Annotated in this window: 55 protein-coding genes and 1 other annotated feature (2 of these 56 only partly in view); of the genes, 36 read left to right on the top strand and 19 right to left on the bottom strand. The window is 42.7% G+C overall.

The annotated features are described in order from the left end of the window. Positions 1-695, top strand: partial view of an energy transducer TonB gene (locus tag PR699_RS09500; RefSeq protein ID WP_004926672.1) — the 3' portion only. Its footprint begins 88 nt before the window's first position; 695 of the gene's 783 nt are visible here — the last part of the coding sequence; the start codon falls outside the window, past its left edge; it ends in the stop codon at positions 693-695. A gap of 43 nt (positions 696-738) precedes the next feature. Here PR699_RS09500 and PR699_RS09495 read toward each other — a convergent pair whose 3' ends face one another. Beyond that, positions 739-1518 carry an AhpA/YtjB family protein gene (locus PR699_RS09495; RefSeq protein ID WP_004926675.1) on the bottom strand — a complete coding sequence of 260 codons (780 nt, stop codon included), beginning with the start codon at positions 1516-1518 and terminating at the stop codon, positions 739-741. Positions 1519-1614: 96 nt separating this feature from the next. Here PR699_RS09495 and serB point away from each other — a divergent pair, with 96 nt between their 5' ends. The 3 genes from serB to nadR all read left to right on the top strand — a co-directional run bounded on the left by serB (position 1615) and on the right by nadR (position 5427). Then, entirely contained in the window at positions 1615-2592 is a 978-nt protein-coding gene (serB, locus tag PR699_RS09490; RefSeq protein ID WP_004926677.1) for a phosphoserine phosphatase, read from the top strand. A 134-nt stretch (positions 2593-2726) separates the two neighbouring features. Further along, the gene (gene radA / locus PR699_RS09485; RefSeq protein ID WP_004926679.1) at positions 2727-4115 is read left to right on the top strand and encodes a DNA repair protein RadA; all 1389 of its coding nucleotides are present in this window, start codon (positions 2727-2729) and stop codon (positions 4113-4115) included. A gap of 79 nt (positions 4116-4194) precedes the next feature. Continuing rightward, positions 4195-5427, top strand: a complete 1233-nt coding sequence (nadR, locus tag PR699_RS09480; RefSeq protein WP_004926682.1) for a multifunctional transcriptional regulator/nicotinamide-nucleotide adenylyltransferase/ribosylnicotinamide kinase NadR — start codon at positions 4195-4197, stop codon at positions 5425-5427. Positions 5428-5508: 81 nt separating this feature from the next. Here nadR and ettA read toward each other — a convergent pair whose 3' ends face one another. Both ettA and PR699_RS09470 read right to left on the bottom strand, forming a co-directional pair. Beyond that, a complete protein-coding gene (gene ettA / locus PR699_RS09475; RefSeq protein ID WP_014656823.1) occupies positions 5509-7176 on the bottom strand; it encodes an energy-dependent translational throttle protein EttA in 1668 nt (555 codons plus the stop codon). 921 nt (positions 7177-8097) lie between these two features. Continuing rightward, entirely contained in the window at positions 8098-8625 is a 528-nt protein-coding gene (locus PR699_RS09470) for a polymer-forming cytoskeletal protein (RefSeq protein WP_014656822.1), read from the bottom strand. Positions 8626-9413: 788 nt separating this feature from the next. On the opposite strand from PR699_RS09470, the gene sltY reads away from it, so the two are divergent. Both sltY and trpR read left to right on the top strand, forming a co-directional pair. Further along, positions 9414-11330 carry a murein transglycosylase gene (gene sltY / locus PR699_RS09465; protein ID WP_036941904.1) on the top strand — a complete coding sequence of 639 codons (1917 nt, stop codon included), beginning with the start codon at positions 9414-9416 and terminating at the stop codon, positions 11328-11330. Positions 11331-11400: 70 nt separating this feature from the next. Next, positions 11401-11721, top strand: a complete 321-nt coding sequence (gene trpR, locus PR699_RS09460) for a trp operon repressor (RefSeq protein ID WP_004926695.1) — start codon at positions 11401-11403, stop codon at positions 11719-11721. 182 nt (positions 11722-11903) lie between these two features. On the opposite strand, the gene yjjX is transcribed toward trpR, so the two are convergent. Continuing rightward, entirely contained in the window at positions 11904-12440 is a 537-nt protein-coding gene (gene yjjX, locus PR699_RS09455) for an inosine/xanthosine triphosphatase (protein WP_004926699.1), read from the bottom strand. A 52-nt stretch (positions 12441-12492) separates the two neighbouring features. On the opposite strand from yjjX, the gene gpmB reads away from it, so the two are divergent. Beyond that, positions 12493-13140, top strand: coding sequence for a 2,3-diphosphoglycerate-dependent phosphoglycerate mutase GpmB (gene gpmB, locus PR699_RS09450; RefSeq protein ID WP_004926704.1), 648 nt, complete (start codon positions 12493-12495; stop codon positions 13138-13140). A gap of 173 nt (positions 13141-13313) precedes the next feature. Here the strand turns inward: gpmB and robA are convergent, their stop codons facing one another. Next, positions 13314-14210, bottom strand: coding sequence for an MDR efflux pump AcrAB transcriptional activator RobA (gene robA / locus PR699_RS09445; RefSeq protein ID WP_004926707.1), 897 nt, complete (start codon positions 14208-14210; stop codon positions 13314-13316). Between the two features lie 254 nt (positions 14211-14464). Between robA and creA the strand changes: the two genes are divergently transcribed. Continuing rightward, positions 14465-14941: a protein CreA gene (gene creA, locus PR699_RS09440; protein ID WP_014656819.1), complete on the top strand. Its 477-nt coding sequence runs from the start codon at positions 14465-14467 to the stop codon at positions 14939-14941. Positions 14942-15045: 104 nt separating this feature from the next. Here the strand turns inward: creA and arcA are convergent, their stop codons facing one another. Further along, positions 15046-15762, bottom strand: coding sequence for a two-component system response regulator ArcA (gene arcA / locus PR699_RS09435; RefSeq protein ID WP_004926714.1), 717 nt, complete (start codon positions 15760-15762; stop codon positions 15046-15048). A gap of 654 nt (positions 15763-16416) precedes the next feature. On the opposite strand from arcA, the gene thrL reads away from it, so the two are divergent. The 4 genes from thrL to thrC all read left to right on the top strand — a co-directional run bounded on the left by thrL (position 16417) and on the right by thrC (position 21258). Then, positions 16417-16485 carry a thr operon leader peptide gene (gene thrL / locus PR699_RS19695; protein WP_071599685.1) on the top strand — a complete coding sequence of 23 codons (69 nt, stop codon included), beginning with the start codon at positions 16417-16419 and terminating at the stop codon, positions 16483-16485. Then, positions 16424-16545 (top strand) — a sequence feature (Thr leader region). Its footprint overlaps the gene before it by 62 nt. Positions 16546-16569: 24 nt before the next feature. Continuing rightward, on the top strand, positions 16570-19029 hold the full coding sequence (thrA, locus tag PR699_RS09430; protein ID WP_014656818.1) for a bifunctional aspartate kinase/homoserine dehydrogenase I: 2460 nt from the start codon (positions 16570-16572) through the stop codon (positions 19027-19029). A gap of 3 nt (positions 19030-19032) precedes the next feature. Beyond that, on the top strand, positions 19033-19962 hold the full coding sequence (gene thrB, locus PR699_RS09425; RefSeq protein WP_004926720.1) for a homoserine kinase: 930 nt from the start codon (positions 19033-19035) through the stop codon (positions 19960-19962). 3 nt (positions 19963-19965) lie between these two features. Continuing rightward, positions 19966-21258 carry a threonine synthase gene (thrC, locus tag PR699_RS09420; protein ID WP_004926722.1) on the top strand — a complete coding sequence of 431 codons (1293 nt, stop codon included), beginning with the start codon at positions 19966-19968 and terminating at the stop codon, positions 21256-21258. 122 nt (positions 21259-21380) lie between these two features. On the opposite strand, the gene PR699_RS09415 is transcribed toward thrC, so the two are convergent. The 4 genes from PR699_RS09415 to yaaA form a co-directional block, all read right to left on the bottom strand. Further along, positions 21381-21938, bottom strand: a complete 558-nt coding sequence (locus tag PR699_RS09415; RefSeq protein WP_004926724.1) for a hypothetical protein — start codon at positions 21936-21938, stop codon at positions 21381-21383. A 61-nt stretch (positions 21939-21999) separates the two neighbouring features. Beyond that, positions 22000-22218: a hypothetical protein gene (locus tag PR699_RS09410; RefSeq protein ID WP_004926727.1), complete on the bottom strand. Its 219-nt coding sequence runs from the start codon at positions 22216-22218 to the stop codon at positions 22000-22002. A gap of 310 nt (positions 22219-22528) precedes the next feature. Continuing rightward, the gene (locus PR699_RS09405) at positions 22529-23524 is read right to left on the bottom strand and encodes an aldo/keto reductase (RefSeq protein WP_004926737.1); all 996 of its coding nucleotides are present in this window, start codon (positions 23522-23524) and stop codon (positions 22529-22531) included. A 192-nt stretch (positions 23525-23716) separates the two neighbouring features. Next, entirely contained in the window at positions 23717-24493 is a 777-nt protein-coding gene (yaaA, locus tag PR699_RS09400) for a peroxide stress protein YaaA (protein ID WP_004926740.1), read from the bottom strand. A 284-nt stretch (positions 24494-24777) separates the two neighbouring features. On the opposite strand from yaaA, the gene tal reads away from it, so the two are divergent. Together tal and mog are read left to right on the top strand one after the other, a co-directional pair. Continuing rightward, complete coding sequence (gene tal / locus PR699_RS09395; RefSeq protein WP_014656817.1) at positions 24778-25731, top strand: transaldolase; 954 nt, start codon at positions 24778-24780, stop codon at positions 25729-25731. Positions 25732-26040: 309 nt separating this feature from the next. Continuing rightward, complete coding sequence (mog, locus tag PR699_RS09390) at positions 26041-26619, top strand: molybdopterin adenylyltransferase (RefSeq protein WP_004926746.1); 579 nt, start codon at positions 26041-26043, stop codon at positions 26617-26619. A gap of 55 nt (positions 26620-26674) precedes the next feature. Here mog and satP read toward each other — a convergent pair whose 3' ends face one another. Further along, positions 26675-27241, bottom strand: a complete 567-nt coding sequence (satP, locus tag PR699_RS09385; RefSeq protein ID WP_014656816.1) for an acetate uptake transporter — start codon at positions 27239-27241, stop codon at positions 26675-26677. 335 nt (positions 27242-27576) lie between these two features. Between satP and dnaK the strand changes: the two genes are divergently transcribed. Further along, a complete protein-coding gene (gene dnaK, locus PR699_RS09380; protein WP_004926752.1) occupies positions 27577-29496 on the top strand; it encodes a molecular chaperone DnaK in 1920 nt (639 codons plus the stop codon). Between the two features lie 110 nt (positions 29497-29606). Beyond that, positions 29607-30743 carry a molecular chaperone DnaJ gene (gene dnaJ, locus PR699_RS09375; protein WP_004926754.1) on the top strand — a complete coding sequence of 379 codons (1137 nt, stop codon included), beginning with the start codon at positions 29607-29609 and terminating at the stop codon, positions 30741-30743. 63 nt (positions 30744-30806) lie between these two features. Here dnaJ and PR699_RS09370 read toward each other — a convergent pair whose 3' ends face one another. Then, positions 30807-31655 carry an EamA family transporter gene (locus PR699_RS09370; RefSeq protein WP_004926757.1) on the bottom strand — a complete coding sequence of 283 codons (849 nt, stop codon included), beginning with the start codon at positions 31653-31655 and terminating at the stop codon, positions 30807-30809. A gap of 392 nt (positions 31656-32047) precedes the next feature. Between PR699_RS09370 and nhaA the strand changes: the two genes are divergently transcribed. Then, positions 32048-33220: a Na+/H+ antiporter NhaA gene (gene nhaA / locus PR699_RS09365; RefSeq protein WP_004926760.1), complete on the top strand. Its 1173-nt coding sequence runs from the start codon at positions 32048-32050 to the stop codon at positions 33218-33220. 183 nt (positions 33221-33403) lie between these two features. After that, positions 33404-34327 carry a transcriptional activator NhaR gene (gene nhaR / locus PR699_RS09360; RefSeq protein ID WP_014656815.1) on the top strand — a complete coding sequence of 308 codons (924 nt, stop codon included), beginning with the start codon at positions 33404-33406 and terminating at the stop codon, positions 34325-34327. Between the two features lie 52 nt (positions 34328-34379). Here the strand turns inward: nhaR and rpsT are convergent, their stop codons facing one another. Beyond that, a complete protein-coding gene (gene rpsT / locus PR699_RS09355) occupies positions 34380-34640 on the bottom strand; it encodes a 30S ribosomal protein S20 (protein WP_014656814.1) in 261 nt (86 codons plus the stop codon). A gap of 601 nt (positions 34641-35241) precedes the next feature. Here rpsT and ribF point away from each other — a divergent pair. From ribF to PR699_RS09325, 6 genes are all read left to right on the top strand, one after another. After that, positions 35242-36180 (top strand): bifunctional riboflavin kinase/FAD synthetase, encoded by a 939-nt coding sequence (gene ribF, locus PR699_RS09350; protein WP_004926774.1) that lies wholly within the window; start codon positions 35242-35244, stop codon positions 36178-36180. Positions 36181-36207: 27 nt separating this feature from the next. Next, on the top strand, positions 36208-39018 hold the full coding sequence (gene ileS / locus PR699_RS09345; RefSeq protein WP_272572887.1) for an isoleucine--tRNA ligase: 2811 nt from the start codon (positions 36208-36210) through the stop codon (positions 39016-39018). Continuing rightward, on the top strand, positions 39018-39518 hold the full coding sequence (lspA, locus tag PR699_RS09340; protein ID WP_014656811.1) for a signal peptidase II: 501 nt from the start codon (positions 39018-39020) through the stop codon (positions 39516-39518). The genes ileS and lspA overlap by 1 nt, the downstream gene beginning before the upstream one ends. Positions 39519-39583: 65 nt before the next feature. Further along, positions 39584-40054, top strand: a complete 471-nt coding sequence (gene fkpB, locus PR699_RS09335; RefSeq protein ID WP_004926787.1) for an FKBP-type peptidyl-prolyl cis-trans isomerase — start codon at positions 39584-39586, stop codon at positions 40052-40054. Then, on the top strand, positions 40035-40988 hold the full coding sequence (gene ispH, locus PR699_RS09330) for a 4-hydroxy-3-methylbut-2-enyl diphosphate reductase (RefSeq protein WP_004926791.1): 954 nt from the start codon (positions 40035-40037) through the stop codon (positions 40986-40988). The genes fkpB and ispH overlap by 20 nt, the downstream gene beginning before the upstream one ends. Positions 40989-41081: 93 nt before the next feature. Then, positions 41082-41741: an HAD family hydrolase gene (locus tag PR699_RS09325; RefSeq protein WP_004926796.1), complete on the top strand. Its 660-nt coding sequence runs from the start codon at positions 41082-41084 to the stop codon at positions 41739-41741. Between the two features lie 110 nt (positions 41742-41851). Here PR699_RS09325 and PR699_RS09320 read toward each other — a convergent pair whose 3' ends face one another. The 6 genes from PR699_RS09320 to PR699_RS09295 all read right to left on the bottom strand — a co-directional run bounded on the left by PR699_RS09320 (position 41852) and on the right by PR699_RS09295 (position 46457). Further along, positions 41852-42427, bottom strand: coding sequence for a TerD family protein (locus PR699_RS09320; protein ID WP_004926799.1), 576 nt, complete (start codon positions 42425-42427; stop codon positions 41852-41854). A gap of 72 nt (positions 42428-42499) precedes the next feature. Further along, positions 42500-43078 carry a tellurium resistance membrane protein TerD gene (gene terD, locus PR699_RS09315; protein ID WP_004926803.1) on the bottom strand — a complete coding sequence of 193 codons (579 nt, stop codon included), beginning with the start codon at positions 43076-43078 and terminating at the stop codon, positions 42500-42502. Positions 43079-43126: 48 nt separating this feature from the next. Then, positions 43127-44170 carry a TerC/Alx family metal homeostasis membrane protein gene (locus PR699_RS09310; protein WP_004926804.1) on the bottom strand — a complete coding sequence of 348 codons (1044 nt, stop codon included), beginning with the start codon at positions 44168-44170 and terminating at the stop codon, positions 43127-43129. 31 nt (positions 44171-44201) lie between these two features. Continuing rightward, complete coding sequence (locus PR699_RS09305) at positions 44202-44657, bottom strand: tellurite resistance TerB family protein (RefSeq protein ID WP_004926805.1); 456 nt, start codon at positions 44655-44657, stop codon at positions 44202-44204. Positions 44658-44682: 25 nt separating this feature from the next. Continuing rightward, entirely contained in the window at positions 44683-45867 is a 1185-nt protein-coding gene (locus tag PR699_RS09300) for a TerD family protein (protein ID WP_004926807.1), read from the bottom strand. Further along, the gene (locus PR699_RS09295; RefSeq protein ID WP_004926810.1) at positions 45864-46457 is read right to left on the bottom strand and encodes a TerD family protein; all 594 of its coding nucleotides are present in this window, start codon (positions 46455-46457) and stop codon (positions 45864-45866) included. Before PR699_RS09295 ends, PR699_RS09300 begins: the two co-directional genes overlap by 4 nt. A 320-nt stretch (positions 46458-46777) precedes the next feature. On the opposite strand from PR699_RS09295, the gene PR699_RS09290 reads away from it, so the two are divergent. From PR699_RS09290 to PR699_RS09235, 12 genes are all read left to right on the top strand, one after another. Then, positions 46778-47845: an ATP-grasp domain-containing protein gene (locus tag PR699_RS09290; RefSeq protein WP_014656809.1), complete on the top strand. Its 1068-nt coding sequence runs from the start codon at positions 46778-46780 to the stop codon at positions 47843-47845. A 2-nt stretch (positions 47846-47847) separates the two neighbouring features. Continuing rightward, positions 47848-48993, top strand: coding sequence for a phosphoribosyltransferase domain-containing protein (locus PR699_RS09285; protein WP_004926817.1), 1146 nt, complete (start codon positions 47848-47850; stop codon positions 48991-48993). Continuing rightward, positions 48986-49768, top strand: a complete 783-nt coding sequence (locus tag PR699_RS09280; protein WP_014656808.1) for a hypothetical protein — start codon at positions 48986-48988, stop codon at positions 49766-49768. Before PR699_RS09285 ends, PR699_RS09280 begins: the two co-directional genes overlap by 8 nt. Beyond that, positions 49761-50840, top strand: coding sequence for a cysteine protease StiP family protein (locus tag PR699_RS09275; protein ID WP_014656807.1), 1080 nt, complete (start codon positions 49761-49763; stop codon positions 50838-50840). The genes PR699_RS09280 and PR699_RS09275 overlap by 8 nt, the downstream gene beginning before the upstream one ends. Continuing rightward, the gene (locus PR699_RS09270; RefSeq protein ID WP_004926828.1) at positions 50840-51790 is read left to right on the top strand and encodes an HpcH/HpaI aldolase/citrate lyase family protein; all 951 of its coding nucleotides are present in this window, start codon (positions 50840-50842) and stop codon (positions 51788-51790) included. The genes PR699_RS09275 and PR699_RS09270 overlap by 1 nt, the downstream gene beginning before the upstream one ends. A gap of 257 nt (positions 51791-52047) precedes the next feature. After that, on the top strand, positions 52048-52521 hold the full coding sequence (locus tag PR699_RS09265) for a hypothetical protein (protein WP_004926830.1): 474 nt from the start codon (positions 52048-52050) through the stop codon (positions 52519-52521). A gap of 306 nt (positions 52522-52827) precedes the next feature. Continuing rightward, on the top strand, positions 52828-53466 hold the full coding sequence (locus tag PR699_RS09260) for a VWA domain-containing protein (protein ID WP_014656804.1): 639 nt from the start codon (positions 52828-52830) through the stop codon (positions 53464-53466). A gap of 13 nt (positions 53467-53479) precedes the next feature. Further along, a complete protein-coding gene (locus tag PR699_RS09255; protein WP_004926835.1) occupies positions 53480-54118 on the top strand; it encodes a TerD family protein in 639 nt (212 codons plus the stop codon). Further along, the gene (locus PR699_RS09250) at positions 54119-54757 is read left to right on the top strand and encodes a VWA domain-containing protein (protein ID WP_004926837.1); all 639 of its coding nucleotides are present in this window, start codon (positions 54119-54121) and stop codon (positions 54755-54757) included. Positions 54758-54863: 106 nt separating this feature from the next. After that, positions 54864-55904, top strand: a complete 1041-nt coding sequence (locus PR699_RS09245) for a TerY-C metal binding domain-containing protein (protein ID WP_014656801.1) — start codon at positions 54864-54866, stop codon at positions 55902-55904. Further along, on the top strand, positions 55904-57442 hold the full coding sequence (locus PR699_RS09240) for a PP2C family serine/threonine-protein phosphatase (RefSeq protein WP_004926841.1): 1539 nt from the start codon (positions 55904-55906) through the stop codon (positions 57440-57442). The genes PR699_RS09245 and PR699_RS09240 overlap by 1 nt, the downstream gene beginning before the upstream one ends. A 30-nt stretch (positions 57443-57472) precedes the next feature. Then, positions 57473-57671: the start of a helix-hairpin-helix domain-containing protein gene (locus tag PR699_RS09235; RefSeq protein WP_014656800.1), read on the top strand. The gene runs 1304 nt beyond the window's last position; only the first 199 of its 1503 coding nucleotides appear in the window; its start codon is at positions 57473-57475; its stop codon lies beyond the right edge, outside the window.

Here is a 57671-nt window from a genome sequence, read left to right as displayed (position 1 = left end):
CAGTGATATTTATTGGCTGGTTTACGGCGTCAATACCGACAACAGGGGTATTGCCACCCGCAATATCATTACAACTAGGCGTTTATCAGCTTGAGCAGCATTCAGAGCCTGAAGTGAATCATGCTGCGAAACAGCAGATGGCGACACATGAGGAAGTTTTACCTGAATTAGTTGAAAAAACAGAAAAACTACCCGAAACACCGTTAGTTAATAATGGAACCTTAACCAAGGTCAGCGAAAAGAAACACCCACCTAAAAAGAAACCTACACAAGTCAAAAAAGTCGTTGAAGAGGCGCCTCTCAGTACGCAAGAGTCAGCAGTGACTTCGGCACCAGCAGCGGGGAGTGAAGCAAGTAGCAGTGCGAACTTCTCCAGTAATGCCTCGGTGGCGGTGAGTGGTCATCAAGGTTGGCACAGTGAGGTTCATCAGCGTTTAGCAAAAGCGAAACGTTATCCAAGGGCGGCGCTACGTTTTCGTTCAACCGGTGTCTCTCAGGTCAAAGTGATGGTGGACAGTCACGGTGAGGTGATTAGTGCCAGTTTGATTAATTCATCTGGAACCAAACTGTTAGATAAAGAGGCGATTGCGACCATAAACCGCGCAGCGCCATTCCCAGCCCCTCCTGAAACGCTATTAGTGGATGGCAAAGTCGAATTCGTTGCACCGATTGTTTTTGATACTTATTCCATGTAATTGAACTGCTGAGGGGAGATCCTCAGCAGTGTGAGTTCGTGGCTTAATTTTCAGGGGGTTTGGGCTTATTCGGCTTGCTTTTAGCACGACGTCTTTTAGGGCGATAAGGCCGATGTTCGCTTCTTTTTCGGTCGAAATGAGGTTTTTTGGCAATGTTTGGTGCCATATTTTCATCATCTTCATTGCCGCTGTCTTCATCAACAACGAGCTGAGGCGGTACATTTTTGCCTTTCTTTTTCTTGGTGCGGAATAAGGTATTTGCCAGCACAATCCCAATACAGAGCGCTAATAAAATAAAGAAACGTAATACATTGGTACTGTTATCAGCTTGCTGAATTTCTGTGGTTAGTAGCTCAGTATCAATGGTAAGCCGTAAATAACCTTTTGGCTCTTCTTTTCCGGGAATAGGTACAACCAGTTGATATTGAAAAGGTTGTGTTGATTGTTTGCTATCAATGGCAAGGCGTTCACGTACCGGAACTGACTCTCCCGCACTCGCAATTAAGGTTCCTCCCGCCGAATAAATACTGGCATCCAAAATGTATTTGTCTTTGGTGACATTGTTTAAATTGGCGATAATGCGTTCTCGATTAAAATCTTTGCTGCCGGAAACGATATAATCGGATAAGCTGAAAGCCACTTGTTCGGCCAAAACTCGAGTTAGCTGTTTAAATTGTTCGACTCTGTTTTGGTTTTGGCTGTTACCTAAATAGGTTATGCCATGCATTAATAGGGCGATTAATGCGACACAGATAATAATTATCACTGTTTTGTGAAGCTTAAAGGTCAGTTTCATAGAAATCACTAAGTGCTCTTTATCCATTCTCTGGCATCATGTTGCCAGAGCTTGTACAGATAAGGTAGTTTTGGGGCATATTTTTATTATAAAACGTTGAGTCGATTACAGGAGCTAATTTTCATGTCAACGAGTTTGACCTATTGCTATTTACCCGATGAAATTCAAAAGTGGCCTGGGTTACCGCTGTCATTGAGCGGTGAAGAGGTCATGCCTTTAGATTATCGCGCTGGCGACAGTGGTTGGTTATTATATGGACGAGGGTTAGATAAGGCACGGATCAGCGATTTTCAGCAGCGTTTGGGGATAGCGATAGTGATCGTTTCATCATGGCGAATCGATGACTATCAAGTGGTCAGAATTGCGGGAAGCATTACTCCTCGCATCAAAAAATTAGCCGATGAAAGTTTATTAGATGTTGTTCCATTAGGGCAAATTCCCCGTTTACGTTCACCGGGCCTGCTGTTAATGGATATGGACTCTACGGCAATTCAAATTGAATGTATCGATGAAATTGCACGTTTGTATGGCGTGGGCGAGCAAGTATCGGAAGTAACTGAACGAGCCATGCAAGGTGAGTTAGATTTCACGGAAAGCTTAAGAGCGCGTGTGGCGTTACTTAAAGGGGCCGATGTGATGATTTTGCAGCAAGTCATGGATACGCTGCCATTGATGCCTGGCTTAACCAGCCTTGTTCGTAAATTACAAGCGATGGATTGGCATGTGGCGATTGCATCAGGAGGATTTACATTCTTTGCCGATAACTTACGTCAACAATTAAAATTGGTCGCCGCTGTTGCGAATCAGCTAGAAATCAAAGACGGTAAGCTCACCGGTAAAGTCAAAGGGCCAATTGTCGATGCCAAATTTAAAGCACAAACGCTGGTTAAGTTAGCAGAGCGTTTAGAAATACCGATTGAACAAACCGTGGCAATCGGCGATGGCGCAAATGACTTGAAAATGTTGCGTAAGGCGGGGTTAGGAATAGCTTATCACGCGAAGCCAAAAGTCTACGCACGTGCCAAAGTGGCTATCCGTCATGCTGATTTAATGGGGGTTATGTGCGTGTTGAGCGGGGGGCTTAAGCACGAAGAGCGGTAATATTCATCATACAGAGCAGCCGTAAAGTGACGGGGTATTTTAAGTATTACGGGCACCAACTATGCGGATTATTGAATAGCATATACTTTGAATTAAAGGCAGTTAGTTAAAAAAGGGTTAATAGGAGCAATATTGTGGCGAAAGGTGCAAAAAGAGCGTTTGTCTGTAATGAGTGCGGTGCGGATTATCCGCGCTGGCAAGGGCAATGCAGTGCCTGTCATGCATGGAATACCATTACAGAAGTGCGCCTCGCCTCAAGTCAATCATCGCCACGTCATGATCGCTTAACGGGGTATGCCGGAAATGCTGCTGGCGTAAGCCGTGTGCAAAAGCTATCAGAAATTAGCCTTGAAGAGCTGCCGCGTTTTACCACAGGATTTAAGGAGTTTGACCGCGTACTTGGTGGTGGCGTCGTACCGGGGAGCGCGATTTTGATTGGCGGGAACCCAGGGGCTGGGAAAAGTACATTGCTACTACAGACCATGTGCTTACTTTCACGCGAAATGAAAACACTGTATGTCACAGGGGAAGAGTCGCTGCAACAGGTTGCTATGCGTGCACATCGCCTTGGTTTGCCGACGGATTCGCTAAATATGCTATCTGAAACCAGCATTGAGCAAATTTGTTTAACGGCAGAGCAAGAGCAACCTAAATTAATGGTGATCGACTCAATCCAAGTCATGCATATGGCTGATATCCAATCTTCCCCCGGCAGTGTGGCTCAGGTGCGTGAAACCGCCGCTTACTTGACGCGTTTCGCCAAGACGCGCGGTGTCGCTATCATTATGGTCGGTCATGTGACGAAAGATGGCTCTTTAGCTGGTCCTAAGGTGTTAGAGCACTGTATCGACTGTTCAATTATGTTGGATGGGGATGCCGATAACCGTTTTCGTACTTTGCGTAGCCATAAAAACCGTTTTGGTGCGGTTAATGAGCTAGGTGTTTTTGCGATGACGGAACAGGGTTTGAAAGAGGTAAATAATCCTTCGGCTATTTTCTTAAGTCGTGGTGATGAAATCACATCGGGTAGTTCCGTCATGGTGGTATGGGAAGGCACACGCCCACTGCTGGTGGAGATACAAGCATTGGTCGACCATTCAATGATGTCAAATCCTCGTCGAGTTGCGGTAGGGCTTGAGCAAAACCGTCTTGCGATTTTATTGGCTGTTTTGCATCGCCATGGTGGCTTACAAATGTCAGACCAAGACGTTTTTGTGAATGTGGTTGGCGGCGTTAAGGTCACTGAAACGAGTGCGGACTTGGCGTTATTGCTTTCTTTAGTCTCCAGTTTTCGGGATCGTCCTTTACCACGAGACCTTGTGGTATTTGGTGAAGTTGGCTTAGCCGGTGAAATTCGCCCTGTGCCGAGTGGGCAAGAGCGTATTTCAGAAGCGGCAAAACATGGCTTTAAACGGGCGATTGTTCCCCATGCGAACATGCCCAAAAAATCACCTCCCGATATGAAAGTGTATGGTGTGAAAAAGTTGTCAGATGCTTTAAGCGTAATGGATGAATTTGATTAATCGTCTCGTCATATTTCGCACTTTCGTGGCGTTCGATAGCGCTACATTTCGAATTATTGAGAGCAAATAAGGGAACTAAATGGCTGAATTTGACTATCTTAAGAATGCAATTAAGCAAGCTGGCTATACATTACAGCAAGTTGCTGATGCCTCTGATATGACCAAAGGGTATCTCAGCCAGCTTATCAACAACAAAATTAAAAGCCCGAGCGCACAAAAGATCGCGGCACTTCATCGCTTTTTAGGGCTGGAATACCCAAATAAACAAAAAAGCATTGGGGTCGTTTTCGGGAAATTCTATCCCTTACATACAGGTCATATCTACTTGATCCAGCGTGCTTGTAGTCAAGTTGATGAGTTACATGTCATTCTTTGCCATGATGAGCCGCGTGATAAAGACCTATTCGTGAATAGCTCCATGTCACAACAGCCGACAGTCAGTGACCGTCTACGTTGGTTATTACAAACATTCAAATATCAAAAAAATATTCATATTCATTCATTCGATGAGCAAGGTATCGAACCTTATCCACACGGTTGGGAAGTGTGGAGTGAGGGAATGAAGGGCTTTTTGAAAAAGCACAATATTCACCCAAGTTTTATCTATTCGGGTGAAGCCAATGATGCACCGCGCTATAAAAAGTACTTAGGGATAGAAACTATCTTAATCGATCCTGAACGGACCTTCATGAATATCAGTGGTAATCAAATTCGTCAGGCCCCTTTCCGATATTGGGATTATATTCCGACAGAAGTGAAGCCCTTCTTTGTACGTAAAGTGGCAATACTCGGTGGTGAATCGAGTGGAAAATCGACACTCGTCAACAAACTGGCCAATATTTTTAATACCACCAGTGCGTGGGAGTTTGGGCGTGATTATGTGTTTTCTCATCTTGGTGGTGATGAAATGGCATTGCAATATTCTGACTACGATAAAATTGCATTAGGCCATGCTCAATATATTGATTTCGCGGTTAAATATGCCAATAAGGTCGCTTTTATTGATACCGATTTTATTACCACTCAGGCTTTTTGTAAGCGCTATGAGGGCAAAGAGCATCCTTTCGTACAGGCCTTGATTGATGAGTATCGTTTTGATCTGGTGATCTTATTAGAAAATAATACCCCATGGGTAGCCGATGGTTTACGTAGCTTGGGGAGTGAAAAAGACCGGCAAGAGTTTCAATCTTTGTTAATTGAAATGCTAAAGAAAAACAACGTGGAATTTGTTCATGTTGATTCTCCTGACTATGATACCCGTTTTCTCACCTGTATTTCGTTAGTACAGCAATTGCTGATGTTAGACGAATAATATAATGGGTTATTGAAAGTGAGAGATTGGAATAACACAAATACCTCATCATGAGGTATTTGTGTTTGTAGGAGGCTTGGCTTATTTGCTCATGCGCTTATATTTCATGCGATGAGGTTGTAGAGCTTCGGCACCCATAGTCCGTTTTTTGTAATCTTCATACTCAGAGAAGTTACCTTCAAAGAAGGTGATATTACCTTCATCTTGATAATCAATAATATGAGTTGCAATACGGTCAAGGAACCAGCGGTCATGCGAGATAACCATTGCACAGCCCGGGAACTCTAACAAGGCGTTTTCTAAGGCACGCAATGTTTCAACGTCGAGGTCGTTCGTGGGTTCGTCGAGTAACAGTACGTTACCGCCAACTTGTAGCAGCTTAGCTAAATGCAGACGTCCACGCTCACCACCGGACAACTCGCCAACACGTTTACCTTGGTCAACGCCTTTAAAGTTAAAGCGACCCACATAAGCGCGGCTTGGGATCTCAAAGTTACCAATACGCATGATATCTTGTCCGTTCGAGATCTCTTCCCAAACCGTTTTGCTGTCGTCCATGGAGTCACGGAACTGATCTACAGAGGCAATCTTGACCGTATCACCTAAGGTGATGGTGCCTGAATCTGGCTGCTCTTGGCCTGAGATCATACGGAATAGGGTTGATTTACCCGCACCGTTAGGGCCGATGATACCGACAATGGCTCCTTTTGGAATGGAGAAACTTAGGTTGTCGATAAGAACACGGTCACCGTAAGATTTGCTGAGGTTTTCAACTTCAATAACCTTATCACCCAAACGTGGACCTGGTGGAATAAATAATTCACTGGTCTCATTACGTTTTTGGTATTCAACGCTGTTAAGTTCTTCAAAGCGAGCCAGACGTGCTTTACCTTTCGCCTGACGGCCTTTTGGATTTTGGCGGATCCACTCTAACTCTTTCTCAATCGATTTACGTCTTGCCGCTTCCGTTGAAGCCTCTTGCGCTAAACGCTCATCTTTTTGTTCTAGCCAAGAAGAGTAGTTACCTTCCCATGGAATACCTTCACCACGGTCAAGTTCGAGGATCCAACCTGCAACGTTATCAAGGAAGTAACGGTCGTGGGTGATCGCCACAACAGTGCCTTCATAGTCATGTAAGAAACGTTCTAACCAAGCAACGGATTCCGCATCCAAGTGGTTAGTTGGCTCATCAAGGAGCAGCATGTCCGGTTTTTCTAACAGAAGACGGCAGATAGCAACACGGCGACGCTCACCACCGGATAGGTTTTCGATTTTAGCATCCCAAGGTGGCAAACGCAGTGCATCGGCAGCACGCTCTAGCTGGTTATCCAAGTTATGACCATCTTGCGCAGCAATAATGGCTTCTAACTCGCCTTGCTCTTTAGCTAACTTATCGAAATCCGCATCAGGATCGGCATAAGCGGCATAAACTTCATCTAAACGCGTTAATGCGTTTTTAACTTCAAAGACTGCCTCTTCAACCGCTTCACGAACAGTGTGTTCAGGGTTGAGCTTAGGCTCCTGTGGTAGATAGCCAATTTTGATACCGGGTTGAGGGCGTGCTTCCCCCTCAATTTCCGTATCGATACCCGCCATGATGCGCAATAAGGTTGATTTACCCGCACCGTTAAGACCTAAAACACCAATCTTCGCCCCAGGAAAGAAGCTCAGAGAGATATTTTTCAAAATATGACGCTTCGGTGGAACAATTTTTCCGACTCGGAGCATAGAATAAACATATTGAGCCAATTTTTTTACCTATTGTTTTATAAACGAAAGTTCAATATTTGATAGTGTTTTTAGCAGACATATGACCGTCTTATCACGCGATTATACCTTAGGCGACTTTTGCTGCTGTAAACGTTACTTTCTATCTTAAAATTTTTCTGAGCTTCACTCTAATTGTTCCTCACTCTAAGTCAATAGTTGCGTGTGTTTCCGATACTTTCTTGTGAATTAACCCCCACTTAAGACGGGATCAAAATTAAGTAAAAACGCGCATGTTTCATCATGGGGTAAATGACCTTTTACATTGTAAACAAAAAATAATCATTAACAGGGGGGAACGGGGGGTGTTGGCTATTTTTTAATACGGGAGCTGTTTTGTTTTATAGATAAACATATCGATTAGTCTTGTTAGGGTGAATTTAGTTTAAGGCTTAATGGAAATTTCTTTTTGTTTAGCTTTGATGAAGGTATTTATTGGATCATGGTAGAGTGACATGCCATTTAATATTTCATTAATAAATCTGATATAAAAAAGATTATTTAGGGTTAATACTTTTACCTCTATTACTTTTTCTTCCGAGTTACCTAAATTTTGTGAAGATGATTTTGACGATAAGCTAAAGATGTCTATCAAAGCCCAAGAACCAACGTGTAAAGCAGACGCTTAACCATTTGCAAGATGCAGCAAACGGCGACTGTTCAATAAAATAGGTTTTCCTGTTTTTATGTTTTGAAGATTACTGAGAGCTTATTATTTGATATTAATATTTAAATAGCGATTAATATTAAAAATCACATAGCGATTAAAATAGATTATTAGTAAATTATTAGCATAATAAATCGACATCTAAATATGTTGTAGATGATATTAATTCTATAGCAGAGCGATGACCACTATAGAATTAATTTTTAATATCATTAAAACCTGAAAATAAATAGATTTTATTGATTAGAAATAGGCGCTGATTCTAACTTAACGATATCAGGTTTTTTCTGTTTAAGCTCTCTTTGTACATCACTGGCCTGTATTTTTTTATCTGTTCTTTCAGAGGTTCCGGTGAATACCCCACCTTTCTTAATGGTTAGGTTTTTAGTTTGGCAGATCCCATCGAGCTGACCATTTTCTAGAATATCCAAGTTTTCAGAGACACATAAGCCTCTCATAATGCCGTTGATTGAAATGGTTTGAGCATAAATCTCGCCTTCAACAACCCCTTCTTTTTGGATTGTGACAATACCGTCATTGCTACGAACACTCCCTTTTATATGACCGAATATTTGGATGTCTTCATCTAAAACAAGGTCACCGGAAATGTTGCAACTACTTGAAATAGAAGTGCTCTTACGTGCTGAAGGTGTTGAAAGCACTTTTTCTTCTTTAATTTCAACCGTTTCTTTTTCGGGCGTTAACTCATGCGTTTTTGCCGCTTCGATAACGTTATCTTTATCTTTACTTTTTTTCGCAAACATCCTTTTATTCCTTGTAGAGAGTATATAAAAAACAATGAAGAATATGATTAGGAAAGGCAGAGATACAAGAGAAGAGTGAATATCTGTTAATGTGTATATTAAAAGATATGCCCATCCGCACCCAAGAATAGAAAAAAATAAATTTTTGAAATCCATATCATATCTCATTTTAAAGGGAGTTTAGATTATTCCAAATGAGCTTCATCATATTGACAAAATTAAATAGTTTTTACATCCACTGATATTATTTAACAGTAAAGATCAAGATTTGTCTATTTTTACTGAAAATAATACATCAATATTGAGTAATTTAAGCATTCATACCTATTAATAAACATGGCTCACTGATTTTTATCTATTTAACAACCATTTTTATAGATAACTCATCATGTTATTCAACGATGTGCCATAAAGCCGACGATTATCAAATCCATCATTTTACGTGATTCAGCGTAGTCTATTCGGTGGATTAACCACTATTTTACTAGGTGTTTTGACGTATAGAAAGAGGCTGCTCTCTATCAAGGCGTTAATTTCAAGAACACTCCTGTTGCTTTCAACCTAAAGATTTTATATTGATAAAAATCGTTTAACAAAGTTGTATCCACCTGATACGCGTTATATTTCAGGCCATATCAATACAAGTTGTGTTTAGTGACTCAAACCGATGAGTTGATGGGGTCTTTTGGGAAAACTTCACTGAACACCTACATGCAACTCGAATAATTTCGAGTATAGTTATAGAAGCGAAAAATTTAGAGCAGCGCGGGAATAGGGAAATAGTCAGTATGAAAAAATTCTTGATGGCAGTGCCGATTGCCATGATGTTGGTATCGACGACGGTATGGGCAGACTCTTTACAGGCTCAACGAGAGCGTTATCAAGCCATCAAACAAGCTTGGGATGCCAAGCAAATGGATGAAGTTGAACGTTTATTGCCGACATTACAAACGTATCCATTGTACCCTTATTTAGAATATCGAGAGTTAACGCAAGACCTCGATATTATTTCGCCGAGTCAAGTACAAGCATTTATTGACGCTCACCCGACATTACCAGTCGCAAAAACGTTAAAAAATCGCTTTGTGAATGAACTTGCTCGTCGCCAAGAGTGGCAATCTTTGCTGGCATTCAGCCCTAAAGAGCCTATGCCTGCGGAGGCGAAATGTAACTATTTCTATGCTAATTGGGCTACAGGCAATAAAACGCTCGCTTGGCAAGGGGCGGAGAAATCTTGGCTTAATGGGCGTTCAATGCCTGCCGCTTGCGATAAATTGTTTAATGAGTGGGAAAAAGCCGGCCATTTAACACCGGAAATGATCCTTGAACGGATCCACCTTGCCATTGATGCAGGTAATACCTCAATGGCTACCTATTTAGCGAAGCGTCTGCCACCAAGTTATAGGACGATTGGTGATGCATTAGTGAAGCTGCAAAATGATCCTGCATCGGTTACCACTTTTGCTAAGACGATGACACCGACCGATTTTTCACGTCAAGCCACGATAGCTGCATTTAGCCGTTATGCGCGCCAATCGCCAGATCAGGCACGAGCCGCGTTAAAGGGGATCAGTAACGCGCAAAAAATGAATTTTGCCGAAACTCAAAAATTAAAAGATAGTGTTGCTTGGCAATATATGGGGGCGGTCACACCTGAGCAAGAAAACTGGCGCGATGAGGTGATCAGTGAAACTGATTCAACAGCCCTAAAAGAGCGCCGTATTCGCTTAGCACTTGGTGCTGGGGATAAAGCAGGAGTGGCAAAATGGCTGAAACAGCTTCCCGCTGATGCACGGCATAAAGATGAGTGGCAATATTGGCAGGCCATCACCTTAATGAATGAAGGCAAAAAAGCAGAAGGTGAAGCCATTCTACGCAAACTCATCGAGGGCAGAGGCTTCTACCCAATGGTGGCAGCACAAAAATTAAACACAGAATACCCTCTGTATATTAAAACGGCTGAAAAACCGGATAGTCAACAGCTAGATAAGTTAGCAGAAATCCAGCGTGTACGTGAATTAATGTATTGGGAAATGGACAATCTTGCTCGTACCGAATGGGTAAGTTTAGTCGCTTCACTACCACCAAATCAGCAAGAGCAGCTTGCCCGTTATGCGTTTGATAACAATTGGGCGGATTTAAGTGTGCAAGCAACTATCCAAGCGAAGTTGTGGAATCATTTAGAAGAACGTTTCCCATTAGCGTGGGAAAAAGAGTTTGAACACTACACAAAAGGTAAAACGATTTCTAAAAGTTATGCCATGGCGATTGCTCGTCAAGAGAGTGCATGGAACCCACAAGCCAAATCCCCTGTTGGGGCGACGGGGCTAATGCAGCTCATGCCAGCGACGGCGAAGCATACGGTACAGAAACAAGGGATTGATGGTTATGTCAATACCAGCCAATTGGTGAACCCAGTTAAGAATATTGAAATCGGTACGGCTTACTTAGATGATGTTTATCAGCAGTTCTCTAATAACCGTATCCTATCAAGTGCGGCTTATAACGCTGGGCCATCAAGGGTCACGCGTTGGTTAGGTAATAGTAGCGGTCGTCTTGATGCTGTTGCCTTTGTCGAGAGTATTCCTTTTTCAGAAACACGAGGCTATGTGAAAAATGTGCTCTCTTATGACGTATTCTACCGTTACTTTATGGGGCAACATGGGCCTGTATTGACCGATAACGAGTGGTTAATGAAGTATTAGTAGGTTTTACAGGTGATTTGCCAAATAGTGTGTTATCATTTGTACTAGTTAAATAGTATGGTTGGATAACATGACTGCAAATCACCTGAATGACCCAGCACTCACTACCGATGAGAACGATGATTGGCAACGCTTTGTTAAATTGCTACAGCTTGCGTTTGAGCAAGACTTACAACATCCCATATTACAATTGTTGCTGACACCCGATGAACGAACGGCGCTTGCGACTCGAGTCAGAATTGTGCAAGAGTTGATGCGTGGTGAAATGAGCCAAAGGGAATTAAAAAATGAACTTGGGGTGGGTATCGCTACCATCACACGCGGCTCAAATAGTTTAAAATCGGCACCTCAGCCTGTAAAAGAGTGGTTAGAAGCGCAATTGCTAAAATAGCCACTGCACATTCGTTGAACACAGAGCACTCTATACACGTTACTCCATGACAGGGAGCCGAGTTGAGCATCAGTCCATACTGACTCAAGATGATGAGTTGTCAGTGTTAATTGTGTGATTTGTGTCATTAATATAGACAAATAGGGGCAAAGACTGCCCCTATTGTTATTTTTTCGTTATAATTAATCTTCTATCTGGTTTAGCTCTTTATAAATTTCATGCTTAATGGGAACCAGCGCCAGTATCAGTGCTTGTTGGTAGACACTGGTGCGTGTTAGTACCCCGTTAGTAAAAAAGCCGATGGCACCGCCTTGTTGTTTGATGTTATCGATGCCAGTTAAATCTGCCATTTCGTCACCAAGCTCACGCCCTTCACGGATACCCGCAAGGATTTTTTCTGGGATCATGATACTCGCTGAACGTGATTCACCACGGATCTGTTTATGTTCAATAACAATCCATGCAAAGGTCATATCTTCATCAATGCCAGCTTCAATCCCGACCCAAAAATCGGCCTCTGGGCGAACTTGCCTTGATGCCATTACACGTTGCCTTGCGCCTGTGCGGGTTTCATTATTACCGATAGGTTGCTGTGGAACGCTGCTATCAACGTTAATATCTTCTACTTGATAAGTGCCTGGCCCAAAAACAGCATCGAAAGCAAGATGAATCGCTTTAATTTTGGCAGGATTAGTCGTTGCAGCTATAACTTGGTACATTAATTATTTTCCTTTGAACACATATTTCGCAAAGTAATAACGGAACACATCTATGTTACAGGTTTATCTTGTTCGCCACGGTGAAACCGAATGGAACGTGGCACGTCGTATACAGGGCCAATCTGATAGCCCACTCACGGCCACTGGACGTCTGCAAGCAAGGCAAGTTGCCGAAAGGATGAAATCAGAAGGCATCACTCATATTATCACTAGTGATATGGGACGCACACGCGAAACTGCACAAATAATTGCGGATGTTTGCCGTTGTGAAATTATCATAGAACCTCGTCTTCGTGAATTAAATATGGGGGTTCTGGAACAGCGCGAAATAGAAAGCCTGACAGAGCAAGAAGAGCAGTGGCGTAAAAGCCTTATTGATGGCACAGAAGGCGGGCGTATTCCAAACGGTGAATCGATGGAAGAGCTGTATCAGCGCATGTATGCCGCTCTCAACAGTTGCCTCGATCTACCAAAAGGGAGTCGACCACTTTTAGTCAGCCACGGGATCGCATTGAGTACGCTAGTTAGCCGTATTTTAGGGGTTCCTGCTTATTCAGAACGCCGCTTGCGCTTACGTAATTGCTCAATTTCACGCGTGGATTACCAAAACAGCCCTTGGCTCGCAAATGGTTGGATCGTTGAAAGTACTGGTGAGGTTACCCACCTTACTCAGCCTGCGTTAGATGAACAGCAAGCGTAGTTGAGACAGTGTAAATTTGGAGTTCCAACAATGATAGATTCTAACTTATTCGAGTTGCAGCTAGGAGACTAACGGAGATAGTCGGGAACATAAATAATATGTGACTCGGCTAGCTAGGACAGTCCATGATGCCACAGCTTGGAAAGATAACGAGCCATTGAAACTCCAAATTATTAACGTTTTATCGGCACATAGTAATCAAAGGCCGCAACATGCGATTTCGGGTCATCATTTTTATGGTCTATATGACGTAACTCAACATTTTTGAGTTTATAGTGTTCGATATCATAGCCAGGTCGGCGCGTGATATTGAGCTTAGGCAGATAGACGCCATAAATCTGATATAAGAACTCTTGCATTGCTGCGCGCGTTGCTTCACCGCTAAAGCTAAACTTCACATATTCTCCAGCGGGAATAGTGAGATGGCTATATTCTGCATTGTTAAAACTTGCATCTTCAGGTTTTACTGCGGTGGTATAGAACACCGTCTGCTCATCTTCTTTATCGGCGTTATGAATCGCGTGGTGTAAGCCGAAGACCTCAGAGGCAATCGAGGTTGTATGTTCTAAATAGTAGTGCCAGAAAGTTTGGCGCATCTGTGAACAGGCGGTTGACCACTCTTCTAGCGCATAAGAACAGCTTTGCTCAAGCCCCACTAAAGGCTGCTCCTGCATCTCGACAAACTCATAATCTAAATGTTTATGTTCATCTAAAATAATAGGTGGACAAATACCCGTGGCACACCACTCATCGCTACGACGATAGTAAGCAGGGGTGATGTTAAATTGTTTCTTAAACGCGCGGGTAAAAGTTTGCTGTGAGTCAAAGCGATATTGTAACGCGATATCAAGAATCGGACGGCTGGTCAGTCGTAAAGCTACAGCAGCGCGAGATAGCCGTCGAGCACGAATATAGGCGCCAATTGCTTGGTCAGTCACCTCTTTGAACATCCGTTGTAAATGCCATTTGGAGTAGCCAGCTTTTGCCGCAACATTATCGAGTGATAGAGGTTTATCTAGGTTATCATCGATCCAGCGAAGAAGGTCACGAATAATATTTGTTTGATCCATGTATATCCCTAGTCAATAAGACTTAAAAAACAGATATAGGTTATCAAGGAACGCCTATTCTATATCAAGTTACCTTTTTCGTTTATAGTAAAAGAGTTGTATTTACCATTTAGTTGTAAAGAAAATGATTAACTTCTTTTATACTTGTCATATTTCAGGCTGCCTTATGGTTAATAATGGCTGAAATGTCACTCGAATTGTTTAAAAAGTATATAACAAAGAGGCTAAGTCTTCTGGTTGAAAAGGAAATTTGTATGCATTTTTGCAAGTTGAAAAAGATCGTATTGGCATCACTGTTGTCTGCATTACCCTTTGCGACGTTTGCGGAAGAAATTGGCTCGGTAGATACCGTTTTTAAAGTATTTGGCCCTGACCATAAAATTGTTGTTGAAGCTTTTGATGATCCCGATGTTGAAAATGTGACCTGCTACTTAAGCCGTTCGAAGACGGGGGGGATTAAAGGTGGGCTTGGTTTAGCAGAAGATACTTCTGATGCGGCGATATCTTGCCAACAAGTTGGTCCGATTGAACTGAATGAACGGATCAAACGTTCACCGAAAAAACCGCACGTTGTTTTCCAAAAACGGACTTCATTAGTATTCAAAAAGTTGCAGGTAGTACGTTTTTATGATCCAAAACGCAATGCGCTTGTTTATTTGACTTATTCAGACAAGATGATTGATGGCTCACCGAAGAATGCATTAAGCGCTGTACCTATTATGCCGTGGTAAGTCTTTAAGTGGGTCTACAGGTGCTCTTCCCGCATAAAATAACCCCCAATAATGGAATTATTGGGGGTTATTTATTCATCGGTCTTTATCGAACGATGGCGGGATTATTCGTCGAGATCACCACAAAAGCGATAACCCTCACCGTGGATTGTTGCGATGATTTCTGGGGTATCAGGCGTTGATTCGAAATGTTTACGAATACGACGGATAGTGACGTCGACCGTTCTATCATGAGGCTTAAGCTCACGGCCTGTCATTTTCTTCAACAAATCGGCGCGAGTTTGAATTTTGCCTGGGTTCTCACAAAAATGTAGCATAGCGCGGAATTCGCTACGAGGTAATTTATAGTGTTCGCCAGCAGGGCTGATCAGTGAGCGACTGTTGATGTCGAGCTCCCAACCATTAAATTTATAGCTTTCGACTAAACGGCGCTCTTCAGTGCCACCAGCTAAATTCATAGTACGAGATAGCAGGTTGCGTGCACGGATAGTCAGCTCGCGAGGGTTAAATGGCTTGGTGATATAATCATCCGCACCAATTTCTAGGCCAAGGATCTTATCCACCTCATTATCACGGCCTGTTAGGAACATCAGTGCAATACTTTCTTGCTCACGTAATTCACGCGCAAGGAGAAGGCCGTTTTTACCGGGTAGGTTAATATCCATGATAACGAGGTTGATGTCATGCTCGGACAGAACATTGTGCATCTCTTCGCCATCAGTGGCTTCGTGAACTACATAGCCTTCAGCCTCAAAGATACTTTTCAGCGTATTGCGTGTGACAATCTCATCTTCAACAATTAAAATGTGTGGGGTCTGCATATTTGCTACCTAAAGTTTTAAAATAAAATTGTGAACTCATAAGCCGCTTCCAAATTAGGTGGTTTTGATTTTATTTTACTGGAACGACGCGTCTATGGGTTATAAATATGTTTTCGAGTCAAGGTTATTTTGTCGCCTCTATCGTCATCAGATTCTAAATTGAATCAAAATTTAGGCACCTTCCCAACGTTGGGCTGTTAACAGCAATATAACAGCTAATACTGCATTTACCACCTAAAAAAATAACTTTTGTTGATACATATCAAAATCAATTGTAGCACGTTAACAAAATTTGTTAGGAAGAAAATCTTACCGATTCAATGGCTGTTTAACTATCAGATAAAGAGTAAAAGTTTTTTATTCTTTGTTTACTCAAACGATGCGTTTGGGTGAAAAATGGCCAACTATTCAAGCTAACGCTAAAAAAAAGTTTATGGATATTTTAATCTGACAATTGTTAATTTTTTGGTTTTTTAAATTAGCAAATTGTGAGGCCTATTCATTTGTGATTAAATTTTGTTGAGAAAATAGGATAATTTTTGATAGGTCACGCTTTGAATAACGGGCTTTTTTTGCAAATAAATTTGACATTTTTGGGCAATTGCTTTAACCGTATAGGGAGCAAGTAACGAATCAAGAGACAGACAGAAATCTATGCGTAACATCAGCCTGACTACGATTATTATTACCACCACCGTAACCACAGGAAACGGGGCGGGCTGACGCATCCAAAAAATAAAAAACGAAAAAGCCCGCATCCAATCAGATGTGGGCTTTTTTTTGGTGTTAAATCAGGAGAGAAATACCATGCGTGTGCTTAAATTTGGCGGTACTTCGGTTGCAAATGACGAACGAGTACTGAATGTTGCTGACATCGCTGAAAGTAAATTGGCCGATGGGCAAGTGGCGTTGGTGCTATCTGCACCAGCAAAAATCACTAACCATTTGGTCGCAATGATTGATAAAACGGTTGCAGGTCAGGATGTCATCACGCATGTGAATGATGCAGAAATGATTTTTGCGAACTTATTAAAAGGATTAAAAGAAAAACAACCCGGTTTTGATTACGATAGACTGAAAAAACTCACTGAACAAGAATTCGCACAAATCAAACAAGTACTGCATGGTATTACTCTTCTAGGCCAATGCCCTGATAGCATTAACGCCTCAATTATTTGCCGTGGTGAAAAACTCTCTATTGCCATTATGGAGTCTGTGCTAACAGCACGCGGGCACAAAGTCACGGTGATTAATCCTGTCGAAAATTTATTAGCCGTCGGTCATTATCTTGAGTCCACTGTTGATATTAATGAGTCAACTAAACGTATTAAGGAATTAAACATCCCTAAAGACCACTTTGTATTAATGGCGGGTTTTACTGCGGGGAATGATAAAGGCGAATTGGTCGTATTAGGGCGTAACGGCTCCGATTATTCCGCGGCAGTATTAGCGGCTTGTTTACGTGCTGAATGCTGCGAAATTTGGACCGATGTGGATGGGGTATATACTTGTGACCCACGTTTAGTGCCTGATGCACGCCTATTAAAAGGGATGTCCTATCAAGAGGCGATGGAGTTATCCTACTTTGGTGCAAAAGTACTGCACCCGCGTACCATAGCACCAATCGCACAATTCCAAATTCCTTGCCTTATCAAAAACACCACTAACCTCAGTGCTCCGGGTACATTGATCGGGGATGGACAAACAGATGACAGCACCCCTGTTAAAGGGATCACCAACCTGAATAACATGGCGATGATCAACGTTTCAGGCCCCGGCATGAAAGGAATGGTTGGTATGGCCGCACGTATCTTCTCTGTGATGTCACGTAAGGGGATCTCGGTTGTACTTATTACGCAGTCATCATCGGAATACAGCATTAGCTTCTGTGTGCCTCAAGGGGAATTAGTACGTGCACGTGCTGCCTTGGAAGAAGAATTCTATTTAGAATTAAAAGATGGCGTCTTAGACCCTCTTGATGTCATGGAGCAGTTAGCCATTATTTCGGTCGTTGGCGACGGCATGCGTACTCTAAAAGGGATTTCAGCGCGTTTCTTCTCGGCATTAACACGCGGTAATATCAATATCGTGGCGATTGCCCAAGGCTCGTCTGAACGTTCAATTTCGGCGGTCATTGCCAATGAAGCAGCAACCACGGCGGTTCGTTTATGCCATCAAATGCTATTCAATGCTGAGCAAGTCATTGAAGCCTTCATTATCGGTGTGGGTGGGGTAGGAAACGCACTGATTGAGCAAATCCATCGTCAACAGCAATGGCTGAAACAAAAGCATATCGATTTACGCGTTTGTGGGATCGCCAACTCACGAGCAATGTTGACGAATATGCAAGGCATCTCTCTTGATAATTGGAAAGAAGAGTTGGCGCAAGCGACCGAGCCATTTAGCCTGAGCCGCTTGATCAGATTGGAGCGTGAATATCACTTTCTCAATCCAGTGATCATCGATTGTACTTCTAACCAAGAAATTGCCCAGCAGTATGTCAGTTTCTTAAAAGACGGCTTTAACGTTGTGACACCTAACAAAAAAGCTAACACCTTATCAATGGAGTATTACCGCCAATTACGCTCCGCGTGTGAAGTATCAAAACGTAAGTTCCTTTATGACACTAACGTTGGTGCGGGGTTGCCTGTGATTGAAAACTTACAGAATCTCCTGAATGCGGGTGATGAGCTAGTTCACTTTAGCGGTATTCTTTCTGGATCACTCTCCTTTATTTTTGGCAAACTCGACGAAGGGATGTCTTTATCTGAAGCGACGGCTCTAGCTAAAGAGAAAGGGTTTACCGAGCCAGATCCTCGCGATGATTTGTCAGGCATGGATGTCGCACGTAAGCTGTTGATCCTCGCGCGTGAAGCCGGCTATGAATTAGAGCTAGAAGATATTGAAATCGAACCCGTATTACCTGCGGAGTTTGATAGCAGTGGCGATGTGACTGAATTTATGGCTCGCTTACCGCAACTTGATCAGCCGTTTGCAGAGCGTATAAAAGCAGCAGAAGCAGAAGAAAAAGTGTTACGCTATGTCGGATTGATAGAAGAAGGACGCTGCCAAGTGAAAATCGTTGCGGTTGATGGCAATGATCCGCTCTTCAAGGTCAAAAATGGCGAAAACGCATTGGCTTTCTATACGCGCTATTACCAGCCAATTCCTTTAGTACTCAGGGGCTATGGAGCAGGTAATGATGTTACCGCAGCCGGCGTATTTGCAGATATGTTGCGTACTCTATCATGGAAATTGGGAGTCTAATAAGTGATTAAAGTTTATGCGCCCGCTTCAATTGGTAATGTTAGTGTCGGGTTTGATGTCTTAGGCGCGGCGGTATCGCCAGCAGATGGAACGCTGTTAGGGGATTGTGTCACTGTTGAAGCGGCTGAGAGCTTTTCTTTGACGAATAAAGGCCGCTTTGTCGCAAAATTACCGAAAAAAAATGAACATAATATTGTTTACCAATGTTGGGAACTGTTTTGTGAACGCTTTGGTAAACCGCTTAATGTTGCGATGACTCTCGAAAAAAACATGCCTATTGGTTCAGGGCTTGGCTCCAGTGCATGTTCTGTTGTTGCGGCACTGATGGCACTGAATGAGTTTGCCGGTCAGCCTTTTGATGAGACCACGTTATTAAGTATGATGGGGGAGCTAGAAGGGCGTATTTCAGGCAGTGTACATTACGATAATGTGGCTCCTTGTTACCTAGGTGGCTTACAACTGATTATTGAGCAAAACGGAATTATTTCTCAACCTGTTCCCGCTTTCGAGAATTGGTATTGGGTGATGGCGTATCCGGGGATCAAGGTTTCTACCGCGGAAGCGCGAGCTATTTTGCCAAATAGTTATCCGCGCCATGATATTGTTAATCATGGGCGTTATTTATCGGGCTTTATCCATGCTTGCCATACAGGCCAACCAAAGCTTGCCGCGACTATGATCCAAGATGTCGTAGCTGAACCTTATCGAACACAGCTACTTCCTGGGTTTGCAGAGGCGCGTAAGAATGCTTATGAAATTGGTGCACTTGCATGTGGTATTTCTGGTTCTGGGCCGACACTATTTGCCATTTGTGATGATAAACAAATCGCTGAAAAAATGGCCGATTATCTACAACAACATTATGTTCAAAATGATGAAGGCTTTGTGCATATCTGCCGTTTGGATCTCACAGGGGCAAGGACAATAGGGTAAACAATGAAACTGTATAACTTGAAAGATAATAGCGAGCAAGTGAGCTTCGCACAGGCAGTAAAACAGGGATTGGGCAAACAACAAGGTCTATTCTTCCCACAAGATTTGCCAGAGTTTAGCGCTGCTGAAATTGATGAGCTACTAAAACTGGATTTTGTCACTCGTAGCAGCCGTATTTTAACGGCATTTATTGGTGATGAGATCCCTGAAGCTGAGCTGGCGGCTCGCGTCAAAGAAGCTTTTGCATTCCCTGCTCCTGTTACTCAAGTTGAGCAAGATGTAGCGACACTAGAGCTATACCATGGTCCAACACTCGCCTTTAAAGACTTTGGTGGCCGTTTTATGGCTCAAGCACTTGCCCAAGTTGCTGGTGACCAGCCTGTGACTATTTTAACTGCAACCTCTGGGGATACAGGGGCGGCGGTTGCACACGCATTTTACCGTTTAAATAATGTGCAAGTGGTTATTCTCTATCCAGAAGGTAAGATCAGCCCACTACAAGAAAAGCTCTTTTGTACCCTAGGTGAAAACATTCACACGGTTGCAATCAAAGATGACTTTGATGCCTGCCAAGCCTTGGTCAAACAATCTTTTGATGATGAGGCGCTGAAAAAAGCATTGCATTTAAACTCAGCGAACTCAATCAACATTAGCCGTTTGTTAGCACAAATTTGTTACTACTTTGAAGCGGTTGCTCAAATCCCTGCTGAGAAGCGTGAGCAACTCGTTATTTCTGTTCCAAGTGGTAATTTTGGTGATTTAACTGCGGGCTTACTTGCTAAATCGCTGGGCTTACCGATTAAACGCTTTATTGCTGCAACTAACGTCAATGATACGGTTCCTCGTTACCTTGAAGGTGGGGAGTGGAAACCACATCAAACCGTTGCGACTTTATCGAATGCGATGGATGTGAGCCAACCTAATAACTGGCCGCGTATTGAGGAGCTATTCCGTCGTAAAGGGTGGTCTCTGAAAGAGCTTGGTTATGGAGCGGTGACCGATGAGGTGACTAAAGAAACGGTGCGTGAGTTAGATAAAAAAGGGTATGTATCTGAGCCGCACGCAGCTGTCGCTTACCGTGTTTTACGCGATCAATTACAAGATGGTGAGTATGGTTTGTTCTTAGGAACGGCGCATCCCGCTAAGTTTAAAGAGAGTGTAGAGGCGATTTTGAATAAACAACTTCCTCTACCAGAAGCTTTAGCTGAGCGTGCTGAGCTACCTCTGCTATCACACTTTTTGCCGTCGGATTTTGCGAAGCTAAGGGCTTTCTTAATGGAACGTGCACCTAAATAGCGATTTCTGGATCCATGAAACGGAAGCGATATGCTTCCGTTTCTATTTATCGTAATGATAATAGTTCATTGATTCAAATATTGATGACACGATGAGATCACGAAAGTCGGTATAGTAGAGGACTAGTGCGTAGAGCGATTTGAACTTGCACCATCTAAGCCGTTTCTGCCACCATTTGGTCCACCAAGACCTCCTTTACCCCCTTTTCCTCCTTCTGGGCCTGCATCTCCACCGTTGCCGCCATTGCCACTTCCTGAACCATGACCGCCGTTACCACCGTTGCCACCATGACCCCCATTCCCCCCGTTTCCGCCGTGACCATTTCCTGTACCATTACCGCCATTACCTCCGTTACCGTAGCCGTCACCATTACCGCCTCGGCCCCCGTTCCCGCCATTGATTCCGCCACTTCCGCCGTTACCACCATTACCGTTACTGCCGGGCTGTGCATGGCCCCCATCTCCTCCATTACCATTATTGAGTCCATTGCCCCCATTACCGCCGTTGGCACCATTACCTCCATTTCCACCATGATTCACATAAAAGATATTGTGCTCACTCGAAATCGCATGTGGTGGCGTTGTGCTGTGTAGTGGATTGTTGTAACTGAGTGAATGGCTTGATATTGCGGGAGTTAAGAAAAATAGCGTGCTGATAGTGAGAAGCCATTTTCGTTGCATAGTTTCCTCCGACCCCCCTCCATTTAGAAGGGGGGAATAATCATATAAGATTACGAGTTAATTACCGACCATTACCACCGTTGCCGCCATTGCCACCGTTACCACCATTGCCGCCGTTACCCCCGTTTCCGCCATGACCACCGTTACCACCATTGCCAAAGTATTGGCCCGATACTGAGGTCGGATCCATTAGCATATCAAGGAGTTGATATTGAGGAAGAGAAGCGAAAGATAATGCAGGGGTAAACAGAGAAGCGATAAGGATATGTTTTATTTTCATATAATATTCTCTTGGTTAAATGAATTAAACAAACTGCTATTTCAGTTTATTTGTTCATTTTTATTTATCAATAAAAGTGGGCTTTTAGAATGTGTTGTATTTAAAATATCCTGATTTATAAGAAATTATTTATTTAAGCGGTGAATTAATTTAATATATTCCTTCAAATAATATTAAATTAATTTATTGACTTGTGATCAGCAAAAAAAGAAGCCACGAGACAGTTAATCACTGTTTTTGTGTTGAGGGGGGAAGTTGGTATGGCGCTGCCACTTCATACTCGGAATACAAAGGAGCAGCGGATAAGCGCTTAAATGGCGTCTTCTAAGATAAGTTCAATGGTTTTTAGCTCTTCAGGTGTAAATTCGCGGTTTGCCATCATACCGAGAGCGTCATCAATTTGGCTAACTCGACTTGCACCAATGAGCACAGAGGTGATCCTATCATGGCGTAATACCCAGGCTAGGGACATTTGGCTCAATTTTTGGCCTCTTTGCAAAGCAAGTTCATTCAGTTTTTTCACCCGAGCGAGTACCGCGGAGGTTAGCCTTTCTGGGGGAAGAGAAGGGTTGCTTGCCGCCCTTGAATCGGCAGGAATACCGTTTAAGTAACGGTCGGTAAGTATGCCACCTGCAAGCGGCGAATAAGCTATGGAGCCGACGCCTTCATCTTCAAGCACATCAAGTAATTCATCTTCTGGATCACGGACTAACATGGAATATCTAGGTTGATGGATTAGGCAAGGCGTACCTAATTGGTTAAGGATCTCAATCGCTTCTTTTGCAAGCTCGGCAGGATAGTTAGAGATCCCAACATACAGAGCTTTACCTTGGCGTACGATCAGATCAAGGGCGCCCATTGTTTCTTCAAGAGGAGTATCAGGATCTGGGCGATGGTGATAAAAAATATCAACATAATCTAGACCCATGCGTTTTAGGCTTTGATTAAGGCTGGCAATTAAATATTTTTTACTGCCCCAATCACCATAAGGGCCATCCCACATGGTAAAGCCAGCTTTTGATGAAATGATCATTTCATCTCGGTAAGGTAAAAAATCTTGTTGGAGTATTCGTCCAAATAGGCTTTCTGCTGCGCCCGGCGGAGGACCATAATTATTGGCGAGATCAAAGTGGGTGATCCCATGGTCAAAAGCATACCTTAACATGGCTCGGCAGTTATCCGGGGATTTGTTGTCACCAAAATTGTGCCAAAGACCTAAAGAGATTAGTGGGAGCCTTAACCCGCTGCGACCACATAGGCGATATTCCATATCCGTGTAACGATCAGTATTTGCAATATAAGGCATACTTCACCTCCAAATAGTTGGCAGAGACCTAAACGATACTGACACAAATGTCATTTTCGCTATGGTGAATCAATGCTAATTTTTAACCAAAATACAAATTTTTAGTAAATATGTGATGGAGGATAAAAAAGAGACAATATTGCCGAGTCGTGAGTTAGGTGATCACACTAGCGACCACCTTATTTTAAGGGATTAATGTTGTTCAGGACGGGTAAAGACCAGCTCATTTCCTTTGGATTGGCTCTCATCGAATTGGTAACCTTCAAGGTTAAAATCAGCCAATTGATCTGTTTTGGTTAGCTTATTTTGAATAATAAAGCGGCTCATCAAACCACGTGCTTTTTTAGCATAGAAACTGATCACTTTATATTTGCCATTTTTTTCGTCAAGGAAGACCGGTTTTATGATGACACCATCTAATTTTTGGCTATTAACGGCTTTAAAATATTCATCTGAGGCAAGGTTGACTAATACATGATCGCCTTGATCTGCAAGCGCTTTGTTGAGCTTGTCGGTGATGATATTGCCCCAAAATTCATACAAATCTTTGCCTCGAGGGTTTTTTAGGCGCGTTCCCATTTCAAGGCGGTAAGGCTGCATTAAATCGAGAGGGCGTAATAAGCCATATAGCCCTGATAAGATACGCAAATGCTGCTGGGCAAACTCAAAGTCCTGTGCAGAAAATGTTTCAGCTTGCATACCTGTATACACATCCCCTTTAAATGCAAGAATAGCTTGGCGTGCATTTTCAGGCGTGAAATCCGCATGCCACTCACCAAAACGTGCAGCATTGAGGCCAGCCAGTTTATCGCTAATTTTCATTAAGCTTGAGATGTCTGCTGGAGATAGTTTGCGGCAAACCTCAATCAGTTGCTGTGACTCATTCAGTAATTCAGGCTGTGTGAAAGAGTGTGTTGCGAGCGGGCTTTCATAATCTAATGTTTTGGCAGGTGAGATTGTGATGAGCATAGCAAGATCCCTATAATAAAATGACGACGACCACTTTAACAAAAATTGCCATTAAATAGCTAATCGGTGAGATAAGTAAAAACAATTTTTCTATTTTGTCGTACTGTGATTATGCTTATTCGAAGCTAAAAGGATTCAGTTTTAATTTAAATTGCGAAAACGATTGCATATCAATTAGTTGCTATAGAATAGTTTTAGTCGCTTGCAGCAACTTAGATGCGTGATATTATCATTGTACGGTGCGGCGTTTGCCTCAATTCCTTTATAACAACGAGATTAAAGAAATGACCGATAAATTAACCTCCTTACGTAGTCTGACCACCGTTGTTGCTGATACTGGCGATATTGAAGCGATGAAGCTTTATAAACCACAAGATGCGACAACTAACCCATCTTTGATTCTAAATGCAGCACAAATTCCTGAATATCGTAAACTGATTGACGAAGCGGTCGAGTGGGCCCGTAAACAAAGCAGTCATCGTGAACAGCAGGTTGTTGATGCTTGTGACAAATTGGCAGTCAACATCGGTTTGGAAATTCTAAAACTGGTTCCAGGCCGTGTTTCAACGGAAGTTGACGCACGTCTGTCTTATGATGAAGAAGCGTGTATCGCTAAAGCGCGTCGTCTGATTAAGCTGTACAACGAAGCGGGTATCAGCAATGACCGTATTCTGATTAAGTTGGCTTCAACTTGGCAAGGCATCCGTGCAGCTGAGAAATTAGAAAAAGAAGGCATCAACTGTAACTTAACCCTACTTTTCTCTTTTGCGCAAGCTCGTGCATGTGCGGAAGCAGGTGTTTATCTGATTTCACCATTCGTTGGTCGTATTCTTGACTGGTACAAAGCGAATACCGATAAAAAAGAGTATGCACCGCAAGAAGATCCAGGTGTTATTTCTGTGACTGAGATCTATAACTACTACAAAACCCATGGTTACAAAACCGTCGTTATGGGCGCAAGTTTCCGCAATGTTGGTGAGATTTTGGAACTGGCGGGTTGTGATCGCCTAACGATTTCACCTGCACTGTTAAAAGAACTCTCTGAAGCGCAAGGCGAAGTTGTTCGTAAATTAACTGACTCTGGTAAGACAAAAGAGCCAGAAGCTAAACTGACTGAATCTCAGTTCTATTGGCAGCATAACCAAGATCCGATGGCAGTAGATAAACTGGCTGAAGGTATCCGCAAATTTGCTATTGACCAAGAAAAACTGGAAAAAATGATCGCAGAGCTACTGTAATTTCTGCCTTCACTTTTTATGAGAACCCAGTGTCTTCACTGGGTTTTTTGCATTTTGGATCAGTGAGTACCAAATACAAAAGAGCCCCTGATAAGCAACCTGAATATTATTTAACTAAATGAAATCATTGACGACGCGGCTAATGCTGAACAGCCTACATTTCTTCATGTATTTTCACTAAGCAATATCGCGATACTTAGCACTGAAACCTTATATTTCCCATGATATGATAACCTACGTATTAATGCGCGTGATTTGCGGGGGCTGCCCGCAATGAGCACTTTTTATTGGTTATTTATTGAGGTTTGTATGGATGAATTGCGCATAGGTTTGGTTTCAGTTTCTGACCGTGCTTCAAGTGGTATTTATGAAGATAAAGGGCTCCCATCCTTAGAAGCATGGCTTGCGAAAGCGCTGACAACACCTTTTCGTATTGAAACTCGCCTGATCCCTGATGAGCAAATCATGATAGAACAAACATTATGTGAGCTAGTGGATGAGTTTGCCTGCCATTTAGTACTGACAACTGGTGGTACAGGCCCCGCACGTCGTGATGTCACGCCAGATGCAACATTAGCGATTGCCGATCGCGAGATGCCTGGTTTTGGTGAACAAATGCGTCAAATTAGTTTAAAATTTGTGCCAACGGCCATTCTTTCTCGCCAAGTGGGGGCGATACGCAATCAAGCATTAATCCTCAACTTACCGGGTCAACCTAAAGCCATTGCAGAAACACTGGAAGGGTTAAAGGATGCGGAAGGGAATGTCATCGTCTCTGGGATTTTTGCTAGTGTGCCTTACTGTATTCAACTGCTCGATGGGCCTTATGTCGAAACGGATCCGAGTGTTGTGAAGGCATTTAGGCCAAAGTCGGCGATCCGCTCTTAAATCATGATTATTAAGTCAGGTGAGGTTCACTCACCTGACTTGCTTACGACGACGATTAACAGCGCTGCCCTATTGGTAAAACAGTTTTGCCATATTGCTCATTCAACACTTCAGCCATTGCTAAGTAGAATGCACTTGCGCCACAAACAATCCCTTCAAAGCCTGCGATCGTTAAAATAGTGCTATTGCCTGTTAAATTACCGATGGCTAACAATGCAAACAGTACGGTTAAGCTGCCAAAAACAAATTGCAAAACAAAATTGGCTTTTAATGTTCCAAGGAACATAAAGAAGGTGAAGACTCCCCAAATCAGTAAGTAAACCCCTAAAAATGCAGGTCCGGTTGGCTCTGCTAAGCCCAGCGTGGGCAAAAATAATAGGCCAACTAACGTTAACCAAAACATCCCGTATGAGCTAAAGGCTGTTGCGCCAAACGTATTTCCTTTCTTATATTCAATAAGTCCGGCTATCACCTGAGCAATACCACCATAAAAAATCCCCATGCTCAAAATCACTGATGAGAGAGGGAAAAAACCTGCATTATGGAGATTGAGCAGAATTGTAGTCATACCAAAGCCCAATAAACCAAGTGGACCCGGATTAGCAATAGAGCTGGATTGCATATAACCTCTGGTGAAAAATGATTAAAATTCAAAAAGATATAAAATTTTTTGCCAGCTTGTTTAGGTTGGCGGCGAATCATACGCAGTTTTTTTTGCTGAAACAATGATCGAAAGACAGGTTTTTTTGCAAAAAATATGAAATTTTTTTAAGTCATCCCCTTGATGAATGAATTTACGACCCCATCTTTAAAGCATCACTCGTTATCAGTCGAATAATTGTGTAAAGCAAAAAAATTGAGCCTCGGAGTAAAAACTCCCTTGAAAATGAAATATTGAGCCTCATATAGATTGGTAATGAAATTGAACAAAAAAGAATTCCTTTGGAGGCGTTTTAGATGGGTAAAATTATTGGTATCGACTTGGGTACAACTAACTCATGCGTTGCAATTATGGATGGCACAGCTGCTCGTGTTCTTGAGAACAGCGAGGGTGATCGTACTACTCCTTCCATCATTGCGTACACACAAGACGGTGAAATTTTGGTCGGTCAGCCAGCAAAACGTCAGGCAGTGACTAACCCTGAAAATACATTATTTGCGATCAAACGTCTGATCGGCCGTCGTTTCCAAGACGAAGAAGTTCAGCGCGACGTGGCTATTATGCCATACAAAATTATTGCGGCAGATAACGGCGATGCTTGGTTAGATGTAAAAGGCCAAAAAATGGCTCCACCACAAGTTTCGGCTGAAGTTCTGAAAAAAATGAAAAAAACAGCAGAAGATTACTTGGGTGAGCCAGTAACAGAAGCTGTTATTACTGTTCCTGCATACTTTAACGATGCTCAGCGTCAAGCGACAAAAGATGCTGGCCGTATTGCTGGTCTTGATGTTAAGCGTATCATCAACGAACCAACAGCCGCAGCATTGGCTTATGGCTTAGATAAAGAAGTGGGTAACCGTACTATCGCAGTTTATGACTTAGGTGGTGGTACATTTGACCTATCAATCATCGAAATTGATGAAGTTGATGGTGAAAAAACATATGAAGTGCTGGCAACCAATGGTGATACTCACTTAGGTGGTGAAGACTTCGATAACCGTTTGATCAACTACTTAGTTGAAGAATTCAAAAAAGACCAAGGTGTTGACCTACGTAATGACCCGCTGGCAATGCAACGTCTGAAAGAAGCGGCTGAGAAAGCGAAAATCGAACTTTCTTCTGCACAGCAAACAGATGTTAACCTGCCGTACATTACAGCAGATGCAACAGGTCCTAAACACATGAACATCAAAGTGACTCGTGCGAAATTAGAGTCACTGGTAGAAGATTTAGTTAAACGTACCATGGAGCCTGTTAAGGTTGCGCTACAAGACGCTGGCCTAAGCGTAAATGACATCAACGATGTTATTTTGGTTGGTGGTCAAATCCGTATGCCTTTGGTACAAAAAGCAGTTGCTGATTTCTTTGGGAAAGAACCACGTAAAGACGTGAACCCAGATGAAGCCGTTGCAATAGGTGCAGCAGTTCAAGGTGGTGTGTTAGCGGGTGATGTTAAAGACGTGCTGTTACTTGACGTAACGCCACTGTCTTTAGGTATCGAAACAATGGGTGGCGTGATGACTCCGTTAATTCCGAAGAACACCACTATCCCAACGAAACATAGCCAAGTGTTCTCAACAGCAGAAGACAACCAAGCTGCAGTAACAATCCATGTTCTGCAAGGTGAACGTAAGCGTTCCGGTGATAACAAATCACTGGGTCAGTTTAACTTAGATGGTATTCAACCAGCACCGCGTGGTATGCCACAAATCGAAGTTACGTTTGATATCGATGCTGATGGTATCTTGCATGTATCAGCGAAAGATAAAAACAGTGGTCGTGAGCAAAACATTACCATTAAGGCTTCTTCCGGTCTGAACGACGAGGAAATCGAAAAAATGGTACGTGACGCGGAAGCGAACGCTGAAGCAGACCGTAAATTTGAAGAGTTAGTTCAGGTTCGTAACCAAGCTGACCAACTGATCCACGGTACGCGTAAGCAAATTGAAGAAGCAGGCGATAAACTGCCAGCAGAAGATAAAGCGAATATCGAAAAAGCAACATCTGAGCTAGAAGCAGCAATCAAAGGCGAAGATAAAGCAGATATCGAAGCGAAGATCCAAGCTTTAGTAACTGCTTCAGCTAAACTTCTGGAAATTGCACAACAACAAGCTCAAGCTGGCTCAGCAAATGCTGGCGCAGGCGCAGAAGCGAAGAAAGATGACGATGTTGTTGATGCTGAGTTCGAAGAAGTTAACGATAAAGACAAAAAATAATGCCCTTAGCGGGCGCAGTGACCTTGCTAATGGTTATTAATGGTTACTGATACCGAACACGGGCGTCGAGGAAACTCCACGCCCGTGTCGGCATGTTAAGGGTAAAATAAATGGCGAAAAGAGATTTTTATGAGGTCTTAGGCCTCGAAAAAAATGCTTCAGATAAAGACATCAAACGCGCATATAAGCGTTTAGCAATGAAGTATCATCCTGACCGTAATCAGGATAAAAAAGATGAAGCAGAAGCTCAATTTAAAGAGATAAAAGAAGCTTACGAAGTCCTGTCCGATGAGCAGAAGCGCGCAGCTTACGACCAGTATGGCCATGCTGCCTTTGAGCAAGGTGGCATGGGCGGCGGCGGTTTTGGCGGCGGTGCTGATTTTAGCGATATCTTTGGTGACGTCTTCGGTGATATTTTTGGAGGCGGCCGCAGACAGCAGCGCCCAAGCCGTGGTTCTGATTTACAGTACAACATGGAGCTGACCCTTGAAGAGGCTGTCCGTGGAGTGACCAAAGAGATCCGTATCCCAGCTTTGGAAACCTGTGATGTCTGCCATGGTAATGGTGCTAAACCGGGAACCAGCGTAGATACTTGCCCAACATGTCATGGTATGGGTCAGGTACACATGCGTCAGGGCTTCTTCTCTGTACAGCAACCTTGTCCAACGTGTCATGGCCGAGGCAAAATTATTAAAGATCCATGCAACAAGTGTCATGGTCATGGCCGCGTTGAACGCTATAAGACCCTATCAGTGAAAATCCCAGCAGGGGTAGATACTGGCGACCGTGTTCGTTTATCCGGTGAAGGTGAAGCTGGGGAAAATGGGGCACCAGCAGGGGATCTGTTTGTTCAAGTTCGTGTGTTACCACACAGTATTTTTGAACGTGATGGCAACAACTTACATTGCGAAGTTCCGATTAACTTTGCGGTTGCGGCATTAGGTGGTGAAATAGAAGTCCCGACCCTTGATGGTCGCGTCAAACTGAAAATCCCAGCAGAGACCCAAACCGGTAAAATTTTCCGCATGAAAGGCAAAGGCGTGAAATCTGTTCGTGGTGGTATGCAGGGTGATCTCATGTGCCATATTGTCGTTGAAACACCAGTTAAATTGAATGAGAAGCAAAAAGAGCTACTCAAAGAGTTTGGAGAATCACTCGGTGGTACGAGTGGCGAAAAGAATAGCCCACGCTCAAAAAGCTTTTTAGACGGCGTGAAGAAATTCTTTGATGACCTAACTAACAAATAATAAATTAAACGGCCCGCTTAGTTGCGGGCTTTTTTTTGAGATTAGTGCCTTTCTTTCTTTGTATTAATGGCTCAGCTTCGCGAGTAACACACCAGCTAAAATAATCACACAAGCAGTAACGCGCATGAAGTTGAACCTCTCTTTTAAGAAAACGATAGATAAAAACATCGCGAAAAGTACGCTGGTTTCTCTGACCGCAGCAACCAAAACGATGGGGGCTTGGCTCATTGCCCAGATAGCAATGCCATAACTCACTAACTGCATTAATCCACCAATTAAACCAGAGCGCCAATACTGTTTGATACCTTGAAACAGGGTTTTTTGATATTTCAAAGCGCCCGAGAGAGTAAGTACTATGCCGTTAAGCAAAAATAGCCATAACGTATACACGATAGGATCTTCGCTAGCCCGAGAACCTTGCCCATCGGATAAGGTATAGCAGGCGGTAAAAAAAGCAGTGCACAGTGCGTAACAGAGTGCTTTTCCTGTGATATTGAGCGTCAGCTTTCTTCCGGCAAACGCAATAATAATCACCCCACTCATAATGAATAGGATCCCAAGTAGCCCAATTAAAGAGATCATTTCATGGAAGATTAGCAAACTGAGTAAGGCAGTAATAAGCGGTGCAGAACCTCGAGAAATGGGATATATCTGCCCTAAATCACCATGTGTATAGGCTTGGCTTAAAAAATAGGCATAGCCAAGATGAAAAAGGAGTGATAAGGCTAACCAAGGTATGGCATGAACGGAAGGCAACCCCAACACAAACAGTGCCGGTATTGCTAACACCGCAGAAAATAATGAGATCATGACTAAACCGAAAAAACGGTCATTACCGAATTTTACGATGGCGTTCCAACTGGCGTGACAAAATGCTGCAAATAATACAGCGAGCAAAACATAGGTTGTCATAATACGAATAGGTGAAATAGGTTGTCATTCAGTATTACGTAATGAGGCTTTTTTGTGAAGGGCTTACGAGGTTGATTGTCACTCACTGGATGGTGAAGCTTTATTTTGTGAGCCGGCACGAAAAAGAGCGTTTACTCTAAAAAAGTGGCTAGTGGTTGATCTGTTAAGCATATTATCTTAAGAAACGGGATGTGTACTGCGACTGCGTAAAAAAGAAAAATATGGATTCAAATAAATTTGTCTATATTTAAATTTAACAGTAATTAAACAAAAAGAGTGAGTAATTTCTCATATTGCTCGAGAATGTCGAATCATTACTGATAAATAAACGACTTTTTACGAACTAATGATTAGCATAATATTAACACTCTGTTTATTTTGGGGTTAAATATATGACAGCAATCATCCGTAAATTTTTAAGGTTAGAAGCAGCGGGAGGGCTACTCCTAATTATTGCTGCCATAGTCGCATTAATTATGGCGAATTCGCCAGCTCAGGGACTATACCAGCAGTTTTTAGATATACCTATCTCCGTTAAGATCTCATCACTAGAGCTCGATAAGCCATTAATTCTATGGATTAATGATTTTTTGATGGCGATTTTCTTTCTTGTCGTCGGTCTTGAGGTTAAACGAGAACTGCTTGAGGGGTCGCTTGCAGGGAAAGATAAAGCTATTTTTCCTGCTGTTGCAGCGCTAGGTGGGATGTTAGCACCTGCACTCATTTATTTGCTGTTTAATGGCGCTGATGATATTACACGCCAAGGTTGGGCAATACCCGCAGCAACAGACATCGCCTTCGCCCTAGGGGTTATGGCGCTTTTAGGTAAGCGAGTGCCAACAGAGTTAAAAGTCTTTTTATTGGCACTAGCGATTATTGATGACCTTGGTGTCATTGTGATTATCGCATTCTTCTATACCAGTTCGTTATCTTTAGTCGCGCTTGGTTTAGCGGCTTTATGTGTGGCATTACTGGTTATCATGAATTGGCGGCGAGTTGAAAATACCGCAGCTTATTTAGTTATCGGGCTGATCCTTTGGGTTTGTATTCTTAAATCAGGCGTGCATGCAACTCTCGCGGGGGTCATTGTCGGTTTCTTGATACCACTGCATGGCACAAATAATACAAAACCGTCAGAAGAGCTTGAGCATGTGCTACACCCTTGGGTTGCTTATATGATTTTACCGATATTTGCTTTTGCCAACTCAGGTGTTCAATTAAACGGCGTCACGTTTGATGGATTGATGAGTACATTACCTTTAGGGGTTGCGGCAGGTTTACTTTTTGGTAAGCCTTTAGGGATTTTTCTCTTTAGTTGGGTTTCGGTAAAACTTGGGTTTGCAAAATTACCTGAGTCCATTAATTTGAGGCAAGTATTCGCAGTATCTGTTTTATGTGGAATCGGTTTTACTATGTCTATCTTTATTACCGGACTGGCATTTGATGGGTTGGATGATAGCTATAGTACCTATTCAAGACTAGGAATTTTACTTGGATCAACATTAGCTGCCTTTTTAGGTTACTTTTTGTTAAAGGTAGTGTTACCGAAACCTCAACAAAAATAGTTATTGTCTGAATTCCAATAAATTCAGAAATAAATAGTAAGAAATTCCGAGTTAATGGACTATGATATACCCGCAACACACCTTTTTTGTGTTGTGGGTATATCTATATAACTCCTGCAAAAGGAGCAGTGAAAAATAGTATGGTCAGTATTGATTATTATTGGCGGTACAGAAGGAATCGATATGCGGGTTTCACACCTTAATTTTAACCACCTTTATTATTTTTGGCATGTCTGTAAAGAAGGGTCTGTCGTTGGGGCGGCTGAAGCGTTGTATTTAACCCCTCAAACCATTACCGGGCAAATAAAAGCATTAGAAGAGCGGCTAGGCGGTAAATTATTTAAGCGCCAAGGGCGCGGTTTAGTTCCCTCAGAGCTTGGGCAACTCATTTTTCGCTACGCTGACAAAATGTTTATGTTAAGCCAAGAAATGCTTGATATTGTCAATTATAGCCGAGAATCAAATTTGTTGTTTGATGTCGGTGTTGCTGATGCCTTATCGAAACAGTTAGTAAGTCGAGTTTTAGAAACGGCAGTCGTTGAACATGAGCAGATCCATCTTCGCTGCTTTGAATCGACTCATGAAATGTTGCTTGAGCAACTGAGCCAACACAAACTTGATATGATTTTATCTGATTGCCCAGTCGATTCATCACAGCAAGAAGGCCTATTTTCTGTGAAGTTAGGCGAGTGCAGTGTGAGTTTCTTTTGCCGCGACCCTGCACCTAAAAAGCCATTCCCTGAATGTTTAGAAGAGCGTCGTTTGCTGATCCCAGGTCGCCGTTCAATGTTAGGACGCCACTTATTGACTTGGATCCGTAATAAGAATTTGCAAGTTGAAGTACTTGGTGAATTTGATGATGCTGCTTTAATGAAAGCCTTTGGTATGCATCACAATGCAATCTTTGTTGCTCCCTCATTATATGCCGCGGATATTTTGGGAGGGGAGGATGTTATCGAACTCGGTCGGCTAGATAGCGTTAAAGAAGAGTATTTTGTCATTTTTGCGGAACGCATGATCCAACATCCTGCGGTTCAGCGTGTCTGTAACAAAGATTTTTCCAATCTGTTCTCAGCGCCATTTGATAAGCTTGAGAAAAAAGTTTAACAGACAAAAAAACCGGCAGAAGCCGGTTTTTTTAGCTAATCAAGAAGCAAAATTACATAGCTTTGATTTGAGCTGCTAAGTTAGCTTTATGACGCGCTGCTTTGTTTTTGTGGATCAGGCCTTTAGTGGCGTGACGATCAACAATAGGTTGCATGTCATTGAATGCTTTCTGAGCCGCTTCTTTATCGCCAGCAGCGATAGCAAGGTAAACTTTCTTGATAAAAGTACGCACCATAGAACGACGGCTAGCGTTGTGCTGACGACGTTTCTCAGATTGTATAGCGCGTTTCTTAGCTGATTTGATATTAGCCAAGGTCCAACTCCCAAATGTATTCTATTGAGGACAATTCAAAGGTCGAGGAATATGCCCTTTCGCCCTTCATTTGTCAATGGATTTGTGCAAATAAACGTCGTGTACATCGACGTAAGTGCGTTTGTGAATGGTGCAAGATTCTACCAGCAAATGCTAGAGGAATACAGATCTTCACGCGAAAAAAAAGCGTATTTGATGGCACATAATAAAAAATTTTTTTACTGAAAAAATTTTTGAGTTGAAGATAATAGCAGTTAGTATAATTATCACGCAATAATTGTTTGTTTATTGGTCATTGAGAACAATGGCTTGCATAAGTCTGGACGAAAATCAGAAAAATTTACGATTTTTCGAGACCTCAGCGCAATTTTGTTGTATTGATAATCCATTGGTTATCCCTATATTTTGATCTTTATATTCAGCAACAGCTAAATTTTTTTCGTTAAAACCGCTTAGTCGGGGTTTTATTCAGGCTAAAACTGGGCTGTAGCTTGTGTATTGATCAAAAAATGGCGATTGAATGAAACCTTTTACGAACTTGGGTTAACCTTAAGCGTCGTACAAGGTATAATCCAGCAATTTCCTCGGTATTGAGCCTGTTATGGAGCTAATTCGCGGTATACAAAATATCCGGGCGTGCCATCATGGTTGCGTGCTGACTATTGGTAATTTTGATGGTGTCCATCGTGGGCATCAGGTTTTACTTCAAAATTTGAAGCAAAAGGGTGAGCAGTTGGGGTTACCCTCTGTCGTGATGATTTTTGAACCACAACCCCTTGAGTTTTTTATTGGTGACAAAGCGCCTGCTCGTTTGACGCGTCTGCGAGACAAAGTGAAATACTTGGCAGACAGTGGGATTGATTACCTACTGTGTGTTGAGTTTAACCAACATTTTGCCTCTTTAACGCCAGATGAGTTTGTCGCTGAACTACTGGTAAAAAAATTGGGCGTAAAATACCTCGCCATAGGCGATGATTTTCGTTTTGGTAAGAATCGTATGGGCGATTTTGCTTTCCTACAGCAAGCAGGTAGCCAGTATGGGTTTCAAGTCGCGGATACAGAAAGTTTTTGTGATTCGGGGTTGCGTATCAGTAGCACTGCGATTCGCAAAGCAATACAAGATAACGATCTGGCATTAGCAGAAACGTTATTAGGCCACCCATATCGTATCAGTGGGCGTGTTGTGCATGGAAACCAACTTGGGCGTACCATCGGTTTTCCAACGGCAAACCTGCCATTAAAACGATTAGTCACACCTGTGACGGGTGTGTATGCTGTAGAAGTTTACGGTTTAGGGGATAAGCCCTTGCCTGGTGTAGCAAATATAGGTACTAGGCCAACAGTATCTGGTAAAGGGCAGCAATTAGAAGTCCATCTGATTGATGCCAATATGGATTTATACGGACGTCATATTGATGTCGTGTTGCGTAAGAAATTACGCGACGAACAGCGGTTTGCTTCATTAGACGCGCTTAAGGAGCAAATCGCTAAAGATGTGATTGCGGCTAGGGATTACTTAGCGGCAATAAATGTCAGATAATTTAGCGGAAAATGGAACTGAGAATCGATGAGTGACTATAAAAATACCCTGAATCTACCAGAAACAGGGTTTCCAATGCGTGGCGATCTCGCCAAACGCGAACCACAGATGTTAGAGCGCTGGTACAAAGAAGGTTTGTATCATGCTATCCGTAAAGCAAAATCGGGCAAAAAAACATTTATTCTGCACGATGGTCCTCCGTATGCTAACGGCAGTATTCATATTGGTCACTCAGTCAACAAAATTCTCAAAGACATTATTATTAAATCCAAAGGGTTGGCGGGCTTTGACTCCCCATACATCCCTGGTTGGGATTGCCATGGTTTACCTATTGAACATAAAGTTGAGCAAATAGTAGGCAAGCCAGGGGAGAAAGTTTCCGCCGCTGAATTCCGTGCACAATGCCGCCAATATGCTAAAGAGCAAATTGAAGGCCAAAAAGCTGACTTTATTCGCCTTGGTGTTTTGGGTGAGTGGGATAAGCCGTATCTGACGATGGACTTCAAAACAGAAGCAAACATTATCAGAGCATTGGCGAAAACTATCGCTAATGGTCACCTAGTGAAAGGGGCAAAACCAGTTCACTGGTGTACTGCTTGTGGGTCTTCACTTGCTGAAGCAGAAGTTGAATACTATGACAAAACGTCACCATCTATCTACGTTCGTTTCCCTGCCGTAGATAGCAACGCGGTGTACGAAAAATTTGGCGTAGTGGGTGATAAAACGCCAGCGCTAGTCATTTGGACCACAACGCCTTGGACGTTACCAGCTAACCGTGCTATCTCACTGAACCCTGAGTTTAAATACCAGTTGGTTGAAGCCAATGGCGAAGTCGTTATCCTTGCGGCTGATCTCGTTGAAGATGTCATGAAAACAGTGGGCATTGAGTCATGGAAAGTGCTGAGCGAATGTGAAGGCAGTGCCCTTGAATTATTGCGCTTCGAGCATCCATTTATGGGCTTTGATGTGCCTGCTATTTTAGGGGATCACGTTACTCTTGATGCCGGTACAGGGGCAGTGCATACCGCTCCAGGTCATGGTCCAGAAGACTATGTAGTCGGTCAAAAATATGGCCTAGAAACTGCAAACCCAGTAGGTCCAGATGGTTGCTTCCTTGCGAATACCTATCCAACCTTGGATGGTGTGTTCATCTTCAAAGCTAACGATGTCATCGTTGAGTTACTGAAAGAAAAAGGCGCATTGCTGTATAAGCAAGCTATTTCACATAGCTATCCATGCTGTTGGCGTCATAAAACCCCAGTCATTTTCCGTGCTACACCACAATGGTTTATTGGCATGGATAAGAATGGCTTGCGTGAGCAATCACTAAAAGAGATTGATATCGTTCAGTGGATCCCAGGTTGGGGTCGTGCACGTATCGAATCAATGGTTGAAAACCGCCCTGACTGGTGTATCTCGCGTCAACGTACGTGGGGAACACCAATGTCACTGTTTGTGCATAAAGAGACCGAAGAGTTACATCCTCGCACGTTGGAGTTGATGGAAGAAGTCGCTAAACGTGTTGAAGTTGATGGTATTCAAGCATGGTGGGATCTGGATGCTGCTGAGCTATTAGGTGATGAAGCTGAAATCTACCGTAAAGTGCCAGACACACTGGATGTATGGTTTGATTCAGGGTCGACACATTTTGCCGTTGTGGATGCACGTCCTGAGTATCACGGTAATTCAGCAGATATGTACCTTGAAGGTTCAGACCAACATCGTGGTTGGTTTATGTCTTCATTGATGCTCTCAACGGCAATGAAAGGCAAAGCACCTTATCGTCAAGTACTGACTCATGGCTTTACTGTCGATGGTCAAGGCCGCAAGATGTCTAAATCTTTAGGTAACACAATTAGCCCACAGGATGTGATGAACAAACTGGGTGCTGATATTTTACGTCTATGGGTGGCATCTACCGATTACACTGGTGAAATTGCGGTATCGGATGAGATCTTAAAACGTGCGGCAGACTCTTATCGCCGTATTCGTAACACTGCACGTTTCTTACTGGCTAACCTGAACGGCTTTAACCCTGAAACTGATATGGTTAAACCTGAAGAGATGGTGGTGTTAGATAGATGGGCAGTAGGGCGTGCACTTGAGGCTCAAAAAGAGATCACTAAAGCCTATGATGAATATGACTTCTTGTCAGTCATTCAGCGCCTTATGCATTTCTGCTCTATCGAAATGGGCTCATTCTATCTGGATATCATTAAAGATCGCCAGTATACCGCGAAGAGTGATAGCCTTGCTCGTCGTAGCTGCCAAACAGCGTTATTCCATATTGCGGAAGCCTTGGTTCGTTGGATTGCACCAATACTGTCGTTCACCGCGGATGAAATTTGGAACGAGCTGCCAGGTGAGCATGCTAAGTTTGTATTAACCGAAGAGTGGTATGACGCATTATTTGGTTTGGCAGAAACAGAAAGCATGAATGATGATTTCTGGGCTGAGTTACTTGCTGTTCGTGGTGAAGTTAACAAAGTTCTTGAGCAAGCACGTGCAGATAAACATATCGGTGGCTCATTAGAGGCCTCTGTCACCTTGTATGCGGATAAAGCGCTTGCAGAGAAGCTCAATAGCTTAGCGGATGAGCTCCGTTTTGTGTTGTTGACCTCTCAAGTACGAGTTGCTGATATTGCTGAAGCACCGGCGAATGCACAACAATCAGAGCTAAGTGGCTTGAAAATTGGCTTTAGCAAGGCTGCTGGTGAGAAATGTCCTCGCTGCTGGCACTATGCTAATGATGTAGGTTCCGTTGCTGATCACCCTGAATTGTGTGGTCGCTGTGTCACTAACGTAGCCGGAAACGGTGAAATACGTAAGTTTGCATAATGAAGAGACCTATTTGTTCTACTGGGTTACGTTGGTTGTGGTTAACCGTTGTGCTGATTGCATTGGATTTAGGCATTAAACAGTTAGTCTTGAAAGAGATGAACCTGTATGAGCCACATCCAATCATGCCTTACCTCAACTTGATGTATGCACAAAATTTTGGTGCCGCATTTAGTTTTCTTGCTGATGAGGGAGGCTGGCAACGTTGGTTCTTTGCTGGCATCGCGGTGACGATATCTGTCATTTTAATGGTAATGATGTATCGCCAAAGCGCGCAAAAACGACTAAGCAATATCGCTTATGCGTTGATTATCAGTGGAGCAATTGGCAATCTGAGTGATCGTTTAATACATGGTTTTGTCATTGATTATATTGATTTTTATATAGGCAATTGGCATTACCCAACATTTAACCTTGCAGATGTTACGATTTGTATTGGTGCCGCTTTAGTGATCTTAGAAGGCTTCTTGCCTGACAAGGACAAAAAGAAAGCAAATTAACTGATATAATAACCCTCAGCCCGGTTCTGCCGGGCTGATTTTTATAATAGAAATAGGTTCGATTTATGTCTACTCAGGTACAACCACAAAGCGCGGTATTGTTGCATTTTACGTTGAAACTAGAAGATGGTTCGACAGCCGATTCTTCCCATAGTCAGGGTAAACCTGCGTTGTTTAGTTTAGGGGATGGTTCACTTTCACCTGAATTAGAAGCGCAATTAGTTGGGCTGAATGTGGGTGAAAAGAAAAGTTTTTCATTACCGGGTGATACGGTCTTTGGTAAACATAATCCTGATTTAATTCAATACTTTTCTCTGCGTGATTTTACGGAAACAGGGATACCTGAGATTGGCACAATCATGCTTTTTACTGCAATGAATGGCAGTGAGATGCCTGGAGTAGTAAAATCAATAGAAGGTGAATCTGTGACGATTGATTTTAATCATCCGTTAGCAGAGCAACAAATCACTTTTGATATTGAAGTACTTGAGATTGACCCGCAATTGGAGAGTCAAAATGCAAATATTAATGGCTAACCCTCGTGGCTTTTGTGCAGGGGTAGACCGTGCGATCAGCATTGTAGAAAGAGCACTTGAGCTTTATGGTGCACCTATTTATGTACGCCATGAGGTTGTTCACAACCGTTATGTGGTAGATGATCTGCGTCAGCGCGGTGCTATTTTTATTGAAGAGATCTCTGAAGTACCCGATGGCTCGATCCTGATTTTTTCTGCTCATGGCGTCTCTCAAGCTATTCGTCAAGAAGCGCGCTCACGTGATCTGACGATGTTATTTGATGCGACTTGTCCATTGGTGACCAAAGTGCATATGGAAGTGGCGCGTGCTAGCCGAAAAGGCAAAGAAGCTATTTTGATTGGTCACGCAGGCCATCCAGAAGTAGAAGGTACCATGGGGCAGTACAGTAACCCAGAAGGTGGAATGTACCTTGTTGAAAGCCCAGAAGATGTCTGGAAGCTGCAAGTAAAAGACGAAAATAATTTGTGCTTTATGACCCAAACAACGCTCTCGGTTGATGATACCTCTGACGTTATTGATGCATTAACTCAACGTTTCCCAAGCATTGTTGGCCCGCGTAAAGATGATATCTGCTATGCGACGACCAATCGTCAAGAAGCAGCGCGTGAACTTGCTGAGCGTGCAGATATTGTGTTGGTTGTGGGGTCTAAAAATTCGTCAAACTCGAATCGTTTGGCGGAATTGGCTTCCCGAATGAAAAAACCAGCTTATCTCATCGATGGTGCTGAAGACATTAAAACAGAGTGGCTAGTCGATAAAAAAATTATCGGTTTGACTGCGGGAGCCTCAGCGCCTGATATTTTAGTTCGCCAAGTGATCGATAAACTGAAAGAGTTTGGCGCTGATGAGGTTGTAGAGCTTCAAGGCCGCGAAGAAAATATTGTGTTTGAAGTACCTAAAGAGTTACGTGTTGAGGTTAAGCAAATTAGCTAATGGCAAGGCGCCTAGTTATTTATTATAGAATACCTCTGATCTGCCTAATAGAGGCAGGTTGGAGGCAACGCAGCGTTTTTGGAGTTTTCATTCGTGCCCAACAATACCGCCCATGCCGTTAATGTACTTTCTGTTTTTGATTTCGATGGCACATTAACATATCGTGACAGCTTTATCCCATTTTTAAAATTTGCGTTCGGGAAATATCGTTTTTCCCGCAAAATTATTAGATTGGTTTTGCCTACTTTGCAATGTGCTAGGCGCAAGCTCACGCGTGACGAATTAAAAGAAGTGCTGATTAAGACCTTTCTCACGGGGGTTGACGAGAAGTGGCTAAAAGAGAAAGCCGAACAATTTTGTAAGATTTATTGGACGAAATTGATGCGCCCTGAAGGGGTGTTAGGTGTTGCCGCTGAAGTTGAAAGTGGTGCTGAAGTGACGATTTGTTCCGCCTCACCATCTCTGGTCCTTAAGCCGTTTGCAAAAAGGTTAGGCATCAAGTTGATCAGTACTGAACTTGAAGTGGTGAATGGTAAATTAACGGGGAATTTGGTTGGCCAAAACTGCCGCCGTGAACAGAAAGTAAAACGTTTAGAGCAGGTATACGGTGACTTGGGTCAATATCACCTACGCGCTTGGGGTGATACTCGTGGGGATTTTGAATTATTGCAAGCTGCGCAAGACGCACACTGGCGCCATTTCCATAAAAAGCACTACCGATATAAACATAAACAGGTGGTTAGTAGAGACTGATTTTATTATCAGTCTCTTGGGAAAATAAAGTCATCAAGAGAGAGATGAGAGCTTGATGACTGCCAGTAATCTTTATAGATGAGGGCAGTGCTCATCTTAGTTAAGGTGAATTAGATATTGACACCGTGTTGAGCTGCCAATGCACTCAAGCCACCCGCGAAGCCTTGGCCTACCGCTTTGAATTTCCACTCGTTACCATGGCGATATAGCTCACCAAAAATCATTGCTGTTTCAGTTGACGCGTCTTCAGATAGGTCAAAACGTGCAATTTCAGCATTGGTATCGTTGTTGTAAACACGCATAAAGCTGTTGCTTACCATGCCAAAGTTTTGTTTACGTGTTTCTGCATCATAAATCGTGACAGAGAAAACCAGTTTTTTCACTTCAGCAGGAACTTTAGTCAGGTCGATTTTGACTTGTTCGTCATCACCGTCGCCTTCCCCAGTACGGTTATCGCCTTGGTGTTCAACAGAACCACATGGGCTTACTTTGTTGTTGAAGAAGATAAAATTTGCATCAGAGAGAACTTTACCGTCTTCTCCAACCATAAATACAGAAGCATCTAAATCAAAATCTGCGCCGTCAGTAACACGAGCATCCCATCCCAGACCGACCATAGCAACATTCATTGTCGGTGCTTCTTTAGTCAGGGATACATTACCACCTTTAACGAGGGAAACTGCCATATAAAGCTCCTTTGCTGTTGAAAATTGGTAGCGTTTTTTCGCTACCAATACTTATCACTGATTTTACTGATATCAAGATGCATTGATGCCGTATTGAGCGCATACAGAGGCTAGGCCACCTGCATAGCCTTGACCGACGGCACGGAATTTCCACTCATTGCTATGACGGTATAATTCACCGAATAGCATTGCCGTTTCCGTTGACGCGTCTTCAGTCAGGTCATAACGAGCGACTTCAATTTGGTTGTCATCATTGACTAAACGGATAAATGCACCAGAAACTTGGCCGAAACTTTGGCGACGAGCTTGTGCATCATGAATAGTGACAACGAAGATGATTTTATCGATGTCCGCTGGGATCAGGTCTAATTTGATTTTCAGCGCTTCATCGTCACCATCGCCTTCACCAGTACGGTTATCACCGGTATGAGTTACTGAGCCGTCGGCAGATGCTAGGTTGTTATAGAAAATAAAGTCTGCATCACCACGTACTTTTCCGTTAGCGGCTAATAAAAACGCAGAAGCATCTAAGTCAAAGTCCTGACCGTCTGTTGAACGAGCATCCCAGCCAAGTCCAACTAGGACGTTTTTCATCGTTGGTGCTGCTTTGCTTAACGAAACATTGCCGCCTTTAGATAGAGAAACGCTCATTGTTATAACTCCTTGAAAATTTATGCAAAAATATGTTGTGAAAGAATGTTAGCTATGCTTTTCATCCTCAGATTTATCTTTTTCTGGAAAAAGTACGCTTGCGATAATGCCTAATGCAAGTACCCCAAGTACCACAAACAAGCTTGTGCTAGCAGAGATACTAAAGCCATGATGCCAAATATGATCTGTTGCATTCAAGCCAAGTTTAACGGCAATAAAGAACAGAAGAACGATGACGGCTTTTTCTAAGTAGACAAGATATTGCTTCAATGCTTCCAGAACGAAATAAAGCGTACGCAAACCTAATATTGCAAACATCATTGCGCTGTAAACAATCAGTGGCTCACGGCTTACCGCGATAATAGCGGGTACAGAGTCAAAAGCAAACATCACATCAGATAACTCAACGACAGCCACACATAACATAAGTGGGGTTGCGTAAAGTGCTGCTTTTTTACCGCGGCCGATTGTCACATCTTTGTTTTCAGGTTTGGCTAGCTCTGCATCAACTTCTTTTTGTGTTAATAAGAATGCGTGCCCCGTTATTTTAGGCCAAATTGGGAAGAAACGTTTGACTAAACGATAGGCTAAGTGCTGAGAATAATCCTCAATTTCATCACTGTCATCGCCGCTACGTAACATCATTACCGCTGTCCAAGCAACCACAAGGGCAAAGATGATTTCAACGTATGGTCCTAAGCTGAGAAGTCCTGTACCGATGGCGACGAAGATCCCACGGAAAATAATGGCACCGATAATCCCCCAGTATAGAACCCGGTGGCGAAAGCGATCCGGTACGGCAAACCAAGAGAAAATCGCCATCATGACAAACAAGTTGTCGACCGAGAGGACTTTTTCCAACGCATAACCTGTTACGAATAGGCTGGCAACTTCCGAGCCATGATGGATATATAGGAATCCAGCAAATGCCATAGCAATGGCAACCCAGAATATGGACCAGAAAATTGCATTTTTTAATGTGATCGGTTTATCAGCACGGTGCATAAATAAATCGATAAAAATAGCTCCGATTGCTAATACCACAAACACAATTACGGTTTCAGTCGGAAAGCCAATATGAGTGGATACCATAATAATTCCTAAACGGGGTCCTTAATTAAAATTACAGACCAAAGTCTGCTGGTGAAAAGCCTAATGCAGTTGCAATATCACGTACCGCGGCTTTCTCATCATTGTCAAAATCACCATCACTTTTGGCGACCGCAATACCAACGCGGATAGCTAACTGAGCGGCTTCAGGTTGATCTTTTAGTGCAAGGATGTATTTCATTGTTTCACCCTTGCCAATTTCTGAGTCGAAATCAAAGCTTGTAATGAGCTTATTAAAAAACTCAATCACTTCAGTGGTATCAAAAACTTTTAACTCATCAGAGGCTTTTAAGAAGCCAAGCATTTTCTGCTTCTCTTCAGAGCTAACGCCATCGCTGGCAATAGCAATACGAGCACAAACAGCCACGGTGCCTTGCATAAATTTTTTGTTTTTAAAACGACCGACTTGTTTGGTTAACTCTGCTCGGCCTGTATTCAATGCATCTTTAACTTTATTGAAAAAACTCATGGTATATCCCCTAATTTCCTTTTGATTATTTAGAACCGGCAGTCCAGCGAAACCCCCAGCCAAAGGCGTTATCCATATCTTTATGACCTTTAAAGAACTGGTTGATACGCTCAACTTTGATAGCGCCTTGCTCGTTCACGAGTCGCGCGATAGCGCACATGCCGCGACCATTATTTCCTTCGGTTAAACGTGTTTCAATTGGTGGTTGATCTGGTACATGAATAGTGACCACACCGTCCGTTTTATCCCAGCTTGGTACACCTTCGTAAATAAAGGCGTAAATCAGTATTTGCTTGATATTTTTCCACTCACGACCATTGATATATATCCATTCGCCACCTGAAACATCACCAGTGCGGTCATCCCCTTGTAACTCGACGAACGGTGGAGAATTAAAGAAGCCGAAAGTGTTTCCAAGCGCTTGGATAACCCCTTTTTCACGGTTCTGTAGCTCAACAAATGCACCTAAATCAAGGTCAATTCCTTTATTTCCACCACCAAATAAGCCACCTAAGAAGCCTGTTGACCCAGTATTACTACCACGGTGCCAATCAAGGTTGATCCTTATCTTCCCAAAATCGTCTTTTTTAACGAGGCTAATTGAAGGTTTTTCTTTAGTTAGAGACACTTTGCTCAGATTCACGGAAGCCGGAGCAGGGGGCGGTGTTGGTGTTGAGGCTGGTGCTGGAGTGGGTGTCGGCGCGGGTGTCGGTGTATCTTCAACATCAACACCAAAATGCTCAGCGAGAGGTTTTAGTCCACCATTAAACCCTTGAGCAATAAAGCGGAACTTCCAACTGTCATTACGGCGATAGAGTTCACCGAGAATTAATGCCGCTTCTTGGCGTCCATTAGTTTCCACCGTGCCGTTTAACAAAACTTCATTATTAGCATCAACTTGAATAGCAAGACGCTGCAAGCCAGCAATGGTTTGGTTGCCGTCACAAGTTGCTGTAAATGCAACTTTTTGCACACTAGGGTGTAAACGATTTAAATCGACGGTAAAGAGGCTATTGTTGCCTTCAGGACGAAAGCTAATGGTTTGATCATCATTCGTTGTTTGACCATAAAAAACCATATCCGCATCGTTTTTAACTTTACCTGTATCGTATAAACGGAAAGCCGAGGCATCAACAGCCATGCCAGATTGAATACGGATCGTCAGGGTTTGAGAAGGAACGGTAGCATTAGCACCTGGAGTCATATTCATGGGCGTACCACCACATTAACGATGTCAGATTGCATATCTTGAATAGTGCGACCTGTAGAAGGCGAACCGTGAGCGGTGAAATCCCACTGACCGTTATTACGACGCAAAGAAGCAATAATGATCCCTGTATGCGAGCCTTGTTCCGTTAATTTATAGTTTGCCAGCTCCTTTTTAGTAGCGTGATCAACAACGCGGCAAAATGCGTTTTCGACTTCATTGAAGGTTTGACCACGGAAGCTATTGACTGTGAATGCGAGGTATTCGGTATTGGCTGGCAGTTTATTGAGTTCTACAAAAATGGTTTCATCATCGCCATCACCTTCACCGGTAAGGTTATCGCCTGAATGAATGACAGAGTTGCAGCTTGATTTTAATTTGCGGAAAGAGACTACATCAATTTGCTTTCCTTGTGCATCAAGTAAAATGCAGCTAGCGTCCAAATCGATTGAATTACCGCCACCAAAAAGCCCACTTAAAAATCCTTTTTTCTTAACCTGAACCGGATCCCAGCCCAAACCAAACATCAGATGATTCAACGCAGGTGCTTGCTTGCTCAGGGAGATGGTTTGATTTTTGCTCAATGAAACCATAATAAAATTCCTTCAAAGTTACGATGAAATAGTGGTTTTTACATAACTAAAATCCAAAATATAAAGTTAATCATATCATGATGAAGTAGTTGGGCAACGCTATTTTTTTCAATATTATTTCTTTTTATTTTAACGTGTTGAATATAAATGATTAATTCATTTTTAGTATATTGATTAATGAGATTTTTCCGAACTAAATGTAAATATATGTAGTTCTAAACTATTAACGGTAATAAATCACAATATGATTGACATGTTGCGGTTTAAATCGCATTATTGCCGATCTTATTATTGGGTGCTTCGGATGGATGTAGGGATTGATGAACAGTAAAATATGGTTTATGGAAGGCTTGTCTTCGCAGCGAGACCTTATTCAAGGTGCTCGTGAGTTTGCTCAACAACAACTGAAAAACATAACGATATTTGCTTCTCATCGTCATGCCCGAAATGAAATTTTATCTCAGGCCGACTATGCACGATTAGAGCCAGAAGATAGTACTGAGCGATTGGCATTTATCACTCGGCTGGTTGAAAAAGAGAAAATATCGGCAATCCAAGCTGGCCGAAATAGTGAATGGTTTGAATCTCACCGCCAGCAAATTGAGTCTCTTGGCGTTAAATTAACAACGGGGGCGATGAGCGTTAGTGCACTTCAGTTAGCCGATGATAAATATGCTTTTGCACAATCAATGGAAAAGCACGGTTTGCCCGTTGTCCCCTCTATTCAGATTGACTCAATTGATGAATTAAAAGCATTTATCGTGAATAACCCTTTTAAAAATGTGCCATTATGTGTGAAACCTATTAAAGGGATTTATGGTATGGGATTTTGGCGTTTTGATGATTCCGTTTCTGCTATGGCGGCATTTACTCACCCTGAGAGTCGTCGAGTTAACCCTCGTCTCTATTTGCAAGCGATGGAACAAGCAGACGGCTTTGAACCTTTAGTCTTAATGCCTTATTTGCCGGGGCCTGAATATTCGGTAGATATGGTTGTCGAACAAGGTCGTGTTATTGCTGCGGTTGCTCGCCGTAAAGAAGGCTCTTTGCAGCACTTAGAAAACTCAGGGGAAGCTTATGAGTTAGGCTGTGCTTGCGCGCAAGTGATGCAAGCCGATGGGATTGTTAATGTGCAAACACGCAATGATGCTCAGGGGAACGCCGTTTTGCTTGAAATCAATATGCGTCCTTCTGGTGGAATAGGTTACACACAACATAGTGGTATCAACCTACCTGGTATTTTTGCTTTGCGGCAGCTTGGTCTAATTAGCCAAGAGGAAGTCGTTGCTGAAAAAGCAAAATTCACACCTTCGATTATACGGCCTATCACAAATTCAATCAGTTATAGTTCAATAACAACCAATTTAATCAGTACGGATAAAAACTAATAATGAAGAGTACGACTGAGCCTGTAGTTTACCGCCGCAATCTGACGACTGGCACTTTGAGTGTTATTCCCACTTGTTCTTTGGACACGCTAGATGAACTCTTTGAAATCGCAGAGAGACGTAACCCGAAACGTGCCTTTCTATTTGTGAGTAAAGTGTTGGGCAGGCATATTCCTGTCCAGCCAAAATTGATGCGTAAAACATATCAGCAATTATGCCAACAATTTCCGTCAACACTTGAAGGGCCTGTTTTATTTATAGGCATGGCAGAAACCGCCGTGGGGTTAGGGGCTGGCGTGTTTGATGAGGCGAGAAAACATTATAAAGATTCTGTCTATTTGACGTCGACTCGTCATCCTGTTGAAGGGGGGGAGTTATTGTGTGAGTTCAAAGAAAATCACAGCCATGCGACGGATCATCTGCTTTATTTACCCCATGACCCTGAATTAAGACGCCGTGTATTGCATGCGCAAACCGTTGTCCTTGTTGATGATGAGGCAACCACGGGAAATACCTTTATTAATTTACTTTGTGCTTTACGTGACGCTGGCGGTTTGACTGAGATTAAACAGGTGATAGCCGTCACCTTAACCGATTGGAGTGGTGACGCTTTACAAGAGCGTAGCCCCTTACCGATACGTACTCTATCGTTAGTGCAGGGGCAATGGCAGTGGCAGCAAAATAAAGATGCGCCTGTCCCCATCATGCCAAATGTGAATATTACAGGAACAGGTCATTTCCCAATTACAGGTAAGCAAAGTTGGGGAAGGTTGGGGATAGCAGCACCGGCTGGAGATTTGGGTCGCCATATCCAAGCCTCTTCCGACGAAAAAATATTGGTGCTTGGCTCAGGGGAATTTGTTTGGGAACCCTTTTTGTTAGCAGAGAGGTTAGAGCAACAAGGTGCGGAGGTAAAATATAGCTCCACAACGCGTTCACCAATTTCTGTTAATTATGCAATTCAATCTGCTATTGCCTTTAAGGATAATTACGGCTTGGGGATCCCTAATTTTGTTTATAACGTTGCCCATCAACATTTCTCACGCATCATACTGTGCATCGAAACACCCAAAGAGAGTGTGGACCCCGTACTACTTGAAGCACTGAATAAAGTGGCCCCAATAGTTGAGGTATTAAGTTATGAGTAGGCCGGTGATTTTTACCGATTTAGATGACACTTTGTTTCAGACCCGGCGGAAAATGGTTGATGAGCTAGACTTAATGCCTTTTCAGGTTGGCGCCTTAGACAGAGACCTAGAGCCACGTAGCTTTATGACCCAAGAGCAAGCCATGCTAGTGAATTGGATGATTGAAAATGCTGATCTGATCCCTGTTACCGCGCGTGGAACGGAAGAGATCCGCCGTGTCACCATCCCCTTTCGTTCTTGGGCCATTACGACACACGGGGCGGTGATCTTAAATCCACAGGGTGAAGAAGATAGGCAGTGGCGAACACAAATATTAGCGAGCCTGCAAAATTACACTGAACAACTGATCCAGATGCAGCAAAAGATCACCGCGTTAATGGCCGAACGCAATATCGATGCTTGGGCACGAATTAATTATGAATATGATAATACGCCCATTTATTTGGTTATGAAGCACCGCGATAGCACTAAATTAGATGAGCTGTATGCCATTGGCGATGAAATTGAGCAGCTATTTTCAACCAAAGGTTTCTATATTCATCGTAACAGTAACAATATTGCTTGGTTGCCTGAGTCGATAGAAAAAGGGCATGCGGTGACTTATTTACTTAATAAATTGAGAAGTGAACGAGGCGTTTTTCCTGTGATTGGTTTAGGTGATAGCTTAAGCGATCATCGTTTTATGAAGCTGTGTAGTTGGTTTGGAATGCCAAAACAGAGTCAGTTTGCTGCTCAAATTAATACAAAGATTTTTGAGGGATTAGACGATGCGTGATTTTGAACCTTTTTCTGGTAGCTATTTGCCTGATGATGTCCATTTTTTGTTGCAGCCCGTCACCATCGAAATGACACCTGTTGAGCTAAAAGAGCAACTTATACAGTCAGGGGCAAAGCACTATTCAGATATGCTAAGCCAAGAGCCTGAACCGACTCCGTGGCACCTTGATTTATTTGCGAAAGCCCTTGATTCAGGCGCGGCACGTTTAGCTAGCGAGGTTGTGATGCTAGCCAAAGCGCTAATTCAGCAGTTCGATAAGACCCCAATTGTGCTGACGAGCCTTGTGAGGGCAGGTGTGCCGTTAGGTGTTATGTTGCAACAAACACTACGTGCGATGGGGAAAGAGTCTTATCACTATGGTATCAGTATTATTCGCGATAGAGGAATCGATACCACGGCATTAGAGTGGATTGAGCGGCGTCATGGCACCGAAGGTATTGTGTTTGTTGATGGCTGGACGGGAAAAGGGGCCATAACCGGTGAATTAGTGCGCTCATTAACGGGGCGTGAGGGCTATCCTGCGCAGCCTAGACTCGTCGTACTAGCAGATCCTTGTGGGTGTGCATGGTTGTCTGCGAGCCATGATGATTGGTTGATCCCATTTGGTATCATGGGAGCACCTGTTTCAGGGTTAATTTCACGCTCAATATGGACTGAATCAGGCTTTCATGGCTGTGTTAAATGTGATCATTTAAGCCAATTTGAGTGCAGCCGCCTGCTTGTCGATACCGTTGCCAAACAACGAGATGCTTTAGAGATGGCTTCAATTGCCACACCGTCTCCAAACTCCCCATTATGCGCATCGCTCAAACAGCGTAGCGAGCAGGTAATCAACACGTTGGCAGAGCAATACAGTATTACCAATATTAACCGTATCAAACCAGGGATTGCAGAGGCAACTCGTGCGGTATTACGTCGTGTTCCCGATCATGTTTTAGTGCGCAAAATGAGTGATCCTGATGTCGCTTTGTTGGTTTATTTAGCACAACAGAAAAATATTACTATCACTGAGGTTGGCAATGACATCGGCCAATATCGTGCAGTAACGATTATTAAGAAGGTAAAGTAATGGAGCAGAGACTCTCACCTTGGAAACTAGGTGCTACGCTTTATATGCCAGCAACACGTACTGATATTGCTGATGTTATTTTGAATCACAAAATAGCAGGACTACGTTCATTAATCATCTGTTTAGAAGATTCGGTGAGTGAATCGGATATTCCTCTGGCGCTTAATAACCTGCAAGCTTTACTACTTGAATTATCTGAAGTTAAAAAACAAACGGGTAATCAGGCGTGGCCGTTAGTGTTTATTCGCCCAAGAGAGACGGAAATGGGTGAATGGATAGTGCAACATCTTGATCTCAGTGCAATTGACGGTTTTGTACTGCCAAAATTTACCCAAGAATCACTCCCGGTCTGGTGGAATATCATCGAAAATACACATTTGTGCATGATGCCGACACTGGAAACAGAAGAAGTCTTTGATGTAATACAAATGACTGAACTTGCAAATCATTTACTAGTACACCCTTGTCATGAGCGAATTATTGCGCTACGAATTGGTGGAAATGATTTAATGAATGTGATTTCATTGCGACGTAATCGCCATTTTACGTTATATGATGGACCGATGGGGTATGTGATCAAAATGCTCGTTGCGGTTTTTGGCTCCCGTAATTTCTTTTTAACGGCTCCAGTTTGCGAGCATATCGACGACCATCAAATCATGGAAAAAGAGTTGATGCTTGATATTGCTAATGGCTTAGTGGGGAAAACGGCGATCCATCCTAAGCAGATCAGTAAAATAGAACAAGCACTGATGGTCTCTCAGTCAGAACATTCGGACGCTTTACGTATTTTGAACTCAACCCAAGCGGTGTTTAAATCTCAGGGCGCTATGTGCGAGCCTGCGACTCATCGGCGTTGGGCAATCGGTATTTTAGCTCGTTCAAAAATCTACGGTATCGCACAAGAGCAAGGCAAAATAGGTTCACCGCGTTTAAATGCAACACAATGATGAAGTTGATGATTGACGTTTTAAATAATTCGATAGTATAGGAAGTATGGCTTGTGTTATCGACATTATTTTAAGTAAAATCGTTAGTTGGGTTGAAAATGGTTATCATACATGGATTTTCGCATGTTATCGCCAATAGGTGAGTTTTCTTTTGATATAATATATGTTATTAATATTTAAAGATATTATCATATATAAGTATCAAATCTATTTTGTATCCTTAATTTTCGATTTTATTCAAGTAAGTGACAACAATCATGCAACTCAGTACTCGCCAAATCAGAGTTTATACATTAGCCGCGCTTTTAAGTCCGGGGAAGCCAGTTGCTACGACAAAAATAATCTCTTCGCTAGAATGCTCAGAGCCAACGTTGACACGCGTATTGAAAGAGCTGCGTGAAGCTTATGGCGCAGAGATAAAATACAGTAAATCGAATCGTGCTTATCAAATGACCGAAAGAGGGCAATTGGATAATAAAACGATCCGTCGCATGCGCGAAGCATTAGTGGCTAATGAAGAAAGAATGCATCAAGAAATTACTAGTCGGGTAAGATTAGATAAAGACAAAAAGAAGTCAGTTTCATTGTCATTAAAAATGCTTACGTTAAGAAAGATTGACCGACTATCACGTTTAAATAAATCAACTCGTAGTGATGCCGTTGAATTACTGGTTGATAATTTTATTGAGCAGCTTATTCAAAAAATCTCCGCAGAAAATAAAAAAAGCTAACTTATTAAGTGTATCTATTCGTTATGCTTTAAGTTATCGCATTGTTAATGATGCTTTTCCCTAATGTGGGCGAGAAATATAGTCGAGGCGTATCATTAGCATTCATTGAGATTTACTGAATTATGATTAATCCGAATAATAGCCGACTAATTTTAGTCGGCTATTTTTTTACTTAATTTTCAATTATTAACGGGATTGTTCTGATTGCCTTGCTACGAGTACTAAGTGCAATATTGATTGAATTCATGTTGAGATGCATTAAGATATTGTATAAATAAAAAACATAATTTTGAATAGGACTCATTCATGCGCCGATTGCCCGTTTATCTTTTACTTGATACCTCTGGTTCTATGCACGGAGAGCCGATTGAAGCGGTGAAAAATGGTGTGCAAACGCTGTTATCGACACTAAGACAAGATCCTTATGCACTCGAAACTGCCCATGTATCCATTATTACCTTCAACTCAACGGCACAACAAATTGTTCCATTAACCGACCTTATCAATTTTTCCTTACCTGATTTACAAGCGAGTGGCACGACAGCATTGGGAGACGCTCTCTCCGTTGTGGCTCACTGTATCGAAAATGAAGTGCAAAGAACAACCGTAGAGTCAAAAGGTGATTGGCGTCCGTTGGTATTTATTATGACGGATGGGGCACCAACTGATGATTGGAAGGCCGGATTAAACAAATTTAAAGCAGCAAGAACGGGGCTCGTCATTGCTTGTGCAGCGGGGCAATCAGCACAAACAAAAGTGTTAAAAGAGATCACCGAGGTTGTTCTTCAGTTAGATACCGCGGATTCAACGACGATTAAGTCTTTCTTTAAGTGGGTATCTGCAAGTATCTCCGTAGGTAGTCAGAAAGTGGATTTGAGTAAAAAAGATATTGCTGATCTCAATGACTTACCACCACCGCCACCAGAAGTTAATGTGGTACTTTAAAAAGGATTAATTTATGTCAGTTAGCTTAAAGAAAGGCCAAGGCGTCAGTTTAAAGAAAAGTGAATATGATCTTTCCTCTGTCACCATTGGGCTGGGTTGGGATATTAAAGAAGAAAAAAAAGGTTTTCTAGGAAGTCTTTTCGGTAAACAAGAAGAGTACGACTTAGATGTCATTGCTTTTTTATGTGACGCTAATGGTAAGGTTGCAGATTTAGGCAGAATGGAAGGCGGTCAAGCATCTCTTGTTGATGGCGACATTATTTTCTTTAATAGCCTAAGACATAAATCAGGGCAAATTTGGTTGACGGGTGACAACCGTACAGGCGCTGGTGATGGTGACGATGAACAGATTATCGTAAAACTGAACACCCTTGATGACAAATATGCCAAAATTGTCTTCATTGTGCAGATTTATAACGGTAAGCAGTTACAACAACATTTTGGCAAAGTACAAAATGCGTTTATTCGTGCAGTCGATGCGAAAAATGTTGAAATGGCGCGTTTCGATTTATCTGGTGGTGCAGAATTTAATCACCAGCGCTCTATGCTTTTTGCTGAGTTGGTCAGAGAAGACTCTGGCTGGAAATTGAATGCGATAGGTCAACCTTCAGACTCAGATTCATTCGTCTCTTATTTGAAGGATTATTGCTAAATGAGAAGGTTACCCGTTTATCTTTTGATTGATACATCTGGCTCAATGCGAGGTGAATCAATACATGCCGTAAACGTTGGGATCCAAGCTATGCTTAATGCACTAAGGCAAGATCCTTACGCATTAGAGAGTGTTCATATCGCGATCATCACCTATGATAACGAAGCACGTGAATTTATTCCTCTTACCGCATTAGAAAACTTTCAATTTACCGATATTGTCGTGCCTAGCTCTGGAGGGACCTTCACTGGCGCTGCATTGGAATGCTTAATTCAATGTGTTGATAGGGATATTAGACGTACTGACGATACGCAAAAAGGGGATTGGCGACCTTTAGTTTTTTTAATGACAGATGGTACTCCGTCAGACAGCTATGCTTATACCGAAGCCATTAAAGAAATCAAAAAGCGTTCTTTTGGTTCCATTATTGCTTGTGCCGTGGGGCCAAAAGCAAAACATGACCACCTGAAACAGCTAACCTCTCAAGTCGTTGCACTTGAAACACTCGACTCGAATGCCTTTTCCGGTTTCTTTAAATGGGTTTCAGCGAGTGTCTCTTCAGGGAGTTCCAGCGCAGGTATTAATAGTAATCAGGATACCTTGCCTCCTCCACCTCCTGAAATACAACTTGTATTATAGGAATAAAGCAAAGTTTCATTATGAAACTTTGCTTTTATTGGGCTATCCACTGTTTGATGAACAACAGGACAGCTTGAAAGGAATTTACTTGTAATAAGGTTTAGTGATGAGAAGACTGCCTATTTTCTTCGTGCTTGACTGTTCTGAATCCATGGTGGGAGAAAACCTAAAAAAAATGAATGATGGTCTACAGATGATCGTCAACGATCTCAGAAAAGACCCTCATGCATTAGAAACAGCTTGGATTTCCATTATCGCTTTTGCGGGTATTGCTAAAACAATTGTGCCGTTAACGGAAGTTGTTTCCTTCTATCCACCTCAATTGCCCATAGGGGGTGGAACCAGTCTTGGTAGCGCCCTGAAAGAATTATCCTATCAAATAGATACTCAAGTCCAAAAAACCACTTATGAAAGAAAAGGGGATTGGAAGCCTGTGGTCTATTTACTGACAGATGGGCGACCTACCGATAATGTGGCACCGGAAATTCAGCGTTGGAAAGAAAAATATGCCTCTAAAGTCAATTTAATTGCGATTGGCTTAGGCGCCTCTGCCGACTTAAACGTATTATCGCAATTAACGGAGAACGTTTTATTGTTTACGGAAGCTCAGGAAGGGGATTTTACTAAATTTATCAAATGGATTACGGCATCCGTTGTTTCCCAAAGTCGCAGTGTGGGCGATGAAGCACCACCACTATTGCATAAGACAGAGCAAGTGGTGCGGTTAGCTAAAGATGAAATTGCGGCAAGTTATGATGATACTTGCGTCACTTTTGTCGGGCGTTGTAACCGTTCTAAACGGCCTTATTTGATGAAATATGAACGTCCACCAACACATCTACCTAACCTGAACTTCAAATTGAACCTCAGTCACTTTAACCTTACAGGGTGTTACACCATTGATGAAAGTTATTTTGCGTGGAGCGATGATAGCGCGAATATGTCACAAGTGAACACTAGCGAGCTAAATGGTACGCCAGGTTGCCCATATTGTGGTAATGCGACCGCTTTCGCCGTCTGTGCCTGTGGCAAATTACTCTGTGTCAATGGCCCTGAATCTGTCATCTGTCCTTGGTGTGAAAGGGGGATCTCTTTTAACAATAGTGATGACCAGTCTGATTTTGATGTGACTAGAGGAAAAGGGTAATGGATCAAAATGCACTATTGATTAAATTGCTGCTAGAGCACGCAATTAGAAATCGTAATATGCCTATTTCTGAAAGCGCTTTGGTGGCAATTTATGAAGATAAACAGATAGCTGAAGCCATTTTTAACATTCTTGAGCAAATCCAAGAAAAATGTGCAGATATTAAAGAGCAGGCACAGTTCGCTGATAGGTTGAATGAGTGCCAATTCAGTGATTCACAACTGACTCTATTATTGCCTTATTTGCAAAGCCAGTCACAGCAGGTCACCGAGCCTGTATCTTTGGAAAAAGAGCCCGTGCTTAAACCGGGGCAGATCCCCGCAGCAGGCAATGCGAATATCACGAAAGAACCCGTTTCTCTGCCTCCTACTGCGAGCATTGTGATCGCAAATGGGCGAGTTGGGCTTGCCTTTAATTCTCAAGTTCAAGTGTTATTGAGTAATGGTGAAACGGCAACCGTTGAGCGTGTCGATTTTTCAGATGAGATTGGCGTTACCTTTGATGCTGAAACATCAATGTTATCAGGCGTACCAACACAAAGTGGCAACATTAAGATGTCGGTAGTTTGGTCAAGTGAAGGCCGAGAGCCTTGTACCACAGAGGGGATTTTTATTATCAATCCTGATCCTCGTAGTCTATGGCAAATTAATGAGCCACCAGCAGATAGCCCTTACCCTAAAAAGCATATTGACCATCAAATTATTTCAGAAGGCCCATTGCGTATTGCAGCAGCAAGCCGCCGTGGTCGCTCTCATGAACACGCTGGATCATTTCGTGATGATGATTTTTATATTCACCATGATGATAAAAGTGGTTGGAGCTTAATGATTGTTGCTGATGGCGCAGGCAGTGCAAAAAACTCACGTGAAGGCTCACGTATTGCGGTCAATACGTTCGGTGAGTACCTTAACGGGCGGTTATCGAGTGCTAGCGATGAAGAAAGAGCACAATTTATGGGAGCGCTGACGTCATGGGATGCGGAATCAACCAAATATATCGGTGCCTACTTTGCTAAGTTGTTCCATAACGCAGCACAATTGACGATCAATAATATTAAAAATGAAGCTATTCACGTTGATCAACCGATTAAATCATTCTCAACGACATTACTGGCAACGGCCTCAATGCGTGTTGGCGATGAGTTATTCGCGGCTTCGTTTTGGATGGGGGATGGGGCAATTGCGGTTTATGGTCCAGCAGGTAAAGTACGTCTTCTTGGTGTACCCGACAGTGGGGAGTATGCAGGGCAAACCCGTTTCCTCGATGAGAGTGAAATCAATGATAACGACTTTAATCGGCGGATCGGGATTGGTAAATGGCCTGAAATCACTCACCTGATCCTGATGACTGATGGGGTTTCTGATCCTATTTTTGAAACCGATAACGGCCTGAAAGATCCACAGCGATGGGATGATCTTCTTGAGCAAATAACGCCTTGTTTAGAAAGCCCTGTAGAGGCTGATAAAAAGCTTGCCGAATGGTTAAATTTTTTCTCAGCAGGTAATCATGATGACCGCACCATCATTGTTGCTTGGTAACCGTTCTGAAATATAAATTTGGTGGTTTTTATGGCAAATATTATTACCTGTACAACTCAGGATGGGAAAACCGTTCAATACGTTGACGAAATTATTGGTTCAGGCTCAATGAAGGATGTCTATTTTTCGCCAGACAGATCTTATGTCGTCGCATTTTATAAAACGCCCCAAAATGCGCAATCGCTTGAACGTATTGATATGATCACAGGGCAATACAGAAAAAATATTT

The sequence above is a fragment of the Providencia sp. PROV268 genome (genome assembly GCF_028477805.1).
Lineage (GTDB): Bacteria > Pseudomonadota > Gammaproteobacteria > Enterobacterales > Enterobacteriaceae > Providencia > Providencia stuartii.
This window is presented reverse-complemented; position numbering and strand designations above follow the sequence as displayed.

What these genes read in the sequence shown, in the direction of transcription:
- PR699_RS09495 (WP_004926675.1), bottom strand. Translation starts at nt 1,518, where the DNA reads ATGGATAAAGAGCACTTAGTGATTTCTATGAAACTGACCTTTAAGCTT.
- serB (WP_004926677.1), top strand. Translation starts at nt 1,615, where the DNA reads ATGTCAACGAGTTTGACCTATTGCTATTTACCCGATGAAATTCAAAAG.
- nadR (WP_004926682.1), top strand. Translation starts at nt 4,195, where the DNA reads ATGGCTGAATTTGACTATCTTAAGAATGCAATTAAGCAAGCTGGCTAT.
- PR699_RS09470 (WP_014656822.1), bottom strand. Translation starts at nt 8,625, where the DNA reads ATGTTTGCGAAAAAAAGTAAAGATAAAGATAACGTTATCGAAGCGGCA.
- sltY (WP_036941904.1), top strand. Translation starts at nt 9,414, where the DNA reads ATGAAAAAATTCTTGATGGCAGTGCCGATTGCCATGATGTTGGTATCG.
- trpR (WP_004926695.1), top strand. Translation starts at nt 11,401, where the DNA reads ATGACTGCAAATCACCTGAATGACCCAGCACTCACTACCGATGAGAAC.
- yjjX (WP_004926699.1), bottom strand. Translation starts at nt 12,440, where the DNA reads ATGTACCAAGTTATAGCTGCAACGACTAATCCTGCCAAAATTAAAGCG.
- gpmB (WP_004926704.1), top strand. Translation starts at nt 12,493, where the DNA reads ATGTTACAGGTTTATCTTGTTCGCCACGGTGAAACCGAATGGAACGTG.
- robA (WP_004926707.1), bottom strand. Translation starts at nt 14,210, where the DNA reads ATGGATCAAACAAATATTATTCGTGACCTTCTTCGCTGGATCGATGAT.
- creA (WP_014656819.1), top strand. Translation starts at nt 14,465, where the DNA reads ATGCATTTTTGCAAGTTGAAAAAGATCGTATTGGCATCACTGTTGTCT.
- arcA (WP_004926714.1), bottom strand. Translation starts at nt 15,762, where the DNA reads ATGCAGACCCCACACATTTTAATTGTTGAAGATGAGATTGTCACACGC.
- thrA (WP_014656818.1), top strand. Translation starts at nt 16,570, where the DNA reads ATGCGTGTGCTTAAATTTGGCGGTACTTCGGTTGCAAATGACGAACGA.
- thrC (WP_004926722.1), top strand. Translation starts at nt 19,966, where the DNA reads ATGAAACTGTATAACTTGAAAGATAATAGCGAGCAAGTGAGCTTCGCA.
- PR699_RS09415 (WP_004926724.1), bottom strand. Translation starts at nt 21,938, where the DNA reads ATGCAACGAAAATGGCTTCTCACTATCAGCACGCTATTTTTCTTAACT.
- PR699_RS09410 (WP_004926727.1), bottom strand. Translation starts at nt 22,218, where the DNA reads ATGAAAATAAAACATATCCTTATCGCTTCTCTGTTTACCCCTGCATTA.
- PR699_RS09405 (WP_004926737.1), bottom strand. Translation starts at nt 23,524, where the DNA reads ATGCCTTATATTGCAAATACTGATCGTTACACGGATATGGAATATCGC.
- yaaA (WP_004926740.1), bottom strand. Translation starts at nt 24,493, where the DNA reads ATGCTCATCACAATCTCACCTGCCAAAACATTAGATTATGAAAGCCCG.
- tal (WP_014656817.1), top strand. Translation starts at nt 24,778, where the DNA reads ATGACCGATAAATTAACCTCCTTACGTAGTCTGACCACCGTTGTTGCT.
- mog (WP_004926746.1), top strand. Translation starts at nt 26,041, where the DNA reads ATGGATGAATTGCGCATAGGTTTGGTTTCAGTTTCTGACCGTGCTTCA.
- satP (WP_014656816.1), bottom strand. Translation starts at nt 27,241, where the DNA reads ATGCAATCCAGCTCTATTGCTAATCCGGGTCCACTTGGTTTATTGGGC.
- dnaK (WP_004926752.1), top strand. Translation starts at nt 27,577, where the DNA reads ATGGGTAAAATTATTGGTATCGACTTGGGTACAACTAACTCATGCGTT.
- dnaJ (WP_004926754.1), top strand. Translation starts at nt 29,607, where the DNA reads ATGGCGAAAAGAGATTTTTATGAGGTCTTAGGCCTCGAAAAAAATGCT.
- PR699_RS09370 (WP_004926757.1), bottom strand. Translation starts at nt 31,655, where the DNA reads ATGACAACCTATGTTTTGCTCGCTGTATTATTTGCAGCATTTTGTCAC.
- nhaA (WP_004926760.1), top strand. Translation starts at nt 32,048, where the DNA reads ATGACAGCAATCATCCGTAAATTTTTAAGGTTAGAAGCAGCGGGAGGG.
- nhaR (WP_014656815.1), top strand. Translation starts at nt 33,404, where the DNA reads ATGCGGGTTTCACACCTTAATTTTAACCACCTTTATTATTTTTGGCAT.
- ribF (WP_004926774.1), top strand. Translation starts at nt 35,242, where the DNA reads ATGGAGCTAATTCGCGGTATACAAAATATCCGGGCGTGCCATCATGGT.
- ileS (WP_272572887.1), top strand. Translation starts at nt 36,208, where the DNA reads ATGAGTGACTATAAAAATACCCTGAATCTACCAGAAACAGGGTTTCCA.
- lspA (WP_014656811.1), top strand. Translation starts at nt 39,018, where the DNA reads ATGAAGAGACCTATTTGTTCTACTGGGTTACGTTGGTTGTGGTTAACC.
- fkpB (WP_004926787.1), top strand. Translation starts at nt 39,584, where the DNA reads ATGTCTACTCAGGTACAACCACAAAGCGCGGTATTGTTGCATTTTACG.
- ispH (WP_004926791.1), top strand. Translation starts at nt 40,035, where the DNA reads ATGCAAATATTAATGGCTAACCCTCGTGGCTTTTGTGCAGGGGTAGAC.
- PR699_RS09320 (WP_004926799.1), bottom strand. Translation starts at nt 42,427, where the DNA reads ATGGCAGTTTCCCTCGTTAAAGGTGGTAATGTATCCCTGACTAAAGAA.
- terD (WP_004926803.1), bottom strand. Translation starts at nt 43,078, where the DNA reads ATGAGCGTTTCTCTATCTAAAGGCGGCAATGTTTCGTTAAGCAAAGCA.
- PR699_RS09310 (WP_004926804.1), bottom strand. Translation starts at nt 44,170, where the DNA reads ATGGTATCCACTCATATTGGCTTTCCGACTGAAACCGTAATTGTGTTT.
- PR699_RS09305 (WP_004926805.1), bottom strand. Translation starts at nt 44,657, where the DNA reads ATGAGTTTTTTCAATAAAGTTAAAGATGCATTGAATACAGGCCGAGCA.
- PR699_RS09300 (WP_004926807.1), bottom strand. Translation starts at nt 45,867, where the DNA reads ATGAATATGACTCCAGGTGCTAATGCTACCGTTCCTTCTCAAACCCTG.
- PR699_RS09295 (WP_004926810.1), bottom strand. Translation starts at nt 46,457, where the DNA reads ATGGTTTCATTGAGCAAAAATCAAACCATCTCCCTGAGCAAGCAAGCA.
- PR699_RS09290 (WP_014656809.1), top strand. Translation starts at nt 46,778, where the DNA reads ATGAACAGTAAAATATGGTTTATGGAAGGCTTGTCTTCGCAGCGAGAC.
- PR699_RS09285 (WP_004926817.1), top strand. Translation starts at nt 47,848, where the DNA reads ATGAAGAGTACGACTGAGCCTGTAGTTTACCGCCGCAATCTGACGACT.
- PR699_RS09280 (WP_014656808.1), top strand. Translation starts at nt 48,986, where the DNA reads ATGAGTAGGCCGGTGATTTTTACCGATTTAGATGACACTTTGTTTCAG.
- PR699_RS09275 (WP_014656807.1), top strand. Translation starts at nt 49,761, where the DNA reads ATGCGTGATTTTGAACCTTTTTCTGGTAGCTATTTGCCTGATGATGTC.
- PR699_RS09270 (WP_004926828.1), top strand. Translation starts at nt 50,840, where the DNA reads ATGGAGCAGAGACTCTCACCTTGGAAACTAGGTGCTACGCTTTATATG.
- PR699_RS09265 (WP_004926830.1), top strand. Translation starts at nt 52,048, where the DNA reads ATGCAACTCAGTACTCGCCAAATCAGAGTTTATACATTAGCCGCGCTT.
- PR699_RS09260 (WP_014656804.1), top strand. Translation starts at nt 52,828, where the DNA reads ATGCGCCGATTGCCCGTTTATCTTTTACTTGATACCTCTGGTTCTATG.
- PR699_RS09255 (WP_004926835.1), top strand. Translation starts at nt 53,480, where the DNA reads ATGTCAGTTAGCTTAAAGAAAGGCCAAGGCGTCAGTTTAAAGAAAAGT.
- PR699_RS09250 (WP_004926837.1), top strand. Translation starts at nt 54,119, where the DNA reads ATGAGAAGGTTACCCGTTTATCTTTTGATTGATACATCTGGCTCAATG.
- PR699_RS09245 (WP_014656801.1), top strand. Translation starts at nt 54,864, where the DNA reads ATGAGAAGACTGCCTATTTTCTTCGTGCTTGACTGTTCTGAATCCATG.
- PR699_RS09240 (WP_004926841.1), top strand. Translation starts at nt 55,904, where the DNA reads ATGGATCAAAATGCACTATTGATTAAATTGCTGCTAGAGCACGCAATT.